Source organism: Streptomyces sp. STAM6 (genome assembly GCF_054963715.1).
This window is the reverse complement of the sequence record NZ_JBUEFZ010000012.1, coordinates 56,958-113,185: the sequence shown is the minus strand read 5'-3', so window position 1 is coordinate 113,185 and position 56,228 is coordinate 56,958. Positions and strand designations below refer to the sequence as shown.

The 56,228-nt window shown below is 71.4% G+C and carries 51 protein-coding genes and 1 pseudogene (2 of these 52 cut by a window edge); 26 read left to right on the top strand and 26 right to left on the bottom strand.

Features of this window, described 5'->3' with window-relative positions; genetic code table 11:
• Positions 1-395, top strand: the final stretch of a protein-coding gene (locus tag ACY34K_RS17010; RefSeq protein ID WP_462747784.1) for an alpha/beta hydrolase family protein. 814 nt of this gene lie to the left of the window's left edge; only the last 395 of its 1,209 coding nucleotides appear in the window; its start codon lies off the left edge, out of view; it ends in the stop codon at positions 393-395.
• Positions 396-422: 27 nt separating this feature from the next.
• Here ACY34K_RS17010 and ACY34K_RS17005 read toward each other — a convergent pair whose 3' ends face one another.
• The 3 genes from ACY34K_RS17005 to ACY34K_RS16995 form a co-directional block, all read right to left on the bottom strand.
• Positions 423-2,018, bottom strand: coding sequence for a sodium/solute symporter (locus tag ACY34K_RS17005; protein WP_462747781.1), 1,596 nt, complete (start codon positions 2,016-2,018; stop codon positions 423-425).
• The gene (locus ACY34K_RS17000; protein WP_462747778.1) at positions 2,018-2,413 is read right to left on the bottom strand and encodes a hypothetical protein; all 396 of its coding nucleotides are present in this window, start codon (positions 2,411-2,413) and stop codon (positions 2,018-2,020) included. The genes ACY34K_RS17005 and ACY34K_RS17000 overlap by 1 nt, the downstream gene beginning before the upstream one ends.
• 145 nt (positions 2,414-2,558) lie before the next feature.
• Positions 2,559-3,800, bottom strand: a complete 1,242-nt coding sequence (locus ACY34K_RS16995; protein ID WP_462747775.1) for a PucR family transcriptional regulator — start codon at positions 3,798-3,800, stop codon at positions 2,559-2,561.
• Between the two features lie 326 nt (positions 3,801-4,126).
• Between ACY34K_RS16995 and ACY34K_RS16990 the strand changes: the two genes are divergently transcribed.
• Complete coding sequence (locus ACY34K_RS16990) at positions 4,127-5,101, top strand: hypothetical protein (RefSeq protein WP_462747772.1); 975 nt, start codon at positions 4,127-4,129, stop codon at positions 5,099-5,101.
• A gap of 214 nt (positions 5,102-5,315) precedes the next feature.
• On the opposite strand, the gene ACY34K_RS16985 is transcribed toward ACY34K_RS16990, so the two are convergent.
• Positions 5,316-5,867, bottom strand: a complete 552-nt coding sequence (locus ACY34K_RS16985; RefSeq protein ID WP_462747770.1) for an SMI1/KNR4 family protein — start codon at positions 5,865-5,867, stop codon at positions 5,316-5,318.
• A 111-nt stretch (positions 5,868-5,978) separates the two neighbouring features.
• Here ACY34K_RS16985 and ACY34K_RS16980 point away from each other — a divergent pair, with 111 nt between their 5' ends.
• Positions 5,979-6,971 (top strand): ATP-dependent DNA ligase, encoded by a 993-nt coding sequence (locus tag ACY34K_RS16980; RefSeq protein WP_462747767.1) that lies wholly within the window; start codon positions 5,979-5,981, stop codon positions 6,969-6,971.
• Between the two features lie 95 nt (positions 6,972-7,066).
• On the opposite strand, the gene ACY34K_RS16975 is transcribed toward ACY34K_RS16980, so the two are convergent.
• The 3 genes from ACY34K_RS16975 to ACY34K_RS16965 form a co-directional block, all read right to left on the bottom strand.
• Complete coding sequence (locus ACY34K_RS16975; protein ID WP_462747945.1) at positions 7,067-8,332, bottom strand: vWA domain-containing protein; 1,266 nt, start codon at positions 8,330-8,332, stop codon at positions 7,067-7,069.
• Between the two features lie 125 nt (positions 8,333-8,457).
• Positions 8,458-9,810: an AAA family ATPase gene (locus tag ACY34K_RS16970; RefSeq protein ID WP_462747764.1), complete on the bottom strand. Its 1,353-nt coding sequence runs from the start codon at positions 9,808-9,810 to the stop codon at positions 8,458-8,460.
• 129 nt (positions 9,811-9,939) lie between these two features.
• Positions 9,940-11,502, bottom strand: a complete 1,563-nt coding sequence (locus ACY34K_RS16965; RefSeq protein ID WP_462747762.1) for a hypothetical protein — start codon at positions 11,500-11,502, stop codon at positions 9,940-9,942.
• Between the two features lie 106 nt (positions 11,503-11,608).
• Here ACY34K_RS16965 and ACY34K_RS16960 point away from each other — a divergent pair, with 106 nt between their 5' ends.
• Positions 11,609-11,791: a hypothetical protein gene (locus tag ACY34K_RS16960; protein WP_462747760.1), complete on the top strand. Its 183-nt coding sequence runs from the start codon at positions 11,609-11,611 to the stop codon at positions 11,789-11,791.
• Between the two features lie 180 nt (positions 11,792-11,971).
• Here ACY34K_RS16960 and ACY34K_RS16955 read toward each other — a convergent pair whose 3' ends face one another.
• The gene (locus ACY34K_RS16955; protein ID WP_462747758.1) at positions 11,972-12,712 is read right to left on the bottom strand and encodes a class I SAM-dependent methyltransferase; all 741 of its coding nucleotides are present in this window, start codon (positions 12,710-12,712) and stop codon (positions 11,972-11,974) included.
• Positions 12,713-13,331: 619 nt separating this feature from the next.
• Between ACY34K_RS16955 and ACY34K_RS16950 the strand changes: the two genes are divergently transcribed.
• Entirely contained in the window at positions 13,332-15,263 is a 1,932-nt protein-coding gene (locus tag ACY34K_RS16950; protein WP_462747756.1) for a CASTOR/POLLUX-related putative ion channel, read from the top strand.
• Between the two features lie 53 nt (positions 15,264-15,316).
• Here the strand turns inward: ACY34K_RS16950 and ACY34K_RS16945 are convergent, their stop codons facing one another.
• Positions 15,317-16,834, bottom strand: coding sequence for a SpoIIE family protein phosphatase (locus ACY34K_RS16945; RefSeq protein ID WP_462747753.1), 1,518 nt, complete (start codon positions 16,832-16,834; stop codon positions 15,317-15,319).
• A 540-nt stretch (positions 16,835-17,374) separates the two neighbouring features.
• Here ACY34K_RS16945 and ACY34K_RS16940 point away from each other — a divergent pair.
• Positions 17,375-18,064: a leucine-rich repeat domain-containing protein gene (locus ACY34K_RS16940; RefSeq protein ID WP_462747750.1), complete on the top strand. Its 690-nt coding sequence runs from the start codon at positions 17,375-17,377 to the stop codon at positions 18,062-18,064.
• Positions 18,065-18,191: 127 nt separating this feature from the next.
• Positions 18,192-18,683 carry a DinB family protein gene (locus ACY34K_RS16935; RefSeq protein WP_462747748.1) on the top strand — a complete coding sequence of 164 codons (492 nt, stop codon included), beginning with the start codon at positions 18,192-18,194 and terminating at the stop codon, positions 18,681-18,683.
• 37 nt (positions 18,684-18,720) lie between these two features.
• Here ACY34K_RS16935 and ACY34K_RS16930 read toward each other — a convergent pair whose 3' ends face one another.
• Positions 18,721-19,194, bottom strand: coding sequence for a carboxymuconolactone decarboxylase family protein (locus ACY34K_RS16930; RefSeq protein WP_462747745.1), 474 nt, complete (start codon positions 19,192-19,194; stop codon positions 18,721-18,723).
• Positions 19,195-19,277: 83 nt separating this feature from the next.
• On the opposite strand from ACY34K_RS16930, the gene ACY34K_RS16925 reads away from it, so the two are divergent.
• Positions 19,278-19,442 carry a hypothetical protein gene (locus tag ACY34K_RS16925; protein ID WP_462747743.1) on the top strand — a complete coding sequence of 55 codons (165 nt, stop codon included), beginning with the start codon at positions 19,278-19,280 and terminating at the stop codon, positions 19,440-19,442.
• A 12-nt stretch (positions 19,443-19,454) separates the two neighbouring features.
• Here ACY34K_RS16925 and ACY34K_RS16920 read toward each other — a convergent pair whose 3' ends face one another.
• Positions 19,455-20,258: a dienelactone hydrolase family protein gene (locus tag ACY34K_RS16920; RefSeq protein ID WP_462747741.1), complete on the bottom strand. Its 804-nt coding sequence runs from the start codon at positions 20,256-20,258 to the stop codon at positions 19,455-19,457.
• 89 nt (positions 20,259-20,347) lie between these two features.
• Between ACY34K_RS16920 and ACY34K_RS16915 the strand changes: the two genes are divergently transcribed.
• The 5 genes from ACY34K_RS16915 to ACY34K_RS16895 all read left to right on the top strand — a co-directional run bounded on the left by ACY34K_RS16915 (position 20,348) and on the right by ACY34K_RS16895 (position 23,127).
• Entirely contained in the window at positions 20,348-20,929 is a 582-nt protein-coding gene (locus tag ACY34K_RS16915; RefSeq protein ID WP_462747739.1) for a TetR/AcrR family transcriptional regulator, read from the top strand.
• Between the two features lie 340 nt (positions 20,930-21,269).
• The gene (locus ACY34K_RS16910; RefSeq protein WP_462747737.1) at positions 21,270-21,521 is read left to right on the top strand and encodes a luciferase domain-containing protein; all 252 of its coding nucleotides are present in this window, start codon (positions 21,270-21,272) and stop codon (positions 21,519-21,521) included.
• 182 nt (positions 21,522-21,703) lie between these two features.
• A complete protein-coding gene (locus tag ACY34K_RS16905; RefSeq protein WP_462747735.1) occupies positions 21,704-22,198 on the top strand; it encodes a MarR family winged helix-turn-helix transcriptional regulator in 495 nt (164 codons plus the stop codon).
• Positions 22,195-22,653 carry a MarR family transcriptional regulator gene (locus tag ACY34K_RS16900; protein ID WP_462747732.1) on the top strand — a complete coding sequence of 153 codons (459 nt, stop codon included), beginning with the start codon at positions 22,195-22,197 and terminating at the stop codon, positions 22,651-22,653. Before ACY34K_RS16905 ends, ACY34K_RS16900 begins: the two co-directional genes overlap by 4 nt.
• A 126-nt stretch (positions 22,654-22,779) precedes the next feature.
• Positions 22,780-23,127 carry a tetratricopeptide repeat protein gene (locus ACY34K_RS16895; protein ID WP_462747943.1) on the top strand — a complete coding sequence of 116 codons (348 nt, stop codon included), beginning with the start codon at positions 22,780-22,782 and terminating at the stop codon, positions 23,125-23,127.
• Positions 23,128-23,582: 455 nt separating this feature from the next.
• Here ACY34K_RS16895 and ACY34K_RS16890 read toward each other — a convergent pair whose 3' ends face one another.
• The gene (locus ACY34K_RS16890) at positions 23,583-24,140 is read right to left on the bottom strand and encodes a pyridoxamine 5'-phosphate oxidase family protein (RefSeq protein ID WP_462747729.1); all 558 of its coding nucleotides are present in this window, start codon (positions 24,138-24,140) and stop codon (positions 23,583-23,585) included.
• Positions 24,141-24,371: 231 nt separating this feature from the next.
• Here ACY34K_RS16890 and ACY34K_RS16885 point away from each other — a divergent pair, with 231 nt between their 5' ends.
• Together ACY34K_RS16885 and ACY34K_RS16880 are read left to right on the top strand one after the other, a co-directional pair.
• Entirely contained in the window at positions 24,372-25,091 is a 720-nt protein-coding gene (locus ACY34K_RS16885) for a VOC family protein (protein ID WP_462747726.1), read from the top strand.
• Positions 25,092-25,212: 121 nt separating this feature from the next.
• Positions 25,213-26,007 (top strand): hypothetical protein, encoded by a 795-nt coding sequence (locus ACY34K_RS16880; RefSeq protein WP_462747723.1) that lies wholly within the window; start codon positions 25,213-25,215, stop codon positions 26,005-26,007.
• 50 nt (positions 26,008-26,057) lie between these two features.
• Here the strand turns inward: ACY34K_RS16880 and ACY34K_RS16875 are convergent, their stop codons facing one another.
• From ACY34K_RS16875 to ACY34K_RS16845, 7 genes are all read right to left on the bottom strand, one after another.
• Positions 26,058-26,690, bottom strand: coding sequence for an SMI1/KNR4 family protein (locus ACY34K_RS16875; protein ID WP_462747721.1), 633 nt, complete (start codon positions 26,688-26,690; stop codon positions 26,058-26,060).
• Positions 26,691-26,915: 225 nt separating this feature from the next.
• Positions 26,916-27,767, bottom strand: coding sequence for a DUF4190 domain-containing protein (locus tag ACY34K_RS16870; RefSeq protein WP_462747718.1), 852 nt, complete (start codon positions 27,765-27,767; stop codon positions 26,916-26,918).
• Between the two features lie 220 nt (positions 27,768-27,987).
• A complete protein-coding gene (locus ACY34K_RS16865; RefSeq protein ID WP_462747715.1) occupies positions 27,988-29,343 on the bottom strand; it encodes an MFS transporter in 1,356 nt (451 codons plus the stop codon).
• Between the two features lie 317 nt (positions 29,344-29,660).
• On the bottom strand, positions 29,661-30,068 hold the full coding sequence (locus tag ACY34K_RS16860) for a four-helix bundle copper-binding protein (protein WP_462747712.1): 408 nt from the start codon (positions 30,066-30,068) through the stop codon (positions 29,661-29,663).
• A 152-nt stretch (positions 30,069-30,220) separates the two neighbouring features.
• The gene (locus ACY34K_RS16855) at positions 30,221-30,742 is read right to left on the bottom strand and encodes a DUF4396 domain-containing protein (RefSeq protein ID WP_462747711.1); all 522 of its coding nucleotides are present in this window, start codon (positions 30,740-30,742) and stop codon (positions 30,221-30,223) included.
• A 308-nt stretch (positions 30,743-31,050) separates the two neighbouring features.
• A complete protein-coding gene (locus ACY34K_RS16850) occupies positions 31,051-31,683 on the bottom strand; it encodes a DUF305 domain-containing protein (protein WP_462747709.1) in 633 nt (210 codons plus the stop codon).
• A 144-nt stretch (positions 31,684-31,827) separates the two neighbouring features.
• Complete coding sequence (locus ACY34K_RS16845; protein WP_462747706.1) at positions 31,828-32,232, bottom strand: DUF6153 family protein; 405 nt, start codon at positions 32,230-32,232, stop codon at positions 31,828-31,830.
• 469 nt (positions 32,233-32,701) lie between these two features.
• Between ACY34K_RS16845 and ACY34K_RS16840 the strand changes: the two genes are divergently transcribed.
• On the top strand, positions 32,702-34,315 hold the full coding sequence (locus tag ACY34K_RS16840) for a right-handed parallel beta-helix repeat-containing protein (protein ID WP_462747703.1): 1,614 nt from the start codon (positions 32,702-32,704) through the stop codon (positions 34,313-34,315).
• Here the strand turns inward: ACY34K_RS16840 and ACY34K_RS16835 are convergent.
• The 4 genes from ACY34K_RS16835 to ACY34K_RS16820 all read right to left on the bottom strand — a co-directional run bounded on the left by ACY34K_RS16835 (position 34,291) and on the right by ACY34K_RS16820 (position 39,832).
• Positions 34,291-35,655 carry a UDP-glucose dehydrogenase family protein gene (locus ACY34K_RS16835; protein ID WP_462747701.1) on the bottom strand — a complete coding sequence of 455 codons (1,365 nt, stop codon included), beginning with the start codon at positions 35,653-35,655 and terminating at the stop codon, positions 34,291-34,293. The two genes, ACY34K_RS16840 and ACY34K_RS16835, sit on opposite strands and share 25 nt — an antisense overlap.
• A gap of 118 nt (positions 35,656-35,773) precedes the next feature.
• Positions 35,774-36,799 carry a UDP-glucose 4-epimerase GalE gene (gene galE / locus ACY34K_RS16830; RefSeq protein WP_462747699.1) on the bottom strand — a complete coding sequence of 342 codons (1,026 nt, stop codon included), beginning with the start codon at positions 36,797-36,799 and terminating at the stop codon, positions 35,774-35,776.
• Between the two features lie 64 nt (positions 36,800-36,863).
• A complete protein-coding gene (locus tag ACY34K_RS16825; RefSeq protein ID WP_462747697.1) occupies positions 36,864-38,735 on the bottom strand; it encodes a glycosyltransferase in 1,872 nt (623 codons plus the stop codon).
• Positions 38,736-38,758: 23 nt separating this feature from the next.
• Entirely contained in the window at positions 38,759-39,832 is a 1,074-nt protein-coding gene (locus ACY34K_RS16820; protein ID WP_462747695.1) for a UDP-glucuronic acid decarboxylase family protein, read from the bottom strand.
• A gap of 1,132 nt (positions 39,833-40,964) precedes the next feature.
• On the opposite strand from ACY34K_RS16820, the gene ACY34K_RS16815 reads away from it, so the two are divergent.
• Together ACY34K_RS16815 and ACY34K_RS16810 are read left to right on the top strand one after the other, a co-directional pair.
• Positions 40,965-44,021, top strand: a complete 3,057-nt coding sequence (locus tag ACY34K_RS16815) for a LuxR C-terminal-related transcriptional regulator (RefSeq protein ID WP_462747693.1) — start codon at positions 40,965-40,967, stop codon at positions 44,019-44,021.
• A gap of 39 nt (positions 44,022-44,060) precedes the next feature.
• A complete protein-coding gene (locus ACY34K_RS16810; protein WP_462747691.1) occupies positions 44,061-44,837 on the top strand; it encodes an RICIN domain-containing protein in 777 nt (258 codons plus the stop codon).
• 218 nt (positions 44,838-45,055) lie between these two features.
• Here ACY34K_RS16810 and ACY34K_RS16805 read toward each other — a convergent pair whose 3' ends face one another.
• Complete coding sequence (locus tag ACY34K_RS16805) at positions 45,056-45,700, bottom strand: hypothetical protein (protein ID WP_462747690.1); 645 nt, start codon at positions 45,698-45,700, stop codon at positions 45,056-45,058.
• Positions 45,701-45,776: 76 nt separating this feature from the next.
• Between ACY34K_RS16805 and ACY34K_RS16800 the strand changes: the two genes are divergently transcribed.
• The 5 genes from ACY34K_RS16800 to ACY34K_RS16780 all read left to right on the top strand — a co-directional run bounded on the left by ACY34K_RS16800 (position 45,777) and on the right by ACY34K_RS16780 (position 52,322).
• Positions 45,777-46,379 carry an HIT family protein gene (locus ACY34K_RS16800; RefSeq protein ID WP_462747688.1) on the top strand — a complete coding sequence of 201 codons (603 nt, stop codon included), beginning with the start codon at positions 45,777-45,779 and terminating at the stop codon, positions 46,377-46,379.
• 273 nt (positions 46,380-46,652) lie between these two features.
• Positions 46,653-49,217: a SpoIIE family protein phosphatase gene (locus tag ACY34K_RS16795; protein WP_462747685.1), complete on the top strand. Its 2,565-nt coding sequence runs from the start codon at positions 46,653-46,655 to the stop codon at positions 49,215-49,217.
• A 348-nt stretch (positions 49,218-49,565) separates the two neighbouring features.
• Positions 49,566-50,591: a beta-ketoacyl-ACP synthase 3 gene (locus ACY34K_RS16790; protein WP_462747683.1), complete on the top strand. Its 1,026-nt coding sequence runs from the start codon at positions 49,566-49,568 to the stop codon at positions 50,589-50,591.
• Positions 50,592-50,602: 11 nt separating this feature from the next.
• On the top strand, positions 50,603-50,893 hold the full coding sequence (locus ACY34K_RS16785; RefSeq protein ID WP_462747682.1) for an acyl carrier protein: 291 nt from the start codon (positions 50,603-50,605) through the stop codon (positions 50,891-50,893).
• Between the two features lie 574 nt (positions 50,894-51,467).
• Positions 51,468-52,322: an SCO2400 family protein gene (locus ACY34K_RS16780; protein WP_462747679.1), complete on the top strand. Its 855-nt coding sequence runs from the start codon at positions 51,468-51,470 to the stop codon at positions 52,320-52,322.
• 679 nt (positions 52,323-53,001) lie between these two features.
• Here ACY34K_RS16780 and ACY34K_RS16775 read toward each other — a convergent pair.
• Entirely contained in the window at positions 53,002-53,529 is a 528-nt protein-coding gene (locus ACY34K_RS16775) for an SMI1/KNR4 family protein (RefSeq protein ID WP_462747677.1), read from the bottom strand.
• Between the two features lie 324 nt (positions 53,530-53,853).
• Between ACY34K_RS16775 and ACY34K_RS16770 the strand changes: the two genes are divergently transcribed.
• Together ACY34K_RS16770 and ACY34K_RS16765 are read left to right on the top strand one after the other, a co-directional pair.
• Complete coding sequence (locus ACY34K_RS16770) at positions 53,854-54,681, top strand: class I SAM-dependent methyltransferase (RefSeq protein ID WP_462747675.1); 828 nt, start codon at positions 53,854-53,856, stop codon at positions 54,679-54,681.
• Positions 54,682-54,851: 170 nt separating this feature from the next.
• Positions 54,852-55,514, top strand: coding sequence for a class I SAM-dependent methyltransferase (locus ACY34K_RS16765; RefSeq protein ID WP_462747673.1), 663 nt, complete (start codon positions 54,852-54,854; stop codon positions 55,512-55,514).
• Here ACY34K_RS16765 and ACY34K_RS16760 read toward each other — a convergent pair.
• Positions 55,450-55,668, bottom strand: a pseudogene (locus ACY34K_RS16760) (LbetaH domain-containing protein); the annotation flags it as partial. The gene ACY34K_RS16765 and the pseudogene ACY34K_RS16760 overlap by 65 nt on opposite strands.
• 135 nt (positions 55,669-55,803) lie before the next feature.
• Between ACY34K_RS16760 and ACY34K_RS16755 the strand changes: the two are divergent.
• Positions 55,804-56,228, top strand: the 5' portion of a protein-coding gene (locus ACY34K_RS16755) for a cytochrome P450 family protein (protein ID WP_462747670.1). It continues 760 nt past the right edge of the window; 425 of the gene's 1,185 nt are visible here — the first part of the coding sequence; the start codon lies at positions 55,804-55,806; its stop codon lies beyond the right edge, outside the window.

Here is a 56,228-nt window from a genome sequence, read left to right as displayed (position 1 = left end):
TCAACATGGACGGCGCGTTCGGCGACCCCGTACCGGAGGACGGGCTCGGGAAGCGGCCGTTCATGATGCTGGGCACGGACGACGACGTCCACCGGCCGGGCGGGGAGGACACGACCTGGGACGCCGCCTGGCGGAACCTGGACGGCTGGAAGCGCTGGGTGGGCGTGGCGGGCACCCACCACTTCACCTTCTCCGACATGCCGGTCCTCTTCGACCAGTTGAACCTGTCCTACCCCGGCACGCCCCCGACGATCTCTCCCCGCCGGGCCGTCGACCTCACGCGCGCCTACACGGCGGCCTTCTTCGACCTCCACCTCCGCCACCGTCCCCAGCCACTCCTCGACGGGCCGACGGCACAGGACCCGGAGGTCCGGTTCCACCGGCCCGCTCGGTGACGCGACCCGGAAGCGCGGTCGCGCTGTTCAGGCCCTCACGAGCCGCGGCCGTCGCCTTTCCCAGACGCTGCCCAGGACGCCGAACAGGAACGCGGCGGGCAGCGATACGAGGACGACCGTCTGCAGCGGGAACCAGTCGAGGTGCCAGTCAGGGAAGAGCGCCAGGGGCGAGCCGGAGAAGACCGGGCCGGAGAGCTGGAGACCCACGGCCGAACCAAGCCCTCCGTACAGGGTCCAGAGCAGGCCGGTCCGGGTGTAGTCGCTCCAGAAGAGGGAGTACACGAGGGCCGGCAGCAGGCAGGAGGCCGCCACCGCCAGGGACAACGCCGACAGGAACAGGACGTTCCAGCCCTGGACCCAGACGGCGAGGCTGATGCTGAGAACCCCGACCCCGGCTGACGCCATGCGGGCCGCGGCGACCTCACGGCCCTCCGTCGTGCGGCCACGGCGCAGGACCTTGGTGTAGAGGTCGTGGGCGATCGCCCCGGCGGCCGCCAGGGTGACGCTCCCCACGACGGCGAGCGTGGTGAGGAACACCGCGGAGGAGACCAGTGCGACGAGGATCGCGCCGTTCGTACCGGCGGCCGGTCCGCCCGCCAGTTCGGCCGTGAGCATGAGCAGCGTGTGGTTGCCCGCGGGGTCCGCCTCCATGATGGCCGGAGCTCCCACCAGCGCCGCTGCCCCCAGGCCCATCAGGGCGGTGGTGAGGCAGAAGCCGGCGACGATGCCGATGGTGTGGCGGACGGTGCGGCGTGCCGCCGCCGCGTCGGGAGCGGTGCTGAGCTGCATGGCCACATGAGGCAGACAGGCCACCCCCAGCACGATGGTGAGCATCAGGCCGATGAAGTCGAGCGTGGCCACGGTGTCGGTGGTACTGCCGGCGAACCGGAGGCCCGGGCGCAGGTATCCGTCGGGTCGGCGGCTGCCCGTGGCGGCCGCGTCGGTCAGGAGGTCGGTGCTCCAGTGGAAGCGGTGGAGCAGTACGGCGGTCACCGCGAGGGCGGCGCCGAGCAGTACCACCGTTTTGATCACCTGGATCACGATCGATCCGCGCATGCCGCCGAACACCGTGGCGCAGACGACCAGTGCGCCGATCATGACTATGGCCGCCTGTTCGGCACCCGGGCCGGACAACCCCAGCAGCGCGGCCGTGGCCACGCCCGCGCCGGACAGCTGCACCACCAGATAGGGCACGCAGGCGGCCAGGGTCACGAGGGCTACGGCGATCCTCACCGCGGGTCCCTGCGCCCGCAGGGCGAAGGTGTCGCCCAGGGTGTAGCCGGCGCGTTCGCGCAAGGGGCGGGCCAGCAGGAGGAGTACGCCCAGCGACAGCACCGTACACAGGGCGATCAGCAAACCGTCGTAGCCGAACACCGCGACGCTTCCCGTGGTGCCGAGCACGGTCGCGGCGGACAGGTAGACACCTGACAGGACGAGGGCCCCGCGCAGGGGCCGCAGTCTGCGGCCCGCGGTGTAGAACTCGTTGACCCGGTCCCTTTCCGGGCCGCTGAGGACGCAGATGAACAGGATCGGGACGATGAACGTCAGAAAGCCCACGAGCACCAGGGCGCGCGTGTCCCTGTCCAGGGTGCCGACTACGGCGAGCACGGTCTCCGGAGCCATCAGTTCACCGACTCCCGCTCGGCGGGGCTGAGGCTGCCGCCCGCCCGGCGGTCGTAGCGGGACGCCGTCCACACGAGCAGGCAGCCCTGGAGGAGGAGTGCCGACGTGCCGATGGTGGTCTCACCCCAGACACGGGTCGCCATGAAGTCGTCGGCGGAGGCGGCGAGCAGCAGATGCAGCGCGAGGGCCGTGCCGTTGACCGAGGCGAAGGACAGCCCGGGCCGGTAGCGGCGTGGCCCGTGGTGCGAATGAGGGGTTCGTGGTGGGTGATGGCCGGAGTACTCCGCGGGCTCGGCGTGCGGGGAGTACTCGGGCGTGTCGGAGCCCTGGGTGGGCGGGGGACCCTGGAAGTACGGGGCGTTGTGAGGGCGCCAAGGGTCGTACGGGTGGGTCATGTCGGTCTCCTGGCGGGCGTGCACGCGTGTGGTGCCGTCTGACGAGACGCCCACCAGACCAGCCGCGCGCTTGCCCGTCCATGCGCCGGACCCGCGTCGTTGCCGCCTCCCAACCACGGGGGCCGGGGACTGTGCCCGCGCCCAATCAGGCGAGGGGACTGCGCTCCCGGTGGTCGCCGAGCGCCGTGGTCGGGCCGAGCAGGCGCCGGGCGTCCAGCGCGAGTGTGAGCCGCATGAGATCGCGGGGGCGGTCCAGGGCGAGTCCGGTCGTCTGCTCGAGCCGGCGCAGCCGGTTGAGCACGGTGTTGCGGTGGCAGAACATCCGCTGGGCGGCCCGGGCGGCGGACCCACCGTTCTCGATCCAGACCGTGACGGTGTCGAACAGGGTGTCTCGGTCGCCGGGTTCTAGGTCGTACAGCGGCCCGAGCACCGTGTGCGCCAGTTCGGCGGACAGGTCCGGCCGCGAGACCAGCAGACCGTCGGGCAGCCGGGTGTCGAGCCGGGCCGTCTCACCGTCGGCCCGGCAGGTACGCAGGGCGAGCGCCGCCATGTCGCCGGCCCGGGCCACCTGCTCCAGCCCCTGTACGACCGGGCTGACCCCGATCCGCAGCCCCGGACCTGCCTCCAGCCCGGAAACCAGGGCGTCCAGGGGCCGTTCACCCAGGTGGGCGACGAGCACGTCGCGCGTACCGCAGGCGTGGCGCAGGATCCGGATTCCGCGGATCTCCGGAGTGGTGCCGGGAAGCCGGCCGTAGGGAGGAGTCGCCGCCACCACCGCCACCGCGAAGCGTCCGTCCGGCGGCAGATCGAGGATGGCCGCCGCCTTCCGGGTGAACCCGGGGTCGTCGCGGGTCTCCAGCAGGGCCGCGAGGATCAGTCGGACGCGTTCGCGGTGGCGGCTGGCGACGCCCTCGGCGACCTGGCGGTACGCGTCGGCGACCAGGACGGCGTCCCGGTCGTTGGTCTTCCACACCAGCTCGGCGACGTGCACCAGCCGCCGCGCGTCACCGAGCTCTTCCCGCTCCACGACTCCGATCATTCCGCTCCAGACCTCGGAACCGGCGACCCGGTACGCGTGCAGCACCTCGTCCAGGGGACGGCCCTGCTCCGCGCGGTTCGTGCCCAGTTCCCTCGTGTACCGCTCGACGTCCACGATCCTGCCCGGGTCCACGCAGGCTTCCAGACTGTGCCGGATACCGGTGGCCACCGTCCGGTACACGTCGGGCGGAGCCAGCAGCGGATCCGCGTAGTACGGCACCTCGGCGCGGATCTTCTCCACGACGGTGTCGGTGAAGTGTGTGCCGTGCCGCAGCAGGTGCCGGCACGCGTGCTCGAAGAGCTGGCGCGTGCCTCTGTCTGCGGCAGCGGAATCGGTGCGGTCGTGCATGGGCCCTCCCAGGGGACGGGGCGTACGGGAACACCGCGGCGCGGCCATGCTAAGCGGTCGCTTAAGGTGGGAGGGAGTTTCAGCCAAACCGTAATGTTTCCGCCCAGTAGCTCCGGGCGGCCGGGGCCCCGGCGGGTGGCCCGCCGCCGCCGATCGGCGGATGCGACCACCGCATGTCCGAACGCGTGTCCCGATTTCAGAAACATGTGCGACCGAGGCAGGGTGGACAGGGCGTTGAAGGCCCGCCACCGGCCGCACAACGCAACACGGGATGGGCGCGTGAGCCGAGCCTGACGCACGAGCCGCATGCGTCGAACCTGCTCGACATGAGCGGCCCGCGCCGGGAACCCCTGCGCGCCGGACCCTCGTCTCAGCCCGTGCGCGGCCGCTTCGTGGGGGAACGCGGCCAGGAGCCATCGGGGGCGTTCATGCACCGCGACAACATCCCGTACGACAACACCTGCGACGACACCATCACACCTCATCCCTTCCCGCGCCAGGTCCGGCGCCGGGCGGCCGTAGCCGTTCTGGCGCTGGTCCTCACCGCGACCGGGGCAGCCTGCACAACGCCGGACGCGAAGAGCGAAACGCCGGCTCCCCGGCAGACCGACGCCGGGAGCGACGCACCCGCGGCCGCACCGGGCGGCTCGGACCTCGTCAGTCTTGCCGGCAACTACGGCCCCGACACCTGCCGAGAGGGCTACGTCTGGCGCGAAGCCCGCCCGAGCGACCACGTCTGCGTGGTCCCGAGCGTCCGGGCCCAGGCCCGGAGCGACAACGCCCAGGCGGACGCCCGCCGGTCACCCGGAAACAACGGCAACGGACCCAATGCCTGTGCCACCGGCTACGTGTGGCGCGAGGCATACCCGGGCGACGTGGTGTGCGTGCGCCCGAGTGTCAGGGCCCAGGCCCGGAGCGACAACGCCCAAGCCGACGACAGGAGGGTCTCCACCCGGCTGTGGAAGTCCCGGTGGTACCCGACGCGGCAGTGCGACGGCGACACCTGCACCAGCAGGAGCGACGAGGACGTCCCGCGTATCCAGCTCAACGGCGACCACTACAACATCGGCCAGGTCCGCCTGGTCATCCGCCGCAACAGCGACAACCGCGTCCTGTGGTCGGGCACCGCCAACGCCACCAGGTATGCCGGCTTCGCCGGCGGGAGCTTCGGCAAGAAGACCACGCTGACCGACTGCTCCCAGTACGGCCGCCCGCTGAACGGCTACGCCCAGGCGTACGACGTTCTCTCCAAGCGCTGGTCGGCCCGACTGCCCGTCTCGGTCGGCTGCGCCACGCTCTGACCGGCACGCTCCCGGCCCTGCCGGGAGCGAGACACAACGGAACGGAGGCCGCAAGCTGCCGCGACCTGCTCCCGGGCGCGTGGGGAGCAGGTCGCGGTTGGGTGGTGCGGTGATGGGCGTCCCATTCCGTCCCTCCCCGCGAGCAGCAGCGGCGCCGCATCCCGGCCGACCGCGTCTCGGCTCGGTTCCCGGAGGAGCGCGGTGTGAAGCACGTTCACGGCCACCGCAGCCACTCGGCGTACCAGCCGCCAAAGCCGGGGCTCACCGGCACGAAGCCGCCCCAGTCCGGATCGATCCGCCAGATCTCGCCCGCACGCGGGCCATTCAGGACGAGCCGGACGTAGATACCGCAGCCTTCTTCCACCAGCATCAGCGAGCCCCGCGTCAGTCCGTCGGCCTGCGCGCCGATCCTGCCGGGCAAGGGCTCGGTGAGGCGGAACGGCGCGGCGAGCCGACCGGGCAGCCGATCCTCCTCCCACTCGTCGTCCACGGCCCATTCCTCATCCGCCTCCAGGCGGGGGACGGTCAACGGCATCAACCCATGACCGGGACCGGCGGGCCCGTCGCCCACCTCCGTGACGAAGGTCCGGTACTCCGCGGGCAGCTCGATGCCGTGGGCTTCCTCGAAGGCTCCGACGTCCGCTTCCGGCAGTGCGGGGGCGAGCTCATAACGGTGCGTCCCCGCCCCGAAACGCTCCCGTGCCGGGTCCTGGGCCGCCATCTCGCGCAGCCGACGTCGAACGCCGCCCGCATCCCACGTTTCCATGCGCCGACCGTAGCCAATGTCACGGGTGCCCCGTCCCGCCGCACCACGGCGAGTGGGCGCACGGGGCACGAGACCGGTACGGAGGCCGCGCGCGGTGGTAGGGCTCGGGGCATGGTGCTGCACGTCCCGGAACCGATGCTGTCGACACCGACTGACACCCTGCCCGCTTCCGGTGTCGCCTACGAACCGAAGTGGGACGGGTTCCGGTGCCTCGTCGCCCGCCCCGCCGACGGCCCGGTCCGGCTGTTGTCGCGTCGCGGCACCGCCCTGAACCAGCCCTTCGCCGACATCGCCGCAGCGGCCGAGCGGGACCTTCCGGACGACACGCTGCTGGACGGTGAACTGGTCGTCTGGCACGAAGGGCGCATCGCGTTCGACAGGCTGCAACGCCGCATCAGCCGCGGCCCGCGGGCAGTGGCCGACGAGATCCGCGCCGCACCGGCACACTTCGTCGCGTTCGACCTGCTGCACCTCGCCGACACCGACCTCATGCCCCTGCCGTACGAAGACCGCCGCCGACGGTTGGAGTCGCTTTTCACGGAAGCCGCCCTCGGGCCTCCGTGGACCCTGTGCCCGATGACGCTCGACCGGGCCGAAGCGGAGCGGTGGATACGGGAGTGGTCCGCCGTGGGCATGGAAGGACTCGTCGCCAAGCGGCTGCGCCGGCCCTATCAGCCGGGCGTGCGCGGCTGGGACAAGATCCGGTACCGGAACACCACCGAAGCGATCATCGGCGGTGTCACCGGCACGCTGCGGCGGCCGACCAGCCTGCTCCTCGGCCGCCTCGGCGATGCCGGGGACCTCCGGTACGTCGGGCGCAGCACCGTGCTGTCCGCCCGAGTGGGCGGTGACGTCGGCACGCAGCTCACGCCCGGTGCCCCCGATCACGCATGGCGAGGACGGACGTTCACCGCCGGATGGCGGAGCCGGGAGACGCTGACCGTCGTGCTCGTCGCTCCCGAGCAGGTGGCCGAGATCAGTGGAGACATGGCTGTGGAAGAGGGCCGCTGGAGGCATGCCGTGCGCCTTGTCCGGCTGCGTCCCGACCTGTCGCCGGCCGATGTGCCCCGCTTCGGCGCCGACCACCGGCCGGCCGCCGGCTGACCGACCCGCCGACAAGCACGGCCGGGTGACGGCGGTCGTCCCTCGACGCGAACCGGCCCCCCCAGGGCTCCACCGACGCGTACCACTGGGTGCGCTCAGCCGATGGTGACGACACGTGCCCAGGCCGGCGGGGTGTCCGGGACGTAGTCCGGGTCGCTCTCGTTCACTGCACGGGAAGGGCGGGGGAAGAGGCCGACGACGGTGCGGCAGGGAGGCTGGGCGGAAGGCCACGCCGTCTGGCCGTCCGTCAGGGCGACGATGACATCGGGGCGGGGCCGCGAGCGGAGTGCCCTGTCGAACCCGGAGCGCAGATCCGTTCCGCCGCCGCCGACCAGCTCGATGTTCTCGGCGCGGCAGAGGGGGACGGCGATCCCGGCCGCCGCGTCGCAGGAGATCACCGAGACCAGGTCGCGCCGCCCGCCGACCGCCCGGGAGATCGCCGCCACCTCCAGCAGCGCGCTGCCCAGCTCGGCGTCGCTCACCGAGCCGGAGGTGTCGATCACGACGCAGACCCGGGGCGGCGTACGCCGCAGGCTCGGCAGCACCGCCCCGGGGACACTGGCCGAGCGCCGGGACGGCCGCCGGTAGGTGTGGTTCTCACCCACGCCCGGCGCACTCGCCGCCGAGCGGACCGCCGCACCCAGCAACTGCCGCCACGGCTGGGGCGGATGGAACGCCTCTTCCGCCCATCGCCGCCATCCTTCCGGAGCGTCGCCCGGCCGCCCCTTGATTCCCTCGGCGACCCGGAAGCGGACCGCGTCCCGCTGCTGCCTGGTCAGCCCGTGTGCGCCGTCGGGTCCCCGCTCCCACGGGCGGTGCTGTCCGTCGGCACCGCTGCCACAGTCGAGCCAGGCCAGGTCCGCGGCGAGGCCCGACATGGACGCCGTGCGCAGGTACTCCTCCATCAGTAGCCCGTCGGACAGCCGCAGCAGCGACGGCAGTACCGCTCCGGTGGGCATCGGAAGACCGTCACCGTAGATGTCGTCGTTGATCTCGAAGTCGGCGGCGATGTTGCGCCGCAACCGTTCGCCCGGTCCGTGCTCGCCGTGCTCGCGTGCGTACCGCTCGCTCCGCCCGTGATGGTCACGGAGCAGATGGGAGACCTCGTGGACCCAGACACCGGCCAGTTCCTCCACCGGGGTGCGCGCCACGAAGCCGGGGGAGACGTAGCAGCGCCAGTGCGCGTCCACCGCCATGGTGGGAACGGACCGGTCCTCCACCACGTGCAGGGCGAACAGCGCCGCCGCCAGGTAGGGGCGGACCTTCACCGCGTGCAGGCGGGCGGCCAGCAGCTTCTCCATGTCGAGGGGAAGCCCGCGCCGGTCGTCCGGCCCGCCGGAGCCGGCCGGCGCCCCCGGCATGGTGGCGCGCACCGGCCGCGGCGGCGCGGGCGGGGACATGGGGCGCGGCAGCGGGCGCGTATACGGGCGTGGATGCGCGTGTGGACGCGGCCCAGGGCGCGGCCCAGGACGCTGAGAAGCCCCCGTCATCGGCGCGTCCCCGCCGGGCCCGTCGTCCGCCCGGCGGCCGTCACCGTGGCCCGCCCCACCGACAGGTCGGCCCGCCGGGCGAGACCCACCACCGCGGCCAGGCGTTCCACCGCCTCCGGCACCTCCCAGTCGTCGCGCCGCAACGCGGCCAGCGCCGTCGCCGGGGCCACCAGCAGATCCGGGGCGCCGGTCTCCAGCGCTCGCACCAGCACCGCCCAGCCGGCCTCCCATCGCTCCCGCTGCGGTCGCGCCCCGACGGCGGCCACCACCGCTTCCAGCGCGGCCTGACGCAGATCGCCCCGCTCAGGCAGCTCGGCGGACGCCGGGTCGGCCAGCAGCGACTCCGGGTCGGGCAGGTCCATCCGGTCCAGATGGGCGAGAAGTTCGAGGCCCGGGCCGTCCCCCACCGCACCCCGTACGAGCAGTGCGAGGACCTCGCGCGAGACGCCCGCCGCCGTACCGAAGGCGAGCAGGGTCAGCGCGGCCTCCCAGCTGCGGGGCGAGGGCCAGGCGCCGCCCCGCCGGGTCTCGGTGGTCGGCAGCCGGTGGATCAGCGTCGGCCTCGCTTCGAGGAAGCCGCACACGGCCCGCCGGGCGAACGCCACCGCCTCCGGCAGCCGCTCGGGCACCAGTCGGGGCAGCTGGGCCAGGGGCCAGACTCCGCCCAGTCCGCGTACCACCACCTCCCGGTCGTGCACCCAGTACAGGTGGACGAACCGGTTGGCCAGCGGTGGGCTCAGCTCCCACCCGTCCGCGGCGGACGCGCGCGGGTTGGCGGCGGCCACGATCCGTACCCCCGCCGGGAGTTGCAGCGCACCGACCCTTCGCTCCAGGACGACCCGCAGCAACGCGGCCTGGACGGCCGGGGTGGCGGTGGAGAGTTCGTCCAGGAAGAGCAGCCCCCGTCCGGCCCGTACGAGTTCGACGGCCCACTGCGGCGGTGCCATGGGCACACCTCGCACGGCGGGGTCGTCGCCCACGATGGGCAGTCCGGAGAAGTCGGACGGTTCGTGCACACTGGCGATCACGGTTGTCAGCGGCAGATCCAGGGTGGTGGCGAGCTGGGTCAGGGCCGCGGTCTTGCCGATGCCCGGCTCGCCCCAGAGCAGTACCGGCAGGTCGGCCGCGACGGCCAGGGTGAGCGCCTCGAGCTGCTCGTCGGGGCGTGGCTCGGTGGTGGTCTTGCGCAGGAGGGTGAGCAGGTCGTCGGCGACGGCGAGTTGAGCGTCGGTGACGGCCTGGCCCGAGTGGGTGGGGGCGGGTGTTCCGGGGCTCACGCCGGCGGAAGGGCCCGCAGGTGCCTCCGCGGTCGGGGCCGGGACGGGGGGCAGGAGGGTGCTGGAGGTCATGGACATCACCTTGGGTGGATCAGGGAACGAGACGGCGTCGTCCGTTCCGGATGTCGAGGGGCGTGGTGCGCACCGTGCGGTGCGGGCACATCGCTTCGGTGGTGGGTCGCCGGGCCGGCGGTCGGCCCGTCAGCCGGTCAGCCCGGTGCGGGGCCGGGTCCGGCTGCCGCGCTTGCGGCGCATCGGGAGAGGTACGTGGCGGGTGAGCCGGGGGCGGTGGCCGGAATCGGTGTTCCTGGCGTAGGAGGCGTTCCCGTCCCCTGTGGTACCGGCCGCGGGGTGCACGGCGACCAGCCCCGAGCGGAAGAGCCCGTGGTCGATTCGGCGTGCCGCGGCCGACTCCAACGCGTCCTTGAGCGGCCCGTCGCGCAGGACCGCTCCCGGACCGAGCAGCCCTTCGACGACGGCCAGCGCCCCGGCGACGTCACCGTGGCCGAGCCGCTCACGTACCGCGGGCAGTGCCTCGGGGTTGCGGTGGACCGCGTCGATCGCCCTCAGGCAGGGCAGTGCGGGCCCGCCGAGCGCCACCAGCAGCTCTTCCCGGCGCAGCTCGCCGGCGTCGTGGTCGATCGCGGTGAGCGCACCGTCCCGCAGCGCGATCCGGTGGACCTCGCCCCGGCACGTCACCCGGTGCGGATCCCCCGACTCGGGGGCGGGCCCGGCCGCCGGTGCCGCGCCGCGCGGGGTCACCGAGCCGGCCGCCGACAGGGCCGCGGCGACGAGCGGATGCAGCCGCTCCGTCCGGATGAGCCCGGCCCGCAACAGCTCCAGGTCCGGAAGGACCCGCACCGCCGCCTCGGGCAACACCGGAAGCGCCGCGACCTGCTGGGGCGGCAGCGCGTGCCGCGGTGGCCGGAGTGTCGGGGCATGGCTGTCGTCAGGGGCGACGAGTTCGAACACGGCGCGGCTGCGCGCACCGAGCCGCACGGTGAAGGCTCCGTGAGCGTGTCCCTCGGCCCGCAACAGCAGTTCCGCCTCAGCGGCCCAACGTGCCGACGCCCACGCGTCATCGTCGACGGCGGGCCGATCCGTCCCATCGGGCCGATCCGGCAGGTCCGACGGATCCGCCGCATCCAGCAGATCCCAGGGGCTCGGGCTGCGGGCCGTGTCGGGCGGCCCGGGCGGCCCCGTGACGGGCTCCGGTGCCCGGCCCGCAGCGCACCGCCGCGCCAGTTCGCCGCTTCGCCCGGCGTCCCACAGATGCCGGTGCAGATCGAGCCGGAAACGCCGGTCGGGATGGGGGTGCGGATGATGCCTGGGGGCATCGTTCGTGGACTCCTCCCACAGGGCCAGCGACATCCGCTGCCCGGCGTCCGCCCAGGCCGGCGGTGTACGCACCACCAGCTGCAACGGTGTGGCGCCGGAAGTCCGGTAGTGGGCGAGGGAAAGCGTGAGTCCGGGCCGGAGCCGCCCGTCGGGGGCGATGCGGGGCATGTGCCAGCGCAGCAGATCGGGCGCCAGCCGGCGCAGGTCCGCACGCAGGTGGGTGAAGAGATCAATGCCGTGGCGGTCGCGCACGGCGCGCAGATCGAGATCTACGTCGATCCGGGCGGCGGCGCAAGCGCCCGCCCAGTCACCGGCCGCACGCCGTGCGGTCGCAGTGTCGATCATGGACGGTGGCACGGCGTACTCGCGCACGCGCTGCCACATCAGAAGGCGGGGCGGGACCTCGTTCGCGCGGTGATGTGCCATCAGCACTCACCTTGCGCGGACGATTCCCCCAATCCGTACGAGGAGAAGTTCATCATCGCCGGCATCATAAGCACGTCGATGGCGATCTGTCAGTTCCTCTTCGGCCGTGGCCCGGAACCCGGCCGTCCTCCACACCGCCCCGACCCGCGTGCCAACGGCCTGGCGCCGCCTCGACACCTGCGTCGCCGGCCGGTCCGGCGTCGCGGAGATCACGACGACACCTCTCGCCCGTACCGCGGCCGCACTGGGCACCCTGCCGCCGGCCAGATCGGCGGGAGGCTGCCAGTGACCGCCACACCAACGAGCCGGCGGACACCTCGGGGGGCGGCCGGCCGGTGGCACGGCCGATCGGGCCGATCGGGCCGCTCGAGACGATGGCGGGACCGCTCGAGACGATGGCGGGCCCTGCCGTGCGACGTGCCGCCGGCCTTTCCGGGAGCACCGGAAGGGCCGACAGCGCCGTCTGACGTCAGGCGCGGCAGCGCAGCATCTCCAGCGGCGGGTTGGCGAAGCAGTCCGCCCAGAAGTCAGCACCGAACTTGGCCACGCCGGCCTCGGACACCTCCAGCGGGACCCAGGTCACCTCGCTGAACCCGGCTGCCCGCAGACACTGTTCGTAGACCTCGCGGCGCGGGCACGTGCCGACGAACGAGATCGGCGGGTCGAGCAGAGCCGTGATCCTCACGCGCGGTCCGGTCTCGATCTCCTCGCCGGTCGGCTCGCAGAGAAAGCCGTACTTGGCCAGGGACGGCCCGTCGAAGCGGTAGTCGGGGTTCTGGGCGAAGACGAAGAACTCGGCGCCCGGCTTCAGACTCCGGTGCACATTGCGGCACATCCGCTCCATGGCGGCGATGTCCGGTGCGTAGTGCAGCAGTTGGACCCCGACGGCGACGTCGTAGCGCTGCTCCAGGGGACGCAGTTCGGCCACGTCGCCCACCTCGTAGCGCACTCCCAGCGGATCGCGCTCCTCGAACTTTCGCGCCACGGCGACCATTTCGCCGGAGATGTCGACGCCGAGCACCTCGGAGGCGCCGCGCCGCTTGAACTCCCTGCTGTAGAAGCCGGTACCGGAAGCCAGGTCGAGGACCGACTTGCCGCGTACGTCCCCGACCATGTTCAGGAAGCTGGGCACCTCCCCGTACTGTGCCAGCGGCAGAGACTTGAATCCCTCGAACGCCTCACCGATCTCGTCGTACTGCTGCACGGCCACCGTGCTGCCTCCCTACGTTTCGGCATGTCCTGGCCACGGCCCCCGGTTCCCGGGGCGCGTCGCGGCCACTGGTCGGCAGTCTCTACGGACCGTGGCGGAGCGCTGTACTGGCAGAAGCCACAAAGATCCCGACCTCGGCCTGGCCTCGTGTACGGACGGGCGCACGGCCTGGACTCGCCTCGTGCGGGTGAAGGATGCGCCGAAGATCGGCGCTCGCGCGCGTGGCGCCACAACACTGGGTCGAAGAACTTACGGGCGCACCTACAGCGAAGGCTCACGTCATGGCGAACGGCACCATTCCGCCGGAACTTCGGGCGAACCCACTGGGCGGTGGCGTCAGTACCGAGCGGCCACGCCGCCTCGGGAGGCGGCCGGGAGCGACCGCGTGCGTACGCCTGCCGCAGGCATGACTCCCGTGCCGGGACGTTGCCGACGCGCGGGTACGGCGACGGCCACCGCGACAGCCCGTGGCGGCATCGCCCCACACACAGGAGCCAGAACCTGCCCAGGAGGGCGACGCCTCGTCCACGTCTCCGCGCGGAACACTCCGCGACGTGACGGGCCGGGGCGGCGACACGACGCGCACCGGGCCCGGACGCCCGGCGTTGAGGGGGTTTCCATGACAGGGCTCGCTTCCCGAGCGTGGTCACGCATCCGGTACGGGTTCGACAACCTCATGGCCAAGGGCACCCCCGTACTCATCGGCTGGCTGACACTGGTGTGTCTCGCGATCGTGGTTCCGGCCAGTGTGGTGCTGGTGTGGGCGGACCGCACCCCTCACACCACCCCCTCCGATCGCCTGTCGGCCGTCTGGAAGAGCGTCGGCACCACACTGAAGCTGGGCGGCGAAGTCGGCCCCCCGCTCTACGTCGTGATGTCGGTCCTGCTGGCGCTCGTGGCGCTGCTGTTCGTATCGGCGCTGGTCAGCCTGATCACCACTGGTCTCGGTGAGCGCATCATGGCGTTGCGGCGGGGCCGGTCGGTGGTTCTGGAGCGGCGCCACACCGTGCTGCTCGGCTGGTCCGACCAAGTGTTCCCCGTCCTGACGGAGTTGGTGGCCGCCAATGCCAACCAGCGCAGAGCGGCCGTCGCCGTCCTCGCCGACAAGGACAAGACCGACATGGACGCCGAGATCGCCTGCCACGTCGGCGGCACCGGGAGCACGCGCGTCATCTGTCGCAGCGGCCGCACCACCGATCCGACGGTGCTCACCCGGCTGAGCCCGGCCGCCGCGAAGGCCGTGCTCGTGCTTCCGCCTGTGGGCAGGAGCGGTGACGCCCATGTCGTGAAGACACTCCTGGCCCTGGACGCGGCCGGTGCCCCGTCCGGCGACCGCGTCGTCGTCGCGGCCGTACGGGACGCCCGCCACCATCTGGCCGCCACCCTCGCGGCGGGCCGGCAGGGACACGTCCTCAGCATCGACGACATCGTCGCCCGGCTGCTCGTACAGACCTCGCGCCAGCCCGGTCTGTCCCTCGTCTACCAGGAGTTGCTCGACTTCGCGGGTGACGAGTTCTACGTCGTGCCGGCCGCGGCTCTCGCCGGTCGCACGTTCGGCGACGCGCTCGGGGCCTTCGCCACCTCCTCGGTCGTGGGCCTCGTCCGTGCCGACGGGAGCACGTCGCTCAACCCGGCTCCCCATACCCGGATCGGCGTGGGCGATCAGCTCATCCTCATCACGGAGGACGATGACACCGCCGTGCCCGCCGACACCGCCCCACTCGTCGACGAGGACGCGATCGTCATGGCCTGCCCCCGCACCCCGGCGCCCGAACGCATGCTGCTCCTCGGCTGGAACCGCCGAGCCCCACTGATCATCGAGCAGCTCGACCAGTACGTACGGCCCGGTTCCACTCTCGACGTGGTGGCCCTGGGCGACGCGGCGACGATGCACGTGGCGGGGACCAACGGCCGGGCGCCCAGCCGACTGCTGGTGAGCCTCCACAGCGGCGACATCACCCAGCAGCACACTCTGGCCAAGCTGGACGTGCCGTCCTACGACAGCGTGATGGTGATCGGCGACGAGAGCCGGCCCCCGGAGTGCGGCACGGGGACCGGTACGGGAAGTGGCTCGGAAAGCGGCACGGAGACGGACGACCGTACGCTCGTCACGCTGCTCCACCTGCGTTCCATCGAGGCGTCCACGCGGCGGGAACTGTCCGTCGTCACGGAGATGACCGACGACCGAAACCGGCTGCTGGCCCCAGTGCGGCAGGGCGCGGACTTCATCGTGAGCGGCCGATTGATCGGCCTGCTCATGACGCAGATCTCGGAGAACCGGCACCTGGCGGCTCTGTTCGACGAGCTGTTCACGGCGGACGGGAGCGAGATCCACCTCAAGCCCGCCACCGATTACGTCCCGCCGGACCGTGAGGTCAGCTTCGCCACCGTCGTCGAATCCGCGCGCCGTCGTCATGAGTGCGCCATCGGATACCGCCTGCGCGCCGAGGCCTCGACCGCCCCGGCCTACGGCGTGAGGGTCAACCCGGACAAGCGCGGGACGGTGCGGTTCGCGGCGGGTGACTGCGTCATCGTGGTGGCGGAGAGCTGAGCACCCGTTGACTGCGCTCGACCCCGCTCGGCTCTGCGTCGCACCGGCGGGGCTCAGCCCTTGCGGGTCTGTCCGTCGCCCGGAAAGGGACTGGTGCGTGCGATGAGCAGGGCGACGTCGTCGCGGTCCCCGGGGTGGCGCAGTGTGCGCAGAAGCTGATCGCACGTGTCGTCCAGCGGGCGGTTCGGGTCGTCGAGCGCGTCGAGGAGGGAATCGAGCCGGGTGTCGATCGGTTGGTCGCGCGTCTCGACCAGCCCGTCGGTGTAGAGGACGAGCTGGTCGCCCGGCTCGATACCGAAGGAGGTGGTGTCGAAATGGATGCCGCAGCCTCCCAGCGGCGCGCCGGTGGGAAGGTCGAGCAGTTCGCGTGTGCCGTCGGAGTGGAAGAGGACGGGTGGCAGGTGCCCGGCCAGGGAGATGTGGCACTGGCAGGTCGTGGGGTCGTACACGGCGTAGAGGCAGGTTGCGAGGGTGTCGAGACCATCCGTGATGTGGTCGAGGTGGTGCAGCACCGCGGCGGGGTCGAGGTCGACGTCGGCCAGGGTGCGGGTGGCCGTACGCAGCTGCCCCATGGTGGCCGCGGCTGTGACGCCGCTGCCCATGACGTCGCCGACGACGAGGGCGGTCTTGTCGCCGCTGAGGGGAATGACGTCGAACCAGTCGCCGCCGATTTCGATGGTGGCCTGCGCGGGGCGGTAGCGGAAGGCGATGTCCAGGCCCGGCCGCTGCGGGGGCGGGTGGGGAAGCAGGCTGCGCTGGAGGGTGAGGGCGGTACGGCGCTGCTCCTCGATGGCGCGGTGCCGGTCGGTGACGTCCACGCTGGACGTGGCCACGCCCAGGATTTCCCCGCTGGGGTATTCGAGCCGGTAGAAGGAGATCGACCAGGCGTGGTCGTTGTCCGGGTCGGCGGGGGTCCGGCCGACGGTGTACTGGTCCAGGATCGGTACGCCGGTGGCCAGGACTTCGCGCATCGCGGCCTCGAACGACGGGTCCAGGAAGGGCAGCACTTCGTGGACGTGGCGGCCGACGTGCTTGTCGGCGGGCACGCCGTTCATGCGCTCTTCCGCCGGATTGACGGAGATGTAGCGCAGATCGGTGTCCAGGAGGCCCAGCCCGATCGGTGACTGCGAGATCAGCTGGGCCGACAGGGCCAGGTCGCGCTCCATCCGCCGCAGGGTCGCCTGGTCCGTGGCGAGGCCCAGGGCGTAGTAGTCGTGCTGGTCGTCCTGCAACCGCATGTTGCGGAACTCCACCAGGCGCGTACTGCCGTCCTTGCAGCGGACGGGGAAGGTCCCGGCCCAGTCCTCGCCCTCGTTCATGACCCGGGCGAACAGGGCCAGCACCTCCTCCAGGTACCGCTCGTCGAGCAGCAGTGGACCGGCGTACTGTCCCAGCGCCTCCTCGGCGGTGTAGCCGAACAACTTCTCGGCCTGCGGGCTCCACAGATCGATCCTGCCCTCGGCGTCGAGGAGAACGGCGGCGACGTTCAGGATGTCGAGCAGGCCGCCCGGCCGCGACGGCAGAGGGCCCACCATGCCGGCGCCGGCCCGCGGAGACTCGCTGGCACCCATGCGGCCTCCTTCCCACCGCTGATCACGCAGACACCTGCCGGGGTGTGGAACCGTCGCTGCATCCGTGCCTCGGCTCTTCCATCGTCCCCCCTCCACGGCCCACGAGTGCACGCGACGTTATGCGTCCGAGGGATCACTCGGCGTCACTGTCGCGCGTGCATGAGGGGCCGCCTGCGCGCACACCACAGGAGCGGGGTGCGTCGATCGACGGGGCACTGACCACTCGTGATCATCGCTGTTGTGATCAGTCGACCTGCCGAGCACGAGAACTGCCCGCCTGTGGGGGCCGGCCGGACATCCGTCGGACCGCGGCGCAGCTGAAGGCTCCTGGCCCGATCGGGGTCCCACGATCCGCGCGGGTGTCGTCGTGCTGCGCCCTCGGGCCACAATATGCACCCGGACCGCCCCTGCGACCTGCGTATGGTGGCGCCATGAGGAACGAGGGGGAGCCGAGGCCCTACGTCAACCGATGGGGCGACACGGCAGATCCGGCGCCAGGTCGGCGACCGGGACATCTGCTCGTGCTTCGATCAGACCAGGGTGCACCCGCGGGCCCGCGTGGGCTTCCACACCGAACGCCAGGACACCTCCGCACCCGGCTGGCGGCGCCTGCTGGAGCTGGTCGACGAAGCCGCCGCGGACGGACGTGAAGAGTTCCGGCCTCTGACCGGACTCAGCCCGGAAGAGAGAAGGCAGATCGTCACCCTGCCGCCGAGCATCGCCCGGCTGACAGCGGTCAGACACCTCGTGCTCTACGGAAGCAACCTGGTGCGCATCCCACCCGAGATCGGGGCCATGGCCGGCCTCGAGGAGTTCACCCCGTACACCTCCTACCGACTGCACTGTTATCCCTACGAGATCACCCGCTGCTCGAAGCTGACCGCCAGTACGGTGAGCACCCGCGCGTTGTTCGGCAACCACAAGCTGCGAGTGCCCTTCCCGAGGCTTCAACCGTCCCTGGACCGCGTCGGGGACCTCGATCTCGACTACCTGGATCCCCGCCGCTGGGGTTCGACGGCCATGCGCGGTTGCAGTGTCTGCGCGCGTTCGATCGCGCAGGCCGGGCTCCATCAGGTGTGGATCTCGCTGCCCGTGGCAACGGACGTTCTGCCCCTGCTGGTCAATGCCTGCTCCGCCGCGTGCGTCGCGGCGCTGCCCGGCGGCCCTCGGGGCTACATCGGGGCACCGCACAAGGGGGGTCCCGTCGAACAGCCCGCTGCTCGGGGCTGATTCGTCGAGAGCAACGCAGGGGGGAAGTCGAGGGGTCCTAGGCGAGCGCGATGGACGGGGGCGGTGACGGGGCCTCGGCATGCTGTCCGGATGACCTATGGTTGCGGCCATGGTTTTCTTGTCCCCTATGGACCCCACCGTCTTCCACGCAGTGCTCCGGGACCAGTTCGAAGCGTTTGTCGACGAGCACCGGTCCCTGCTGTACGACAGCTTGAACGGGCTGACCGAGGAGCAGGCGCGCCTATCCCTCGTGGCATCCAAGACAACGCTGCTCGGTCTGGTCAAGCACGCCACTGTTGTCGAACGCGTCTGGTTCGACGAGGCGATCACCTGCCGCACCCGTGCCGAGATCGGCATTCCCGAGACGCCTGACGAGTCGTTCGATCTCGATGACGGTGACACGATCGCCTCGGTCCGGCGGGCGTACCAGGAGGCATGCGCGGCGTCTCGTCGGGCGACGGCGGAGCTGACCCTGGACGATGTCGTACGAGGCAACCGCCGGGGCCCACTGCCGCTGCGTTGGGTCTACCTCCATGTGCTGCGTGAACTGGCCCAGCATTGCGGCCACGCCGACATCCTCCGGGAGCAGATCCTGGACGGCACCGCGCGCCGAGGGTGAACGGGCCCGGGGCGAACCCGTTCACCCTCCGTCGTGCTTACCCGAACTGGCCCGGCTGGTAGTCGCCGGCGGGCATCCGGAGCATGACGTTCCCGCGGTTGAAGGCGTTGATGACGGTGATCACACCGACCAGGGCGCCGAGCTGGTCCTCGTCGTAGTGCTTGGCGGCGTTCGCCCAGACCTCGTCAGGGACGCCACCGGCCGCGTCGGCGATGCGGGTGGCCTCCTCCGTGAGCTCCAACGCCGCGCGCTCGGCCTCGGTGAACACCGTGGCCTCTCGCCAGGCCGCGACGAGATTGAGGCGCTCGGCGGACTCGCCGGCGTGCACGGCGTCCTTGAAGTGCATGTCGGTGCAGAAGCCGCAGCCGTTGATCTGGCTGGCGCGGAGCTTCACCAGTTCCTGGGTCGAGGCCGGCAGAGTGGAGTCCGCGAGCGCCTTGCCCGCGGCGACGATGTGCTTGAAGACCTTGCCCAGGACCGGGTTGGTGAAGGGGTTCAGGCGTGCTTCCATGATGTGCTCCGATGCTGTTCGGCCGGTCGGTTACACACCTATGACGGCGCGGATCAGCGAGGTGTGACATGGAAGGCTGTGACGTGCGTCTCGTCCGACTGGCCCGCAACGCCCGGGTGCGGCCCGCGCAGGGTCAGGCGTCCGGCTCGCCGGGCTGGTCGCGGGTGGCACAGTGGCTGCCCCCGCCGCCGGAGGCCACGGCGTCGATCGGCAACTGCACCATCGTCCGCCCCGGGAAGTGTTCCTGAAGATCGTGCAGCTCAGGCGCGTGTGCCCGCGGTCGTTGGGTGAGCGACAGGTGTCGTGGACCGAGGCGGTGGCTTCCTGATGTTGTTCTTCGAGAGCCTGATGGGCAGGCACTCGGCGAGCAGGCCGACGACGTCACGCCACGCTCGCTGCGCGTGCCGTGGGTGGTAGCCGACGCCGGGGACCACGGTGTGGTCGACCGGTGGGTGGTGGAAGGCGTGTAAGGCGCCGCCGTAGACCACGAGGCGCCAGTCGACGCCCGCGGCCTGCATCTCGGTGGTGAACGCGTCCCGTTGCGCGGGCGGCATGATCGGGTCTTCCGACCCGACCCCGGCCCATACTGGGCAGCGGATGCGCGCCGTCTCGCCCGGTCGGCCCGTGGTCAGTGCGTTGACTGTCGCGATCGCGCGCAGGTCGACGCCGTCGCGCCCGAGTTCCAGCGCGATTGCGCCCCCGGTGCCGTAGCCGACGGCGGCGATCCGGTCGGGGTCGGTCCGCGGCTCGACGCGGAGCACGTCGAGCGCCGCGTGGCCGATGCCTCGCATCCGGTCGGGGTCGGCGAGCAGCGGCATGCAACGGGCAAGCATCTCCTCAGGGTCGCCCAAATAGCGCCCGCCGTGGAGGTCGAAGGCCAGTGCCACGTATCCCAGCTCGGCGAGTGCATCGGCCCGGCGGCGCTCGACGTCGCTGAGCCCCATCCCCTCAGGACCGACCAGGACCGCGGGCCGGCGGTCGACACCGGCCGGGAGCGCGAGGTGCCCGATCATCGTCAGGCCGTCGGCCGTGTATTCCACCGTGCGCGTTGTGATCGTCGTCATGAGCCTGGACTGTAGTGATCGCCGGGCCCGGTCGGGCCGGTGTTCTGCCGCTGGCAGAAGGGGTCCGGCAGGGCGGATAGGGTCGTGGCATGGCGTCCCGCAGTACGCGGATCCTGGAAGCGGCCGCCCGGGTGATCGCCCGGCGCGGGGTCCGCGGGCTCCGTGTGGAGGAGCTGGCGGAGGAGGCCGGTGTCTCCACCGGCCTGATCTACTACCACTTCAAGGACCGCTCCGGGATCCTTCGCCACACGCTGGAACTCATCAACGACCGTGCCGAGCGGTACACCACGGCCCGGGACCCGGACGCGGAACCACTCGGCCCCCGTGAGGAGCTCGACCAGATCCTTCTGCTGGAACTCCAGGACACCGCGGAGGTACGGGAGAACAGCGCGGCCCGGGGCGAATTGCGGGCGAGCGCCGCCTTCGACTCCGTCCTGCGTGAAGACCTCGCCCGGGCGACCCTGGTGTGGGTGCGGGAGGTGGCCGCGCTTCTGGGGCAGGTGCGGCCGTCGGCGTCGGCGGCGGCGCTCTCCGCGGCGGCCGAACGACTCACGGCCCTGCTCGAAGGCCTGAGCATGCGCCGGCTCAGCGGCGGCCTCTCCGTCGACCGTGCGCGCGCTCTCATGGCGGAGGCCGTCGAAGTGGAGTTGGCCCGCCTGCGGCAGCCGTGAGGGATGCGGCCCGCCGATGCGCGACGTTCGACGTCGAGGACGGGACCGGGCGCCCGCGTGCGTGTCTCTCGGTCTCTACGGCGAGGAGTGGCAGGCGTCGTATGCGGGCGCCGGCCGGGCGTTGGGCCGGCCCGGGCTCGGCGGCCCTCACCGGACGGCCCTCAAGTTTGGGGCAGCCTTGGCAGTTTCAGTCCTTCCGGTCGCGAGGTGACGGGAGCAGTATGGCTGCATGAACTTGGCGGAACATGCCAATGACCGTCTGGCCTGCTGGCCCGGCCTCAGCCCCGGCCACGCCTCTTGCGGGACGCCCCGATCCCTCAGCGCAGGCACCCGCGAGATCGTGCACTTCCATTCGGCCACCGAGGCGGACGTGCACCTCTCGACGGCGTTGATAGGCAAACTGCGCCCCGCGCTTCTGCGCTCCAGCGCATTGCGGCTGAAGGACGCCTCCGAGTGGGTGACGATCCGTCTTGAGACCGGATCGGACATCGACCTGCTCGCCACGCTGGTCAGCGCCGCCCTCCTGACCGCCACACGGCCGTCGGAGACCGGTGGCTCCGGCTCGCAGCGCTGCAGCCACGTGCCCGCCTGACCGGCCGGAATCACTACCGTGCTCCCGGGGGGACTCGCCGGCATGCGCGCGGCTCCCGGCCGGCTCGACTTCCACCTGAGGCCGCTCCGGCGCTGAAGTGGGGGTATCAGTCGGTTCCGGTGCCCACCGTCACAGCGTCAAAACAGTAGCCATAGACATAGTAGCTATGTACTCTGTTTGACATGAGCAAGGGTTCCACGGGCCCCACGCCCGGCTTCCTCGTATGGCGGCTCGCCAACAAATGGCGCGTCGCGGTCGATCGCGCGGTGGCTCCACTGGGCCTCACCCACGCGCAGTACTCGTTGGTCGCGTCGCTGTACGGCATGCAGCGCACCGGCGAGCGGCCCAGTCAGCGCCGTCTCGCCGACCACACCGGCCTGGAGGCGCTGTACGTCTCGAAGCTGGCGCGCGCCCTGGAGTCGGCCGGCCTGATCGAGCGCACGCGCGATCCCCGCGATCCGCGCGCCGTGCAACTCGCCCTCACCGAGCGGGGCCAGGCCGTCACACGGCAGGCCGTCGCGGTGGTCCAGGACCTGCTCCAGCAGTTGCTGGAGCCGCTCGGAGGTCTCGACGCCCCGCGGACGCGCGCGTTCACCGCCGAACTGACCACCCTGCTCGACGCACCTCTGCACCCATCGGCACCGAACGACGAGAGCACTCAGGGGGCAACACCATGACCACCACCGCATCCGCCACGACCCCACCCATTGCCGACGCCCGGGCCCTCGGCCTGGCCCACTACGCCACCCGCGGCGTCCTGGAGCACGTCCTGGCCCGGCACGGCATCACCTTCGAGCAGCAGATCGCTCTGCGCGCCGCCGTCACCGCCGACGCCCCGCGGACGCCCGACGAACTCGTCACCCGGGTCCGCGGCTCCATCAAAGCCGATGCCGTCGACATCCACGCCGCGCTCGACGAGCTGTCGTCCGAGCGGCTGCTCGTCGCGGACGGCCCGCACCTTCGCGCCACGGACGCGGGGCGCGAGCTGATCGCCACCGCCGGCGCGGAGATCGCCCCCATCGCCGCCCGCGTCTGGGGCGGGATACCCGCCGAGGACCTGGCCGCCGCCGGCCGCGTGCTGGCCCTGGTCACCGAGCGCGCCGACGCGGAGCTCGCGGCGCTCACCACCTGACCGCCTGACTGCCCGGCCGCGTGACTGTCCGGCCGTCCGGCCAGTGGATCAACGGAATATCCGAGCGCCGGTCGCCGTTGACGGCGTCGGAGGAGGAGGGCATCAGTGGACACGACGCACCACGCCATCGGCACCGCCTACTACTCGCACGGGACACCGGCGGAGCGCTGGGAACGGGCGCGGCTCTTCTTCGACGCCAAGGACTACACGGCCGCGGCACGGGTGCTCGGCGGGCTCGTCGAAGAGGCACCTGCGCAGACGGGGCCGCGGCTGCTGCTGGCGCGCGCCTACTACCACTCGGCCCAACTGCGGCGAGCGGAGGCCGAGCTGCGGATCATCGTGGAGCGCGATCCGGTCGAGCACTACGCCCGGCTGATGCTGGGCCGCACCCTGGAGAGACAGGGACGTATCGAGGAGGCAAGGCCCCATCTGCGCATCGCGTCGGCACTCACCGGTGAATTCGGAGACGTCTGACGCGCACGAGGCACGGACGCCGGCCCGGCTCCCCTGAGGGCGGTACCGGAAGAGGAGTCCCTTCGCAGGCCGGTCACGGGTGTGTGCCCCGAGCCGGCCACGCGGCTCAGTCATCGCGGGAACTGGTCCGATCGCTCCCCGTGGTGTGCGTCGGTGGGCCGACCGCGTCGACGACCGGCTGATCACACGCCCCGAGTACGCGAGCGCGGGACGCGTACGGCGTAGCCAATCACACGACCGAGCAGTTGGGCGGGCGCTCCGGGCGACGCGTAGGAAAGGGCTCGTTCTTTCCGACGCCGTCGACTCCACCGGAGACGCGGGAAAGACACTTCGATGAGCGAGTTCGGCGTCGGCTCCTGCACCTGTCTCCCGGACCACCAGCACCCTGCCGGAAGCCGCGACGACGTCCACGCCATGGACACACGGGACGCGGCGCAGCCGTGTGGGGTGAGGGCTCAGAACGTCCACCGTGTGTGGGTGTAGACCCCGTTGTCCCGGCCGAAGCCGTACGCGGTGTCCGGGCTCACGCCGTACACCACGTCGTCACCCTGCCGGATCGCGTCGCCGATTCCGTGGAACGTGCCCTCGGGCGACGTGATGTGCGGCCCGTACTTCGCCTCGTACGCCGCGATCACTTCCTCCAGCACTGCCCGATCGGTAACCGGTCTCGCCGTGCCCTCGACCACGAGGTCGAGTCCTTCAGTCAGTGAGTTGCTCCCGGTCGTCAGGGCACAGTGCCCGTCGTGCGCGAGGTTCCTCGCCTTCTGCTCTCCCACGCCGGTGGAGAAGTAGAGCACCCCGTCGTGCCAGGCGGCGATCACGGGGGTGACGTGCAGTCGGCCGTCGGGCCGTACCGTGGACACCCAGAAGATCTCAGCTGTCCTCAGATGCCGCTGGGCGTCGGCCCATGGGGTGGCGGTGACCTCCGCCGCACCCGGGCGTGGGTTGAGCGCGGAGCTGTAGCGCGCGTCGAGCTCGGTCGTGGGGTGCTGTGCGGGTCCCTGTCCTGGCATCACGGATCTCCCTTCCCTCTCTTGGTAGACCGCCCGCCCGCACGGGAATCGTCACCGCGCCCGTTTGCATCTGTCCGTACGCCCGATCAGGGACGAGTTCCATCTTCCGGACCTGCTGCTCATGCTCCAAATTCGGATGCGGGTGACGCCGGTTCACCCCTAGGGTTCCCTGCGGCGCTGACGGCACTCTGTCGGCAGAGGCCAGTCCAGCGGATCGGGGATGAACACGGCATGACTTCTCAACTGTTCGCGCTCTGCATCGATGCGAGCCGGCCTCCGCGCCTGGCGCGGTTCTGGTCCGATTTCCTCGGTTGGGACATGGCCGACGATCCACACGACGGTGTCGTGCTCCTGCCCAGTGATGACACCGGATTCCGACTCCGCTTCTCTCCCACCCGGGAACAGAAGGCCGGCCAGAACCGGATGCACTTCGATCTGACGAGTACCTCCCTGGAGGATCAGCAGCAGAAGGTGGCCAGGGCCCTGAGCCTCGGCGCACGGCACATCGACATCGGCCAGCGCCCGGAAGAGGGCCATGTGGTGCTCGCCGACCCCGAGGGCAATGAGTTCTGCGTCATCGAGCCGGGCAACAAGTTCCTCGCCGACTGCGGCTTCATCGGTGCGCTGGCCTGCGACGGTTCGCAGAAAGTCGGGTACTTCTGGAGCGAGGCGCTGGGGTGGCCGCTGGTCTGGGATCAGGACGAGGAGACCGCGATCCGTTCGCCGCACGGAGGCCCGAAGATCACCTGGGGCGGTCCACCGCTGATACCGAAGACCGGCAGGGAGCGGCTGCGTTTCGACCTCGCCCCGCCTGCCGACGGTGACTGGCAGGCCGAGGTCGAGCGTCTGCTCGCCCTCGGGGCCACGCGCATCGACGCCGGTCAGAGCGAGCCCGGCCGCGTCATGATGGCCGACCCCGACGGCAACGAGTTCGGTGTGCTGAGGCCCTGACCGCGCCGGCCTTGAGAAGTGGCCCCTTCGGGCTCCGGCGCGTGAAGGGGAACCGCACGGTTCTGTAACCGACTGCGAGAAACCGGCCCAGGGGGTCCTCCGGAGGCATTAGCGTCGCGCCATGCCACAGCACCGCACCGGGCCGGTCGTCGAGGGCCACTACGACGTACGTCGGGGCGCGGCGGCGTACGCTCCGATCGTGGGCGCCTTCGGCGCGCTGTCCGTCCCGGCGACCATCGTCCTGTTCACCACCGCCAAGTCGGGCGACAGCACGCTGGTCAGCCTGGCGGCAGGGCTCCTGGTCGTCGCCATGCTGGGCAGCCTGACCGGTTCCGTCGCACTGGCGGCCATCGGCGCCGAGGTCGACGAGACGGCCAACCTGCCCGCAGCCGTGATGTTCGTGGCGGTGCCCGTGGTCGTCTCGCTGGTGTCGGTGCTGTCGGCGTTCGCGGTGCTCGCCGCCATCCACCTCCCGGCGCAGCGGACTCTGTTCGTCGTCATCGCGGGCGTCGGCGGGCTCGCCGGTACGTACTTCACGGCGTTCGCCGTCGGCGACAGCTGGCATCCCGGACCGGCCGACCCGAAGGCGCGCAGGGAATGGCAGACACGCCAGTGGATCTCCTCACGCCAAGTCGCCTACCGGCAGACCGGACGAGTCGCCCTCATCGGCAGCGTGGCCCCCGCCGTCGGGCTCGCTCTGCGACTGGCCGGCGTCCACGCCACCCCTACGGCGACGAGCGTGTACCTGCTGGTCGGCACGGGCCTCGCGTTCGCCGTCGCCGGCACCTTCTGCGGAGTCCAGCGCACGATGCACCCGTTGAACGGCCGTCAGAAGGGCGTCAGGCGGTACGAGGCGTACACCACCGTGCTCTCCGAGGGTGTCTACACCCTCGCCGTGATGATGCTCCTGCCCTGAAGATGATGCTCCCGCCCCGCGGCGCCGGCGGGTGGCCGAGACGCGCTCCTTCAGGGCAGCCCGATCGGGGCCCTCCTCAGCGGATGACCGTCGAGTTCCTCGCAGCCGTCCTCGTCCCACCACAACCCACCTTGCGCGGTGAGGTAGGGGCGCAGCCCGCTGACGTCTCCACCCGCGTGAAGCGCCTGCGCGACCGCGTAAAGAAAACTCGCCAGATCTGGCCAGGAATCGGTGAAGTCGCCGCCACCGCTGTGACCGGCCCAGCCGAGGCGGCCCGCGTCCGGGCCGGGACGCTGGTCGATCACCTGCGCCGCGCCGTCGGCGCTCTCGGCCCAGGGAATCCAGAGGGGATGCCACCAGGGCTCGTCGTCCCAGGGGCGAGGAACCAGGCCGTCGTTCTCCGCCGCGACGTCCATGCGGGTCCGCCAGTGTTCCACGAGGCCGCTCGCGGCAAGAGGGGACTGCTCCGGGAGCAGAGTCGCCCAGGTGCTCACGCCGTTGTGGCAGCGCAGGGACTCGGCGAGCTCCCCCGGCAGCCGGGTGCCGAGAACCCGTTCCGCCTCCCGGATCTCGTCGGGTGGCGCCGGCGGATTGAGCAGCGTGAAGTCCGAGGCCACGTGGGCCGCCAGCCAGGCGTCGATCCGGCGCCAGGACTCCGACGGGGGCGAGATCTGCTGTGCCATGGCGCCATCCTGCCCCAAAGGTCTGAGATGCGGCCCCGTGCCCTCGGACGAACACGTGGAGGAAGGGCCCGGCGCGGTCAGGCAGGATGATCCGCCTGACCGCGCACCGTCCCCGGGGGCCCGGCCGCCTCGCCGGGGTTCGCGACGCCGCCTGTCACGGGCCGCCTTGACGAAGTCACGACCGCGGAGCCGGGTCCTCCACAGCGAGGGCTCGCGAGAACGGACTTACTTGGCGGGGCCCGTCCAGATGCCGTCGTCGTACTCGAGGACGGAGGGCGAGACCTCCAGCTGGATCTCGTTCGCGGCGTCGGACGGAACCGAGAAGGCGAAGGTGGCCTCGGCCTGCTTGCCGGGCAGCAGCGTGCCCTCGAAGGGGTTGGTCGCGTTGCTGCCGTCGAAGATCATCTCGATCTCCCGGCCCTTGGCGTCCTTCACCGTCGGCAGGGCGGTGCCGATGGCGAGGTCCTTCTTGCCACCGTTCTTGATCGAGATCTTCAGCTGGATCGCGACATTGCCCTTCTTGTGCCCGTAGGCGAACTGGTCCGGGTCGTACGAGCCGGGCTTGCCGACCGTGATCACCACGCCGTCGTCGTACTGGAGGGACGCACCGAGAGCCAGCGGCTCAGTGGCCTTGTCCGGCTCGGCGGCTCCGGAGTCGCCGGAACCACCGGTGCTGCCCGCACCGGGATCCGCCGAGGCGGAAGGCACCGAGGGGAGGTTCTTCGCCTTGTCCACCGCCTCGCTCACCAGGAAGAAGAGCGCGATCACCCAGGCGACGGCCGCGAGGATCGCGACGCTTCCGGTGATGATGCCGGTGAGCGCCATCCCGCTGTTCGTCGCCTCGCCCTTGCGGGCGCGGCCCAGACCGATGATGCCGAATATCAGACCCAGTACACCGAGGAGGCCGCCCAGCCAGAAGGTGGGCGGGAAGACGCCGAAGACCACACCGACGATGCCCACCACCAGAGCGGTGATGCCGAGGCCGTTGCGGGGTTGCGCCGGCGGCATCGGCGGCATCGGATAGCCGCCCGGCGTCGGCCACGGGGACTGCTGTGGGCCGGGGGTGGGCATGGTCATGCGGCGTCCTCACGAGACAAGGGGAAATTTCGATCACACTAACAGTGCGTTCACAGACCCTTCACACCAATTACCAGGACGCGGCTTCGCCGCCGCCCGGCTCGGCGGGTTCCATGGCGAGTTGACCGTGATTCCTCCGGTTCGTCTCCCGACGGCTTCAGGGCCGGCCGGCCACCGGACGGGCCTGCCTCGACGCCTGCTCCTCCGCCAGATTGCGGCCTCAGGTCTTCACTTGGGCCTCGGCGACGCCCACAGCGTTGCCGGGGGACCTGGACGGTGCACCGGTCCGGCCCGTCGAGCCCTCGAGAGGGCCGATCGCGGGCGACGGGGCGACGTCGGCGGTTCCGCCGGAGTCGGTCGACCCGGTCGTGCAGACGGCGCCGACGGAACCCGGTGCCCTCAGCAGCAGTCCGGCGGAAACGGTCGCCAGCAGCGAAAGGGCGGCGAGGACTCCGAAGCCGTAGCGGGTGTCCGTGTGGTCGGTGACCGTCGCCACCAGGAGCATCACTCCGACGGTGGCCGCCAGTCCGCCGCCGTTCGCCAGCCCGAAAGCCCTGCCGACGGCGGCCTCGTCGGCGGATGACATCAGCATGGTCCGGGAGGCGATCCTGGCCTGCCCGAAGACGAAGGCACCCAGCGGAACCCCGATGAGATAGCCGGCGACCCCGAACTGGCTCTGCACCACCAGCGCGACGCTGCAGAGCAGAAAGCCCACGACGGCGATGCGAAGGTCCGGATGCCGCTTGCTGACGAACTGGTAGGCCCCCGTGGCCGCCAGGAAGCCGAGGCCACCGAGGGCGTCCACGACACCGAACGTCGCCGCCCCCAAGTGGAGTTCGCCGATCACGGCCGTGGGCAGCAGCGCGTTGAAGACCGTGACGACCACACTTCCCTGGGCGTAGAGGAGGACGAAGCGGCTCAGCCGCGGCGGCTCCTGCCCGGCGGCCGCGACCGGCGTCGGCTTCGGGGTGACGGTGACGGTGGCTGTCGGCGCCTGGTCCTGGCGGCGCCCCACCGCGGCGACGCAGAGCGCCGAGACGACGAAGGTCGCGGCGTTGAACACCAGCAGCGGTACGGCCCCGAAGGTCTGGACGGTCAGCCCGCCGACCGTGGCCGACAGCAGCATTCCGGCCTGCGTCCCCATCTCGTAGCGGGCATTGAACCGCCGCAGCCGATCCGCCGGAATGCGCTCCTTTATCAGTGCGGAGCTGGCCGGGACGAACAGTGCGCTGACCATGGCAAGCGCGAAATTGGTGGTGTAGATCCCGGGCCCTTGAGCGCCTCCGCAAACCAGCCACACCGGCAACGCGAGGGCCAGCACCGCGCTGACGGCATCGCAACCGACCCACAAGGCCCGCCGGTCGAGGCGGTCCGCCAGTCGTCCGAAGAGCGGCGACAGCAGCGCCTGCGGACCGGCCACGGCGATGAAGAGCCAGCCGACGGCCATCATGGTCCGCTGCTCCCTGATCATGAGCAGCGCGCCGACGATGAGCTGGACGTTGTTCCCGAGGGCGGTGGCGAAGGCGGCGGGCACGAGCAGCCGTTCGGCCCGGCGTGCGTGGGGACTGAGGATCATGGCACCAGTGTCCGGAGGTTCACTGACATCTTCTGTCAGTGAACCGGCCCGGCCCGGCGCACCGATGAGCACCGCTCACGCACATGGCCGCCAGGTGCGCGACGGCCGCTCAGCCCCCTGCCGTTCGTGCATGCGGCGCCCCGTTACCCCGGTGGGCCTGGGACGGCGTCGTCCGGTGGACGCCGGGGTCGCCGCCGATGACGTCGCGGCTCTCCCCGCCGGTCACAGCGAGGCGTCGGGTGATCCCCATACGCCGGACCGCTGCCGCGGGCGGTCCCGCACAGGTGTCGCACCGGCTGTCGATCGCCTCGGTCGGGTCAGCCCAGCGCCTGGAGCAGTTCGTGGCAGGCATGTTCGCAGGAACGGCACGCTTCGGAGCACAGTCGGCAGTGTTCATGCATGTCGGCGTGCGAGGCGCATTCGTCGGCGCACGCCTTGCAGGCCGTCGCGCAGGCCTGGACGATGGCCCGAGTGATGTTGGCGTCGTAACCGGTGTGGCGCGACAGGACGGCGGCGGTGGCGCTGCAGATGTCGGCGCAGTCCATGTCGGTGCGGATGCACTTGGTCAGGTCGCCGACCATGCCTTCGGACAGGCACGCATCGGCACAGGCAGTACATGCCTGGGCGCAGGCGATGCATGCCTCGATACAGCGGGTGAGCTTCGCCTGATCGATGTTGCCCAGGTCGGCGGGGTACGTGGCGATCATGTCCTTCACGCTGGTCATTGCTTTTCGCCTCCTGTGGCACGGGGCCGGCGGACCCGGGCGGCCGCGCCTGTTCGACCCCTTTCCTGCCGGGTGCCAGGGCGAGAGGGCCGCAAACAGGTCCAGGCGCCTCCTTCGGGAAGGCGCCTCCGGACCGTGTTCGGCCGGCCGGGTCAGTGGTAGGCGTGCACGACGGCGTGGCCCTTGCCGCGGCCGATCATCCATTTGTTGACCGGTGTGGTGATCAGGAACGCGACGCCGAAGCCTCCCAGCAGCGCGCCCCAGAACAGTCCGTCGGCGAGGTGGGCGTCCATGGCGCCCGGGGTGAGGGCGATGATGGCGTTGTCGACCAGTTCCATCACGGCGATGGAGATGGTGTCGGCGGCCAGCGCCACCTTGATCGCGGTCTTGAGGGTCACCCCGGCGCGTACGACGGCGAACAGGGTGAACGAGTAGCCGAAAAGGAACGCCAGGCTGATCGCCAGGACCATGGTCTCGACGTTGCCCCACATCAGCGCCGTGCCGATGACCATGCCGAGGATCTCGCCGATGGCGCACCCGGTCAGGCAGTGCAGGGTCGCCTTCGCCGCCGTCCCCCACGACGCTCCACCGTGGTGGCTGCCGGCGTGCGGGCCGTGGCCCTCGTGGGCGGCATGGTCGTGCGCCGCGGTGTGGTGGTGCGTGCTGTGCTCCATGACTCTCATCCCCATTCCGTCCTGCGCGGGGCCCGCTGTCCACGTTCCCACACTACGAACCTTATACCCCAGGGGGGTATTTCGCGAGTGGTGTTCCGCCCACCTGGTTCGGCCGCCGGCGGTGCAACCCTCGTCGTCCGGTGGTGGCCGGCCCACCCGGTGGACTGCGGCGCCGCTGACACGCAAGACACCCGGGACGGGGCGGGACGGGAAGAGGCGCGAAGGCCGCCAGGGAGGGGAGGGAAGGGTTCTGCGCGGACGGCCGGCGCGGGGGCGCGTGTGCCCCCCCGCGCCGGCCGTCGGACGGGTCAGCCCTTGCCGAGGAGCTTGTTCATCTGCTCGATCTCAGCGGACTGCGAGGTGATGATCGCGTCCGTCATCTTCTTGGCCTCGGGGAAGGCGCCCTCCGCCTTCGCCGTCCTGGCCATGGCCACCGCGCCCTCGTGATGCTTGATCATCATCTCCATGAAGGCGGTGTCGAACGCCTTGCCCGAGGCACTCTTCAGCTGTTCCATCTCCGCCATGGACATCATCCCGCTCCCACCGTGCCCGGAGTGGTCCATGGCGCCCTCGGCGGGAACCTGCTCACCCCAGGAGGTGAGCCACCCCGACAAGGTCCTGATCTCGGGGTCCTGCGCCTTCTTGATGTCCGCGGCGAGCTTCTTCACCTCTGCCGACGCCGCGCGCGAGGCGGCCAGCTCGGCCATCTCGACGGCCTGCCGGTGGTGAGGGATCATGCCCTTGGCGAAGGCGACGTCGGCCGCGTTGTGGTCCCCCTTCGAGGCGGGCGCGGAAGACGACGCGGGCGAAGCGGTGTTGTCGTGGCCGCTGTGCCCCGCCGCGCTGTCGCCGTTGCCACCGCAGGCGGCCAGCACGGCGGCCGCGGTTCCGGCGATGACGACGGCCGCGATGCGGCGGAAGCGGGGACGATTGACGGTCATGGTGACGCAACTCCTTGCTGCGCACGCCCTGTGCGGGCCTGCGTGAATGACGGATGAGAGGTACCCGCTGGCACGGTCCGCCCCCCGGCGTGAACGCCTCGGGCGTGAACGCGACAGGGTGAAGCGGCGGCCGTGCGGGCCGCTCTAGATCCGTAGAAGCTGCAGCTCGGAAAGGTCCGGCGGGGACCGGCTGCGCAGGGACGACTCCGGCGCGCCACCGGTCGGGGCGGCGGCGGCCCAGGGGCCGCCGAACGCGATGCTCAGCGCGGGCGGGGTGTATGGGGACCCGACACCCGCGGCCGCACACATGCCATCGGCGTGATCGAGATGATCCGGTCCGCCAGTCGTGTGCGAGCAGGCGCGGACCACGGCTGCCCCGCTCTCCGCGTGGGGCACGATCATGGTGTGACCGTGATCGCCACGTGACGCCGCAGGAGGGCCGGGCGGCAGGGCGTGCATGCCCAGGACACCGGTCAGCACGGCCAGCACCAGCAGCACGAGACCGCGCCCGGCGGGGCGGCGGCTCGGCGGCTGCGCGGCGAAGGTCACCGGCTCATGTTACGGGGCCGCTGCCGTCCCGCGCCGCGCCACCCGGGAGCCCTGCGGCCAGTGGCGCACCGAACGCCGGCGGATCCCGTCGGCGTCTCCCGTCGGCAGGGCATACCCACATCGGGCAGAAGCGTCGTCCCCGGGCCGTGTCTCCCCCCACTGCCGTGCATGCGGAAGCCGGCCGCCCGGTGTGCACGCCGGTACGGCGTCGGCCGTCCCGGAACCGTCCGGGCCTCCCCGGGAGCGGCCCCCTCGACGCGAGCGCGGCAGATGTACCCGGATGGTGTACCTCGCCTGCGCGCCGCCCGCCCGGTCGGCTGGCACGCTGGCGCAGCAGGCGATGTGCGACCACTGAGGGGTGCGTGTGATTCCGGAATCAGGTGGAGCGGCGCGAGAGCCGAGGCGGGCCGGGCGGGTGCGGGTGGCCCGGAGAGCCAGGTGGGCGGCGTCCTGCGCGGTGGCGTCCGCCGTGGTGGCGGGATGCCAGCTGCCCGAGCCGTACCGTCCGCCGAGCGCGATCAACGGCTCGTCCCAGGGCCGGGTCTTCTACGTCAGCCCGTCCGGCGACGACGGGGCGGACGGCCTCACGCGTGAGACCGCGTGGCGGACCCTGAAGCACGCCGATTCCGTCGACTACCGCCCGGGGGACCGGCTCCGGCTGGAGGGAGGGCGGCGTCACCGGGGCACGGTCAGGCTGGACGCGGACGAAGCGGGGCGGGCGGACAGGCCCGTCGTCATCGAGTCGTACGGAAAGGGCCGTGCGGTGATCGTGCCGGCCCGCACCCCGGGGATCGACGTCTACAACACGGCAGGTGTGGAAATCAGGGACGTGACGGTCCGCGGCAAAGGGGCGGCGGCCCGCAAGCAGGGGGGCATCAGCTTCTACACCGACCGTGCCGACGACGGAAGGCTGGCACACGTGGTCGTCTCCGGTGTGGACGTCTCCGGATTCCGGCACGGCGTGCAGATCGGCGCGGGCCGCACCGGGGCCGGTTTCCGGGACGTGCGCGTCGAGCGCAGCGTCCTGCACGGCAACCGGGACGCCGGATTGATCACCCATGCCCAGGACCGCGGCACCGGTGAAACCTGGTACGCCCACGCGAACGTACGCGTGGACCGGGTCGAGGCCCACCACAACACGGGTGATCGGAAAAGCAAGAGCCGTAACACCGGCAGCGGCATCATCATGGCCGCGGTCGACGGCGGCCGCATCGACCGCTCCATCGCGCACGACAACGGCGCCGGCTCACCGCCCGTGGCCCCGGAGGGCCCCCAGGGCATCTGGGCCCACAACGCCACCCGGGTGGTCATCCAGCGCAGCCTGTCCTACGACAACCATACGAACAGCCGTGTGGACGGTGGTGGTTTCGGACTGGACGTCGACGTCACCCGGTCCGTCATGCAGTACAACGTGTCGTACGGCAACGACGGAGCCGGTCTGTTGGTCTACTCGAGCAGGCCGCACGAGCTGAACGAGGACAACGTCGTACGCTTCAACGTCAGCAGCCGTGACGCGCGCAAACTGGCCGCGTACGGCGGCATCTACATCGGCGGCTACGTTCGCGACGCGCAGGTGTACCACAACACCGTGGTCATGAGGGGGAAGGACGGCAACAGCGCCCCCGCCCTGATGATCACTTCGGGGCCGAGAGGCGTGGGGGTGAGGAACAACCAGTTCGTCACCGACGGCTCGCCGCTGGTCCGTGCGGAAGGCCGCCTGGACAACGTCGCCCTGCAGGGAAACAACTACTACACGCGAGGCGGTGCCTGGTCGTTGTGGTGGCGGGGATCCGCCTTCGACGGCCTGGAGGGCTGGCGGCGAGACACCGGTCAGGAGCAGATCGGCGGCGGGACCACGGGCAGCGAGGTCGTTCCCTGCCTCCGTGACGTCGAGCGGCCGGTGCGACGCGCCGTGCGGTCGGCCGCGGAGCTGGCACCGGTGTGCCCCGACCTGGCCGCCCCCACGGGCATCGACCTGCGGGCCCGGTTCGGCATCGACCCCGGGCCCGTGGACGTCTTCGGGACCAAGCTGGGCGGCGACCCCGCGGTGGGCGCCGTTCAGCCGGTGAGCAGCGCCGACTGATCGTCCACCGGCCGCTCGGCCGTCGCCAGGCGGCCGAGCCCCGCGTACTGCCAGCCGGCATCCTCCCAGCGGGCGGTCGGCAGCGCGTTGCGGGCGTCGACGACGCGGCGGTGGCGGACCAGCTCTCCGAGGGAGCGCGGGCACAGGTCGCGGTACTGCGACCACTCCGTCAGGTGCAGCACCAGATCGGCGCCCGCACACGCCTTCTCGACGTCCGGCGCGTAGTCCAGCTCGGGGTGCGCCGCGCGGGCGTTCTCCAGTGCCACCGGGTCGTGGACGCGCACCAGCGCGCCCTGGCCGTGTACGGCGGTCGCGACGGCGAGGGCGGGGGAGTCCCGGATGTCGTCGCTGTCGGGCTTGAACGCGGCGCCCAGCACGGCGACGGTCCGGCCGGCGAGCGAGCCGCCCACCATCCGCGCCGCCAGCTCCGTGGTGCGCCGCCTCTGGCGCATGTTGATGTCGTCCACCCGGGCGAGCAGCTCGGGGATCCGGTGGACGCCCAGCTCCCCGGCTCTGGCGCCGAAGGCGCGGATGTCCTTGGGAAGGCACCCGCCGCCGAAGCCCAGACCGGCGGAGAGGAACGCCCGCCCGATCCGGGGGTCCCGACCGATCGCATCGGCCAGGACCGTCACGTCCGCGCCGGCCGCGTCGCACAGTTCCGCCATCGCGTTGATGAACGAGATCTTCGTCGCCAGGAAGGAGTTGGCGGCCGTCTTCACCAGTTCCGCCGTGGCCGGGTCCGTCGCGATGTACGGCACGCCCTGCGTGATGAGCGGGGCGTAGACCTGGCGGAGCAGGGCATCGGCGCGCCGTGACCTGGTACCGACGACCAGCCGGTCCGGCTCCAGCGTGTCGCGGACCGCATGGCCCTCACGCAGGAACTCGGGGTTCCAGGCGACGTCGGCCACGTCCGTGCCGCGGGGCGCCGCGGCGGCGAGGCGGTCAGCCAGGCGGGCGGTCGTGCCGACGGGAACCGTGGACTTGCCGACGACGAGTGCGCCCGGCCGGAGATAGGGCGCGAGGGCGTCGACGGCGGAGTCGACGTACCGCAGGTCCGCCTCGGTGGACCCCGGCCGCTGCGGTGTGCCGACACAGATGAAGTGCACGTCGGCGCTGGCCGCCACCTCGGCGCTCGACGTGGTGAAGCGCAGCCGGCCCGAGGACAGGCCGCTGGTCAGGACGTCGAGCAGGCCCGGTTCGAAGAACGGCGTACGGCCGTCCGCAAGCGCCTCGATCTTGCTTCTGTCGACGTCCGTGGCGATGACCTCGTGGCCGATGTACGCCATGCATGCCGCGTGGACGGCGCCGAGGTAGCCGGTTCCGATGACAGCCAACCGCATGTGAGTCTCCTCCGGATGGGTGCCCGTCGGTGGTGGCGCGGTGGAGGGCGTGGGCACCACGTTGAGTCGTGTGGGAAGGGGGCAGTCAGTCCGATGTCGCCCCGTGGGAAGGGGGCATTCAGTCCGTGTAGCCCCGTGGATTGCTGAGCTGGAACTGCCAGGCGTCGCGGCACATCCGGGCGAGATCGCGGGTCGGCCGCCACTGCCAGGCGTCGGCGGCGGAGCGCGGATCGGCGATGAGCCGTGCCACGTCACCCGCTCGGCGCGGGGCGATGCGGTACGGGATCGGCCGGCCCGAGGTGCGCTGGAACGCCTCGATCAGTTCGAGCACGGAGGTGCCCGTGCCCGTACCGAGATTCAGTACGTGCAGCCCGGGCTCCTCGAGGTGCTCCAGTGCGACGCGGTGCCCTTCCGCCACGTCCATGACGTGGATGTAGTCCCGCACGGCGGTTCCGTCCGGCGTGGGCCAGTCGTCCCCGAACACCGCGACGCGTTCCCGTCTGCCGACCGCGACCTGGGCGATGAAGGGCATGATGTTGTTGGGCGTCCCGAGCGGGTCCTCCCCGAGCAGCCCGGAGGAATGTGCGCCGACGGGGTTGAAGTACCGCAGGGCGTGCACGGACAGTTCGGGGCGGTGCCGGCACACGTCGGCGAGCATCTGCTCGCACATCCACTTGGACCGGGCGTAGGGATTGGTGGGCGCTGCCGGATCGTCCTCGGCCAGCGGCACGTTCGCGGCGGCGCCGTAGATGGAGCACGACGAGGAGAACACCAGCCGGTGCACCCCGTGCTCGTTCATCACGCCCAGCAGGGCGACCGTCCCGCCGACGTTGGTGTCGTAGTACTCCACCGGCATCGCCACGGACTCGCCGACCGCCTTGCGCCCGGCGAAGTGGATGACGGCATCGATCGGATGCTGCCGGAACACCCGCGACAACGCCTCCCGATCACGTACGTCGACCACGTACGAGGCTGCGAGCGGCCGCCCGGCGGCCTTCTGCACGCGGGTGAGGGCATGGGGCGAACTGTTCTGGTGGTTGTCGACCACCACGACCTCGTAGTCGCGCGACAACAGTTCCACGCAGGTGTGGCTGCCGATGAAGCCGGCGCCGCCGGTCACCAGGATCGTTCGGGGCAGGGACATGGGACGGGAGCCTTCCATGGGTTCGGGGGAGGAGACGGTGCGGCGCGGCGCCGTACGGCAGGTGTCAGACGAAGAAGCCCATCAGGTAGCGCGGGTACACCAGCACGGCGAGCGCGAGCGGGGCCGCCACGAGTACCGCCATGGTGAGGGGGAGCCGCACCGTGACCAGGGCGGCCAGCCGGCCCGTGCCCTCCGCGGCGGCGGTCTCCGCCGCATGCAGCCAGCACACCGCGAACGTCAACAGGGTGTAGGCGGCCCCGCCCAGGATGCACAGGAACACGTAGCCGTACGCGGGACCGTGCAACTCCCCGAACAGGGCCGCGCTTCCGAGCGTGCCGACGATCAGCAGGTACGGTGCCACGAGCCGGAGCGGCAGCGGGGCAAGCGGGTCGCGCGACTTGGGGGTGACTTTGAACGTCACTTCTCTGGGGCGCAGCCGGTGGGCGACCGCGGAGGCGGCGCCCCAGGCGACGAAGGGCCAGCGCGCCATGGCGAACAGGCGGCTCTCCCAGCTGAGCAGGGGAGCCTGCCGCGGCCGCAGCAGACCGCGCCTGCGCATCAGCCACGCCATCATGAGCAGCACCAAAGACATGGCCCAGTAGTGGCCGAGGAACTCGAAGTAGTTGACGTGCATCCACGGCACCCCGCTCACGGCGGCGATGGGGGCCAGACCCAAGGCACCGGCCGTCGAGAGCCCCAGCAGCGGGTAGTAGCTGAGCGCGTACCCGAACCGCAGACGCAGGGTCATCGGCAACCGGGTGAGGTGGGAGGGGAGCATCCCCAGGAGGAGGGTCACCAGGCTGCGCGACCACTGGAACTCCTGCGTGGCCATGGCGGCGAAGGTCACCGGCCCGTCCCCGTGGGCCTCGGCGTCGATGGCGAAGGCGCCCTGCCAGCCCGCCGAGTTCATCAGGAAGGTCGTGGAGAAGTCCTCGGCGAGTTCGGGACCGATGCCGCCGATCTCGCGCAGCGCCTGGGTCCGGACCGCGTAGTGCGAGCCGATGCACAAGGGAGCCAGGCCGTCGGCGTGACCGAGCTGGACGACTCCGTGGAAGACCGCTTCCTGGTGGAGCCGGCCGCGTGCCGACCACGAGGCGTCCGCGTTGGCGTCGCACACGCTGGGCGCGGCCACGTACCCGATGGCCGGGTCACGGAACGGCCGCACCATCTCCGCGAGATAGCCGGGGCTCGGTACGTGGTCGCAGTCGAGCTGGGCCACGACCTCGTAGGCGTCGTAGCCGTGCTGGTCGTAGAACCACGCGAGGTTCCCCTCCTTGCAGCGGGTGCGGCGCGGCCAGCTGGACCGGTGGTAGCCGGCGACGCCCTTGCGGCAGGAGAGGCGCACCCCGTGACGCGCGCACCATTCCACGGTCTCGGGTGAGGGGTCCTCGTCGCACAGCCAGACGTCGTAGGGATGGGGGTACCTCTGCGCGAGCATCGCGGTCAGGGTGGTGCGGGCCAGCGGCCACGGCTCGGACGGAGCCTTGGTGACGACGAAGGCGACGGCGAGCGGAGGGACGGGCAGGGCCTGGTTGACGCGCCGCAGTCGCAGGACCGCGATGATGAACGGCAGCGGGAGCAGCGTCAGATAGGTGAGGAGGATGCTGTTGACCGCGAGTGCCATCAGCCCGGTCCGGTGCTCGGGGCTGAGCCACCACCACCAGAACACACCGAAGCTGACCAGCCAGCTCGTCGCCAGTACGGCGACCAGGACCCGCTGTCCGGACCGCAGGGCGGGCAGGAACGTGTCGTGCCGCACCCGGCGGTTCTCCCGCCGCAGCGCGAACAGCGGGCCGCCGGATGTCACCCGCGCCACGTTGCCGCGGGAGAGTTGCCGCACCTCCTCGGTGAGGACGTCGAGATCGGGGGCCCCGACGGTTGCTCCGGCCTTCTCGGTGGAAGGGCCGTGAACCAGGAAGGACTCTGAGTGCGCCATGCCAGCCGCTCCGGGGATCGGTGCTACAGCACGGGCTCGGCGCCCGTACGCAGGCTCTCGCTGGACTCGGGAGGTGCGGGCAGTCCGGCGGCGGACGGAGTGCCGACGGCAGGGTGCGGGGCCGGGACATGCGCCGCGGTGGGCGGGCCCCCGGCGGTCTCCTGCTCGTGGCCGTAGGCGCGGAACCAGTCCGCGGTCCGGCGAATGCCCTCCTCCAGCGGGATCTCCGGCTTCCAGCCCAGCTTCGTCGTCGCACGCCCGATCACCGGGCAGCGGCGCACCGGGTCGTCCTCGGGCAGCGGCAGCCGGTGGACCTCGGACGAGGAACCCGTGATCGCCAGTACGAGCTCGGCCAGCTGAGCCACCGTCCGCTCGTCCGGATTGCCGAGATTGACGGGACCCGGCTCATGGGAGTCGATCATGGCGACGATGCCGCGTACGAGATCGTCGACGAAGCAGAAGCTGCGGGTCTGCTCCCCGTCCCCGTAGATGGTGAGGGGTTCGCCCGCGAGGGCCTGCCGGATGAAGCTCGAGACGACCCGGCCGTCGTGCGGCCGCAGACGGGGACCGTAGGTGTTGAAGATGCGCACGATCCCGGCGTCGGCACCGGCCAGACGTGCGTACGCGGCGGTGATGGCCTCGGCGAAGCGTTTGGCCTCGTCGTACACGCTGCGCGGCCCGATCGGGTTGACGTTCCCCCAGTACTCCTCGGCCTGAGGGTGCACATGGGGGTCGCCGTAGACCTCACTGGTCGAGGCGAGGACGAAACGCGCACCGTGACGCACCGCCAGGCGCAGCGCGTGTTCGGTCCCCCGGCTGCCGACGGCCAGCGTCTCCAGCGGCAGCCGGTGGTAGTCCGCCGGTGAGGCGGGGCTCGCGAGATGGGCGACGGCGTGCACCGACCCGGTCACGTCGATCCCCGTGCTCACGTCGGCGAGGTGGAATTCGAAGCGAGGGTCGTCCCGCAGGTGCGCGATGTTCGCGATCAGCCCTGTGGAAAGGTTGTCCAGGCAGACCACGGAATCGCCCCGAGCCAGTAGTTCCTCACACAGATGGGAGCCGACAAAGCCCGCCCCGCCGGTTACCACAACGCGCATTCCGTCTCCTGAAAGACTCAGCAGTGTCCGTCGCTCCAAGCGCCGCTGATGGACCGTCAGGGGCGGCGCCCGGCTAAGATATGAAGATCGCAAAGCCCCGGGATGGTGTGTGAGCGGGGGTGCTTGCGTCCAGTCGGCGCACAGCCGCCGGGCTCCCGGGTGCGAACGGCGCTGCGCCGAGGGGGGTGGGGGCGCCGCATTTCACAGGTATTTCTTCATTCGTCAATACGGCGATTGCAAAGTGCCCGTTTCCGCCAACAGGCCGGGTGGGGTGTGCGTGCGCATGCTGCCGATGGCGCCGTGCACCTCGTGGCTCACTTCAATGAGGAGTGATGCTGCGCCAGGCGTGTACACGGGACATTCTGACGGGTCGGGACCTCATCCGTCCGTTCGGGCGGTCTCCGCCCGGCCTTGACGCCGGAGTCGCATTCGTCGACACGATGGTCCCATCCGCCGACTGATGCATTATGGCTGGTCCGGGTGCGGTCATCAGGGGGCAAGGCTGCCGGGTGCTTCGTGAGTGGCCACCTGGAATGCCCGGCAGCCTCGCTCACCTCCCTGCCGGGGCCGTCGCTCCTCGGGCGCCGGCTCACGGCGGATTGAATTGGCCCGTGTCCACATGAGGTTGCCTCATTTCCGAGAGTTCGGAGTGTGGGCTGTCAGGATCGTTTTCCGCGTATTGCCACGGCATTCTCGCAGTGAATGAGCATGCTGCCTCGGCGTCAAGATTCTCATTCCAGGCGCTGCTCCGGAAAAATGGGGGCGCCGGCTCATCGAGGGGGATCGCCCGAATACACCTGGAGGCCGCCGGTTCCCCTGGTCGTATGAATCGGCGACACCGCACGCCGTGGGCGCGTCGGTCCGGGGGACGACGAAGCGCGCCACCTCCAGGGGCGAAACTTGTGCCGCAGCACACTCTGACGGCCATGTCACAACGCGCCCGCCCCACCCGCCCTGTCCACCGCGCCCGCCGCGCAGCGCCGTTTTCCGGCCAAACCGGCCGGACCATGGCAGAGCCAGACCAAACTGTCTGAAGATCACCTCCTGCCTCCTCGTCACCCCGCACAGGATTTCCCAGGGGGGCGCACAGCGGTTCGACAAGGGCCGCCAGGCCCTGCCGGGAGGGGACAGCGTGAAACCGAGAACGACACTGCTGGAACGCGACGACGTGCTGCGGGCGGCTGCCGTGGCCGCCGCCCGGGCGCGCACCGGCAGGGGCAGCTGGCTGCTCCTGGCCGCACCCGCAGGCCGTGGCAGGACCGCGGTGCTCGACGAAATGGCGCGCGGCCTGACGCAGGACGGCTCCCTCCGCGCGCGGAGGGCGCGATGCGCCGCCGAGGAGTCCGCCTTTCCCTTCGCCCTCGTACGCCGGCTCCTGCCCGACGCGGGGGACGCCGTACCCTTCTCCGAGCCGTCAGGTCCCGCCGAGCAGCGGACGTTCCATGCGCTGGTGGCCCTGCTGGCCCGCACCGCCGCTGCCGGCCCCCTCCTGCTCACCGTCGACGACCTGCACCACGCCGACGACGTCTCACGCCGCTGGATCGGCTATCTCGCCCGCAGGATCGCCGAACTGCCCGTCCTGCTGTTGCTCACCGAATGCCGGGAACACACCCGCCGCACCTGGCTCCCCGAAGACACCGGCGCCGGCCACCCGCTGCACCCGCTCAGCTCGGCCGCTGTCACCCGCCTCGCCCGCACCGCCGGTCTGACCCCCGCAGGAGCCCGCACGTGCGTCGAGGCGAGCGCCGGCAATCCCGCTCTCGTCCACGCACTCGTCGCCGACCTCCGGAACGAGGCACTCAGCGCCCACCGGTCGGATTCCGCCTCGCCCGGCGCCACGGCGAACGTTCCGGCCGGCCCGGGCGGTTCCGGTTCCACCGACCTCACGGGTGGCTCGCCCCTTCTCACCGGTAGCACCCCCCTTCTCACCGGTGACTCCGCTCTGCTCACCACCACGTCCACGGGATCCGCCGTAGCCGATGAGCCCGACGCACATGAGCCGGGCGCGGCCTTGCGGGGCCACCCCGTCGCCACGACACCGAGCCGTTACCACGAGACACTCGTCGAATGGCTCCGCGCCCGCGCCGACGCCCCCCTGCGCCGGCTCTGCCTCGCCGTCGCCGTCACCGCCGGGGAGCCGTACACCGCCGAGGGCCGCTCCACCACCACCGATTCCGTCCTCCGTGAAGCCGCCACCCTCGACCCCGACCGGTCCGCAGCACTCACACCCGACACCACGCGCCTCGCCCGGCTGTTCGCGCACTCCTTGGCGCGCGGGGCCGCCCTCGCCGCCGCGCCGCCGGGCGAGACCGCGGCGCTGCATGCCCGTCTCGCCCACCGGATGCACGAAAGAGGGGCGCCCGCCGCGGCCGTTGCCGCCCGGCTGCTCCATCTCGACCGTCCGGGCGAGACCTGGATGACGCAGAGCCTGGAGGACGCCGCCGACGAGGCGCTGCGCGACGGCCGGACCGCGACGGCCATCACGCTCCTCCGCCACGCTCTGCGCGGCCCGCTCGCCCCCGGCCTGCGCGCCACCCTGATGCTGCGCCTGGGCACACTGGAGTTCCCCCGCGGCGCCGAAGCCGGCATCCGCAGGCTCAGGGCAGGGCTCGAACTCCATCCGGACGTCCGGGAACGCGCCGCGGCGGCGCCCGCCCTCGGAGCCGCCCTCGTCGCCGGAGGCCGTACGGACACCGCCCTGCGCGTCCTGCACCAGGCGAGTGGCGCGACGGACGACGACGAACTGATCCAGGTCCTGCGGACCGTCACCGCCCTCATCTCCTCGCACGACGCCGTGGCCTGGCGCAACGCCATCGCCGGCCTCAGGGCCTTCGCGCCCACCGCGCCCGCGCTCGTCGAACCGCTGGTGTGCGGTCTGATCACCGAGTACGAGGCCGGGGCCGGGCTCGTGTCGGCGGCGGAGGTCCTCGCCCGCGTCCGGCCCCGAGTGACGGCGCCGGTCGACTCCCGGCTGCGTACGGCCTGGCTGGGCAGCGCCGCCACGCTGCTGCAGTGGGCGGACCGGCTGGAGGAAGCCGAAGCCATCGCCCGGCAGTGCCTGCCGGCCCCGCCCGCCCCACCCGACCTGACCGACGTGGGAATTCAGTGCCTGCTGAGCGCGCGGGCCGAGGCCGCGCTCTGGGCGGGCGACTTCCACCGCGTCATCGCGGAGAACGACCCCCTGGTCGAGAGCTGCACACAGCGCGGCGTCCGGATGCCGCACCTGGTGTCGATGGTCGCGCTGGCACGTCATGAACTGGGGCGGCACGGCCAGGCCCGCCGGCTGCTCGCCGCGCCCGACGAGGACCGTGCCGACAGCTCGTGGGAGTGGAACGAACTCCGCTACGCGCGCGCCCGGCTCCACTCGGCCGAAGGCCGCTGGGCAGAAGCGCTCGACGACTACCTCGCCTGCGGGCGGGGACAGAGCGCACGTGACTTCGTCAGTCCCGTCGCCACGCCCTGGCGCTCCGGCGCGGCCCTCGCCCTCGCCCGACTCGGCCGGCAGGCGGAGGCCCGCGCGCAAGCCGAGGAGGAATTGCGCGGCGCCCGCCGCTGGGGCACCCCGCGTACCGTCGGCAGAGCGCTGCGCGCCCTCGCGGCGGCCACCGGCGGGCGGCGGGGGCTGGAAGCGCTCGTCGAGGCAGCCGCCCTGCTGGCCGACGCCCCCGCACCGGTGGAGCGCGTGGAGGCCCTGATCGATCTCGGAGTGGCCCGCGTCGAAGCGGGCCAGGGCCGCAAGGGCCGCGACGACCTGCGTGAGGCCCACGCCCAGGCCCTCCGGCTGACGGCACCCGACGGGCTCGCCCGGGGCGCGCGGAACCAGGACCGGTATGCCCAGGACGGGTGTACCGAAGACGGCTGGGTCGAAGACCAGGAGCGCGCCGCGAGTTCGGCGGCCCCCGCCGGCCGCCTCGCCCTCGCCGCACAGCGGGCACTCGACACCGCGCACGCACGTCCCGTCCGCCGTACCCGTACCGGGCAGGCCGCACTCACCGGGGCCGAACGGCGCGTCGTCGAACTCGCCGTACAGGGACATACCAACGCGCAAATCGGGGCGGAGTTGCATCTTGCCCGCCGCACCGTGGAGACGCATCTGACGAGCGCCTACCGGAAGTTGGCGGTGACTCGCAGAACGCAGCTGGCGGCGACTCTCGACCGCGCCACCGCCGGCACGGGTCCGGGCGGCTGACCACGAGGCCGGCGGCGGGTGTGTTCGTGGTCTTCCACGATGCCCACGACGACGGGCGCCGGGCAGGCTGGAGCCGTCTTCAGCCCCGAGGGCGCCGCTGCCGGCGCCGTCAAGGACGAAAGGTACTCATCCGTGCTGTCCACCACGCGCACGTCCGGCCGGCGGGCCGTATTCGCCCTGCTCTCCACCCTCGCGCTGTCCCTGCCGACTGCCGCCGTCGCCACGGCCGTGCCCACCGGCCCGGCGTCCACCCCCGCCGCGTCGGCGACCTCCACGGCCGTGAACGCCCGCGCGGCCGGAACGGCCCCCGCTCCCACCTCGGCCGCCACGACGAACGCCGACCGGTCCGAAGCGGGGGCCTTCGGGCTGGCGCGCAACGAGCTGTGGCAACTGCGCCCGCGAGACGGCCGCTACGAGATCGCCAACCTCAACAGCGGCCTGTGCCTGAAGGTCAAAGGCGCGTCCCGGGACAACGGCGCGCCGGTGGTCCAGGCCGAGTGCGGCACCGCGGCGGAGCAGTTGTGGAAGTCGGAGGTCCTGAACAACGGCGCGTACATCCGGCTGCGCAACGCCTACTCGGGCAAGTGCATGGACATCGCGGGCGGCACGGCCTACGCCGGAGCCAAGATCGTGCAGTGGGACTGCCACGGCGGCGCGAACCAGAAGTGGTGGGACACCGACAACATCACCGCCTTCGAGGGCTGGTGGATCAGTGGCGCGACACCGGCCGGCGCTCCCACCTACATGTGTCTGGACATGCCCGGAGCCAGCACCACGCCCGGCACCCAGGCAGCCATGTGGCAGTGCGTCAGCTGAACCGCCTCCCTGTCAATGACGGGGCAGGGTGACGGGGGAGAGCGACGGGGGAGAGCGGCCCGCCGGACTCGTCCGGCGGGCCGCTGCCGTCCGGGGCGCCGCGTCGCGATCGGGCCAAGGGGAACAGGGCGCACCGGAGGCCGCGGGCGTCGGCGTGCCGGGTCTCCCGGGCGCCGGCACCTGGGAGGAATCAGCCAGTGGATCCTGGGCGGAGGCCGTCAGTAGATGACGACAGAGACACCGCACAGGCCACGTCCGTCCGCCGCGGCCTGCCGCCACATACGCAGTGGTCCGTCCAGGACACTCTCCTCGTCGTCGAGGTAGTCCAGCCAGTCCTGGTCCTCGGCCGCGGCACGCTCGTCCGGGGTGAAGTCCAAGGCCCGCTCGACGGCCGGCAGCGTCTGACGCACCTCGGCGGAGGTGAGCAGAAAGTTGCCGCACCAGCCGGGGAGGAGTGCTGCCCGGTCCGGGCCTATGGCGTGCAAGAAGGACCTCACCGCGAACTCCTTGCTCTGGACCGAGAGGAAGATCTCCTCCGCGCCGCTCACCAGATCCCACACGTGGGTCGGCAGGGAGAAGTCGTCCTCGCGTGACAGCCCGTCGTACATCTTCTGTACATGCTCCCCGGCGGTGGTCAGGTCGTGGAACGCGTCCAGTGCCTCCGCCTCCCGGTGGCCGGACCGGCTGGTGGGCTTCCACCACCTCCGGTAGTCCGGCAAGGGCTCGCGCCGCCACAGGTCCCAGCGCTCGCGCGCGGCCGGCTCCTCCCGCTCCGTGGCGATGAGCGGGAGGAGACGCGGAGCCAGAGTGCTGATGAAGGCGTCGTCGTGGGCGCTTATGGACCAGGCAGAGGTGATACCCATGCGAGGACCGTACGAGACGCCACTGACAAGTCGGCCGGGTATCGCGTCGTTCGGAGCGGCCTGCGAGGCTGCGATCATGACTGACGAACCGAGCGAGTATGTCAAGCAGTTGCCCATCGGCCGGCGGATCCCCTTCCCCGCGGACGGTATCCCCTTCTGGGAGGTCTTCCCCTATGAGGGAGACCTGCGGATCAAGGTCCTCGAGGAGCCCGTACTGCCCGAGCCGCCGAGAAACGGAGCGGCCGGACCGGAGGAGTGCGACGCCTGCGGCCGGCTCGACGCCGATTTCCTGTGGACCGACGAGCACTGGCGGCTGAGCGGTTCCGACGAACCGGGGTCCTTGCCGGCGACGGTGTTGCTCCAGCCGCGCGGTCACCACGATCTGCACGACCTGCCGCCGGAACGGGCCGCGGAGCTCGGGCCGATGCTCCAGCGAGTGGAGCGGGCGATCATGTCGCTGGGCGGGATCGCGCGGGTCCATGTGAACAAGTGGGGCGACGGCGGCGCTCATCTGCACCTGTTCCTGATCGCACGCCCCGAGGGGATGATGCAAATGCGTGGGACTTGCCTCCCCCTCTGGGACGACGTGCTGCCCAAGCTGCCCGCGGAGGTGTGGCGCGACACCGGCCGTCGGATCGCCCTGGCGATGGCGGCCGACGGCGGCACGGCACACCTCTGAGGCCCCGCTCGACGCCGCATGCCGATCTCTCGCCGACCGTGGCCAATGGTGACAGTTTCGGCCTTTCGGCCCCGGCTGCAGATAGGAATCGTATGGGTGTGCGATTTGGGGGCGGGGGGTCTCGGCCGTCGCCGGCCCGCGGGCCGCCATCCCGTACCCGCCCCCTCCGGCACACCTTTCCCTCCCCACGCTGATGCCCGGCTGGGTTGTGGTGGTCCGGCCGGGGGCGGATGGTGGGAGGGGGGCGGACGAGACCAAGGTTGAACCTCTGCGATGTGTGCGAACAGTGCAGTCCGGGCCTTCGATGTAGGCGGGCCGCTCGATCTGACGCGAGCGGCCACTGCGGTGCTGGACGGCCGCGGGGTGATCGTCGGTTGGAGCCCGGCAGCCGAGCGTTTGCTCGGCTACGCGCCCCATGAGGTCATCGGGCGCAGAGGTGACATCCTCCTCGCCGACCCGGCATCGGTGCGAGCCGAGGCGTGGGTGGCCGAGGCGGGCGGGGCGGGGGAGGTGTTCAGCGAGGTGCTGCTGGCGCGGCACCGCGAGGACCGCACCGTGTGGGTGGCGGTCACCGTCTGTCCGGTGGCCCGCGGTGGAGAAGGGTCGGCATGGGTGCTGGCCGCTGCCGACCTCGGGGAGGAACTGGACTGGGAGGCGCGTCAGGCGATGCTGCGCGGCCTTGCCACCCAGTCCCCGATCGGCCTTGCGATATACGACCCCGACTTGCGGTTGACCTGGGCAAACGCGGCCTCCGACCAGGAGGTCGGAGCGCCGCTGCCCGAGTACATCGGTAAGACCTCGGAAGACCTGTACGGCGTCGGGGAGGTGCTCACCGAAGGGTACGGCTCGACCCTGTGGGAAGTGATGCGGCGGGTCATGGACACCGGTGAACCCGTCGTCGATCTTCATTTTCGCGGCCGGCCGCCCGCCGACCCCACAGCGGATCACGTCTGGTCGTGCTCCTACTACCGGTTGCTGGACGGGCGCGGGAACACCCTGGGCATTTGCGAGGACGCCTTCGACATCACCGAGCGCTACCGTGCTCAGCAGCGGCTGGCGCTCATGGCTCGGGCCGGCGCGCGCATCGGCGCCACGCTCAGTGTCGAGGACACCGCGCGGCGACTGGCCGAGGTGGCCGTACCCGACTTCGCCGACGAGATCACGGTGGACCTCGTGGCAGGCGTCCTGGAGGGTGAGGAGCCCACGGCGGGCAGTGTGCGCCGGCCGCTCGTGCGCGTCGCGGGTCGCGGCCCGGCTGTTGATCGAGAGCCGCCGAGCGAGGACCCTCCGACCGGTACGACCCCCCGCCCCGTCCGGTACGAGCCCAGATCGCCCCAGGCCCTGAGCCTGTCCACCGGCGAATCGGTCCTCGTCAGCACCGGCGGAAAGACGTCGGGCACGCAAACCGCCGCGATCGTGGCCGATGCCGGCGCGCAGTCCTGTCTGGTGACCCCTTTGCGGGCCCGCGGTGTCACCCTGGGCCTCGTCACCTTCCTGCGCCCGCGTGATGCCGCGCCGTTCGACGCGGACGACCGCACCCTGGCCGACGAGCTGGTCAGGCACACCGCGGCCTGCCTCGACAACGCCCGCCGCTACACCCGGGAGCGCACGGCAGCCGTGACGCTGCAGCGCACTCTGCTGCCCCACCGGTTGCCCGCCCAGACGGCCATGGAAGTGGCCTGCCGCTACCTGCCGGCGGAGACGCAAGTCGGCGTCGGCGGCGACTGGTTCGACGTGGTCCCGCTGTCCGGTACAAGAGTAGGGCTGGTCGTGGGCGATGTCGTCGGCCACGGTCTGCAAGCCGCGGCCACGATGGGACGCCTGCGTACCACCGTGCAGGCCCTGGCGAGGCTGGACCTCGCCCCCGACGAGCTGCTGAGCCGCCTGGACGACCTGGTCGGGCAGACGGTGCAAGGCGAGGAATGGGGCGCGGACCAGGAGACATGGGCGCCCGACCGCGGAGGTGTGGTGACCGTGTCCGGCGGAGGGGATGGTGGGGGAGCCGCCTCCCGGCCCGGCCAACCGGACGACGAGCCCGTCTTCGACGACGCGGTCGGGGCAACCTGCCTGTACGCCGTCTACGACCCGGTCACCGGGCGGTGCAGCATCGCACGTGCGGGCCACCTTCCCCCCGCCGTCGTGGACGGCGGCACGGGCGCGGTCACCTTCCTCGAGCTACCGTCGGGGCCGCCGCTCGGGCTCGGCGGTCTGCCCTTCGAGACCGTGGAGATCGACTTGCCCGACGGCAGCCTGCTCGCCCTGTTCACCGACGGGCTCGTGGAGTCGCGGGGGCACGACATCGACGTCGGGCTCGACCGGCTGGCCCGGGTACTGGCCGACCGGGACCGGTCGCTGGAGGAGCTGTGCGACAAGGCGCTGACCAGCCTCGTGGCGGGTGAGTCGGCTCAGGACGACATCACCATGCTGCTCGTGCGCTCCCGCCTGCTGGGCGCCGACCAGGTCGCGGTCTGGGAGCTGCCGGCCGAGCCCGCCGCCGTGCGCCTCGCCCGCGCCCGCGCCACCGAGCAGTTGGGCAAGTGGGGCCTGGAGGAGCTGACGTTCACCACGGACCTGGTGGTCAGTGAACTGGTCACCAATGCCATCCGGCACGCTGCCGAGCCGATCCAGCTGCGGCTGATCCGGGACAGTACGTTCGTGTGCGAGGTGTCGGACACCGGCCATACCTCGCCCCATCTGCGCTACGCATCCGCCTGCGACGAGGGCGGCCGTGGCCTGTTCATCGTCGCGCAGCTGGTGCAGCGCTGGGGCACTCGCTACACGCCCACCGGCAAAACGATCTGGACCGAGCAGCCGATACCACGCGGCCACGTGCGGTGATCGAACGCCGTCCCGAGAGCACCCGCAAAGGACACGCGACATACGGCCACTCTCGCGCGCCCACGCGGTCGGCTCCTCGGGGGTTTTGACGGCCGGGCGGCCCCGATGGTCGCCACCCGCCGTCGGCCGGCATTCGACAGGGCGCGAGCCGTCGGCCGGAATTCCATTGGGCACGGAATATCCGACCACCATGCAAAGTAATACTGTCAGTTGATCCCATGCATATGTGAAAACCCTCATTCCGTTGCCCTTTGACAGTGCGCTTGAGCGTGAATAGGGTTTGCCCGGCTGTCGCGCAGACGAAAGACGTTTTTGCGCGGACGGAGAGCGAGTGAAGCCGCCGCCGATGTGAGGAGCCTCGTGACATCCAGCTTGGCCTCTGTGGTATCCGGTGTCGGATGCTTTCTGCCGCCGCGAATCATCGGCAACGACGATCCTCCACTCTCGGCGCTGGACACGTCCGCGGAGTGGATTCGCAGCCGGACGGGGATCGAGAACAGGCGCTGGGTGGAGCCCGGGACCAGCACCGGAGACCTGGCCGTGCGGGCGGGCCGAGCAGCGCTGCGCAGCGCGGGCAACCCCGTCGTCGACCTCGTGATCCTGACCACGACCACCCCCGACCACCACTCGCCCGCGACGGCGCCCTGGGTGGCGGCACAGCTCGGACTGGGCACGGTGGCGGCCTTCGACATCGCGGCGGCCTGCTCCGGATTCACCTACGGCCTGGCGGCAGCGGACGCCTGGATCACCTCGCGGACGGCGCAATGCGTCCTGGTCGTGGCGGCGGAGACCCTGTCGACCATCACCGACCCCTCGGACCGGGGCACGGCGGTCGTCTTCGCCGACGGCGCCGGTGCCGCGGTCCTGCGCAGCGGCCGTCCTGACGAGCCCGGTGCGGTCCAAGCCGTACTCCTGGGCAGCGACGGCACTCAGAAGGACCTCGCGGTCATCAACTCCGGCGGCTCCCGCCGGCCCGATCCCGAAGGCTCCGCCGCCCTCGCCGACCGCTGTCTGCAGATGCGCGGCCCCGACATGTTCGCCCATGCGGTACGCCGTATGACGGAGGTGTCCAGACTGCTCCTGGAAAGGCTGGACTGGCCGGTGGACTCGCTCGGCGCGTTCATCGGGCACCAGGCCAACCAGCGGATCCTGGACAAGGTGGCCGACCTTGTGGGCGTACCCGAGACAAGCCGCTTCGCCAACATCCGGGAGGTCGGCAACACCTCTTCCGCCTCGATCCCCCTGGTCATGAACGACCTCGTCAACGCCGACGCCGTGCCCTGCGGGACCAGGACACTGCTGACCGCCTTCGGCGGCGGAGCGGTGTGGGGAGCCGTCGGTCTGACCTGGCCGGACATCAAGCCCGCACCCTGAAGGGATTCCTCATGAGCGAGCCCGCCCAGCAACCCCTCGACTACATCCGCGCCTACCTGGCCCAGGCCTTCGACCTGGCCGCGGACGAACTCACCGGCGATCGCACCTTCGCCAGCCTGGAACTCGACTCCATCGCCCAAGTGGAGATGCTCGTCACGCTCTCCGACCGTTATCGCATCCACCTGGACGACTCGTTGGCCAACGGTGAGACGACCCTGCAGCAGACCGCGGACCTCGTGACGGCTGCGCTGGAGGGCATCGGCCCCCAGCGCCAGGACACGGACGCGACCGCCCCCCACTGACGGCCTCCCACCGGCTGTCCCCGGCCCCGCCCGCCGGAGAGCCGCCGCACACGGAGAAACACGCGGGCCGGTGCAGGTCCGGTGGGGACGGCCGGGGAGGTGCCGGCTCTCCGGGGCGGCACGAGGACCTTCAGCACCCACTCCAGCTCCTCGGTACGCCGCCCCGCCCCTGCCGCTCCCTTCCAGACACCCACACTTCGCCTCCGCCCCATCCACCTCCCCTGCCGGCCGCCGCTGGATCGCCGCGAACCCCAGCCGTGACCCGTTCGGCCTCGATGAGCGCGCCAGCGGGGCGGACGCCCGGCGGCCTGTCGGTCCTGGGCTGACGTCCGAGCTCCGCCGCCCGGCGTTACGTATCCCACGTTTCAGTCGCCGTTTGAGCAATCGGGGCGCGGCGATCCGTTGAACTCGGTATCCGGCGACCATCCCTGAGCCGGCGAGTGAGCGAGGTTCGCAGATGTCCAGGACCCTTCAGCGCAGCGCCCCGTGCTGCCATGCGACCACGGGCCGTCTCCCCGCGGGCCGGCCCGGCACAGCTCACATCCAGCGACTCGCGCACTGATCGGTCGATCCCATGGACTACTGCGTTCCTTGCCGACGCCCTCTGAACGACACCGTGACCTGCCCGGAATGCGGGGCGTACGACCGTGACATGGCAGCGCCGGGCGCATGGGGAAACAGCGCTCCGGCGGTCGACAAAGCGGCGATGGAAGCCCTCTCCAGCGCCGGACCGGAACCCGTCGAACCACCAGTGCCTTCCCCGGCGAGCCGCACTTCCGGTACACGGGCCGCCGAGACCGCGACGGCTCCGGCTCCGGCGGTCGAGGTGCCCGAGGTGCCCGAGGCCCGGCGTCGTCACGGCGCACCGCGCTGGAAGAAGTACGGTGCCCGGACCCTTGCCGCGGCAGCGTTCACCATGCTGGGCGGCTTCACTGCCGGCGCGGTGCTTCCCGACCCCGGGGCCAAGCCCCAGTCCGCAGACCTCCCCGACGTACTCCCGGAGCCGGAACAGTCGTCCGCCGAGACACCTCAGGGACGCCCCACCACACCGCCGCAGACGTCACGCCCACCGGAGCGAGCGGACACACGCCCTGCCAGAGGAACCGGCCGGGAGCGCGCCGACGAGGTGACCCGACCACCTCGCGCGACAGCCACACAGCCGGAGTCACCCACTCCGTCGGCTCCTCCCGCCACCACGCCTCCACCGCCCGTGAGTCCCACCCCGGCCCCCCGGCCGCCCAGTGCCCGCCCCACTCCCTCGCCCACCCCCACGCCACCCTTCACCCCGCCGCCGGCGGCCACCCCGAGCCCGAGCCCAAGCGGCAGTACCGGCACCCCGCCCACGGCCGGCCCCACCCCGAGCCCCACGGTCAAGTCGCTGGCCGATGCGCTGCGCGGCGGCACGGGGCGTCTGCTGCCGGTGCGTTGACAGAAGGATCGCGTGCCGGGAACCGCGGCAGAGCGAGCACACATCTGACAACTGAAGGGCGGGAGCGGCAGGCGCGGTGCGCTGCATGCGGGGTACGCAGGGGGTGGAGCGACTTACTGGACGCCGGGCAGACGCGGCGGCGCGGGCAGTGACAGCCGTCTGCGCGGCTGTCGCACTCGCCGGCTGCGCGGGGCCGAGCAGCCATGCAGCGAGTGCGCCCGGGGCCGCGGGGGCCGAGGTCACCGTGGTGCGCGGTGGCGAGGCGTATCCCCTGACCGCGAGAGTGACGGAGTGGAAGGTGCGACCGCACCCGCAGGTCCCCAGAGCGGCCACGCGGTGCACTTCGCCCACCGGACGGCCCGGACGGGGCTCCTGCCGGAAGACAGTGTGCAACTCGCGGTGGGCTCGGCAGGCATCGTGCTGCTCTAACTACTGCGGCACCGTCGACGTGGCTCGCACCCCGGGCGACTCACCTGTGGAAGACGCCGACTCCTGGCTCGGCCCCGTTGCGGAACCGGATCTCTCCGACACGGCCCGTGTGCTCTTCCTCCCGGACCAACTGCGTCCCGGCCTGCATGCCGGGGATGTCAAGGTCGGCGATGGCTACATCCCGCCCCGGATTCCGGCGCCCGGAGACCGGCTGCGCACCGAATGAACCCCACCTCTCGTCTGCCCCGTATCAGCCGGATGAGCCACCCTCCTGCTCCCTTTCGAAATCGCGGGCCGAGGTGAGGCACTCGATGAAGGAGGGGAAGTCCGGCGCGAGGGTCAGTTCCGACGCGTCGTCCGCGTCGAACCAGGAAACGGACGGCTCCCCGTGCCGGCCGCGGGAGCGGTAGTCGAGCCCGATCCACCAGTGCCCTTCACCCGAGATCAGCACCACTCCCGGGGGCACACCCCATTCTTCGACCAGATAGGGACTGTCGAGCATGGACAGCGTTTCCGCGCAGTGGCCGATGCCCATCACCAGGTCGAAAGGGACGTGGTCGGGACTCCATGAGGTCGGCCGGTCAGTGGGAAAGGCGTTCCGGCTGTCGCTGACCCGGCCACCGTTCTGAATGCGAAGCAGGTCCAGCAACGAGTCGGGGAGTGTCACGTTCAACAGATGCTCGGCCTCTTCGACCATCGCGTCGGTCAGAGGCGGCTGCCCACGCCAGTCGCCACTGCTGTCCCAGAACGCCTGTCGCGGATCCTCGAAGCAAGCCATGACGGGCATCGTAGGAGCCGGGCTCGACAGCTCACCGTCCGGCCCCGGCGGACGAGCACCATGCTCAGGTGGCCGAACGCGTGCGAGCGGTGTACGCCGGTCGGCCCCACGTCCGGCGAGCCTCGGCCGCGTGGGCGGCCGCCCGCGGAGGATCGGTGGAGCGGCGGCCCAGGACGGGGCCGCCCGGCACCGTGCCGCCGTGTGAAGAGGTCCGGTCATGAAACTGCTCGACGACCCGCCGGCCGAGTGTCTCGCCGACCGGACGCCGGAACCGGCCCCCCGCGGTCGGCTCGACGCCACCCTCGACAGCGCACCGGCGGCGGCGTGACCACCGCTCCGCGCGGGGACGCACCCGGCGGTGGACGCTACGGCGAGGCCGTCTTCCGACCCGAACAGACAGGTGAGGACGAGCGCGTCGACTTCGGCGCGCTGGCCTACGACGACATCACCATGGCACGGCTGCGGGCACTCGGGGCCGGCCCCGGGTGGCGCTGCCTCGACGTGGGAGCCGGCACGGGCACGGTCGCCCGCCGCCTGCTGGAGGAGGCCGGGGTGGCGAGCGTGCTCGCCGTCGACCGCGACATCCGCTTCCTCACCGAACGGCCGGCGCCCGGACTCGACGTGCTGGAGGCCGACATCACCGCCCCGGCCTTCGACCCGGGCCGGTTCCGGCTCGTCCACGCCCGCTTCGTACTGATGCACCTGCCCGAGCGCGAGCGCCTGATCAGCACCCTGGCCGGACTCGTCGCGCCCGGCGGTGTGCTGGTGCTCAGCGACGCGGTCGACCTGACGAGCGACCGGACGCCCGGCACGCCGTACACCGCGGTGATGCGGGCGATGTGGCAGGGGCTGCGAGCCACCATCGGCACGGACGTCTCCTGGGTGCCCTCGTACCCGCAACTGCTGTGCGGCGCGGGGCTCGTGCCCGTCGCCGCCGAGATCCATGTGCCGCCCCTGCTACCGGGCAGCCCCATCAGCCGGTTCTGGGCGGACACATGGGAGCGGAGCAGAGCGGCGATGCTCGCCACCGGTCTGATCGACGACGCGGCCGTCGACACCGCGGTCCGGTACCTGGACTCCGACGCATGCGCAGCGCTGTCGGCCGGCATGCTCACCGTCTGGGGATGGAAACCCGAACAAGCCCCGGGCTGACGGCCTTCCTCGTCCGCCTTGCGCCGTAGCCGCCGTCGGCCGCCCGTGGGGCGGCCGGGCCCGCGGAAGGCGTCACGCGCCCACCGGGGAGCAGGGCTTCGGCATGCGCAGGCCGGTCGGCCCGCTGCGGACAGCCGCTGCGCGCGTACGCGGATGTTAGCTTCTCTTCCATGGTGGAGCATCAGGACGAGACCAGGGCGGCCTACGACGGGATCGTCGAGCTGTACGCGTCGATGTTCGCCGATCGGCTGGAGACCCAGCCGTTCGCGCGGGCCATGGTCGGTACCTTCGCCGAGCTGGTGCGCGGCACGGGGAACCGCCGGGCGGCCGACGTCGGATGCGGCCCCGGACACCTCACCGCCATGCTGCGCGACCTGGGGCTGGACGCCTTCGGGCTCGACCTCTCCCCGGCCATGGTCGACCACGCGCGGCGGGCCCATCCGGCGCTGCGGTTCGAGGAGGCGCGGATGGAGACCCTGCCGGTCGAGGACGGCGCGCTCGGCGGCGTGCTGGCCCACTACTCGATGATCCACACCCCGCCCGGGGAATTGCCCGCACTGCTCGCCGAGCAGGCGCGTGTCCTGGCACCAGGGGGACTGATCCTGGTCTCGTTCTTCGCGACCGACGGCCCGGAGCCGGTCCGCTTCGACCACAAGGTCGCGCCCGCCTACAGCTGGCCGGTGGACCGGTTGGCCGAGTCGCTGGCCGGGGCCGGACTCGTCACGTTCGCCCGGCTGCTTCACGACCCGGCCTCCGAGCGGGGCTTCCTCGACGCACACTTGCTGGCCCGCCTCGACGGGAGCGCCCCACGTAGTCGGTCACCTCGCCGCTGACCAGTGCGCTGGACGCGATGATCGCGCCATGTCCGATCGGTACGCCCGGTATGACCGTCGTACCGTGACCGCACCGGACGTCGTCGCCGGCGATCGTGTGCCCTCGGTTCGGCGGACCGGTGAGCAGGTCGAAGTGTTCGGCCCAAGAGCCGCCCGTGTGGGCTGTGAGCGGCGGTCATCGTGACCACCGGCGCCACGCCGCCGGCACTGGGGCGACCGTGCCGACGTCCGGACAACGGCCGATACCCGAGGGGCGGCGGGACAGGGGGCAGCCCTTAGGCTGCCCGCTATGGCTACTGCGTTCCCCGACCTGCCCGCACTGGTCGCTGATCCCCACGCCGGGTATGCCCGCCTCCGCGAGGCCGGACCGGTGCACCGGATCACCGGGCCGGACGGACTGCCCGTATGGGTCGTCACCCGCTATGCCGACGTGCGGCAACTGCTGGCCGACCCGCGGCTTTCCCTGGACAAGGCGCATCGGCTTCCCGGCAACTACCGCGGCTTCTCGTTGCCCCCGGCGCTCGACGCGAACTTGCTGAACATGGACCCGCCGGACCACACCCGGATCCGGCGGCTTGTCAACAAGGCCTTCACACCCGGCCGGGTGGAGCGTATGCGCCCGGGGATCCAGGCTCTGGCCGACCAGTTGCTGGATGTCGTGGCCGACGGCGGGCGCGCGGACCTCGTCGCGGACTATGCCGCGCCGCTGCCGAT

What these genes read in the sequence shown, in the direction of transcription:
- ACY34K_RS16900 (WP_462747732.1), top strand. Translation starts at nt 22,195, where the DNA reads ATGACCACCACCGCATCCGCCACGACCCCACCCATTGCCGACGCCCGG.
- ACY34K_RS16875 (WP_462747721.1), bottom strand. Translation starts at nt 26,690, where the DNA reads ATGGCACAGCAGATCTCGCCCCCGTCGGAGTCCTGGCGCCGGATCGAC.
- ACY34K_RS16935 (WP_462747748.1), top strand. Translation starts at nt 18,192, where the DNA reads ATGGACCCCACCGTCTTCCACGCAGTGCTCCGGGACCAGTTCGAAGCG.
- ACY34K_RS16805 (WP_462747690.1), bottom strand. Translation starts at nt 45,700, where the DNA reads ATGGGTATCACCTCTGCCTGGTCCATAAGCGCCCACGACGACGCCTTC.
- ACY34K_RS16945 (WP_462747753.1), bottom strand. Translation starts at nt 16,834, where the DNA reads ATGGGTGCCAGCGAGTCTCCGCGGGCCGGCGCCGGCATGGTGGGCCCT.
- ACY34K_RS16975 (WP_462747945.1), bottom strand. Translation starts at nt 8,332, where the DNA reads ATGCCGGGGGCGCCGGCCGGCTCCGGCGGGCCGGACGACCGGCGCGGG.
- ACY34K_RS16865 (WP_462747715.1), bottom strand. Translation starts at nt 29,343, where the DNA reads ATGATCCTCAGTCCCCACGCACGCCGGGCCGAACGGCTGCTCGTGCCC.
- ACY34K_RS16905 (WP_462747735.1), top strand. Translation starts at nt 21,704, where the DNA reads ATGAGCAAGGGTTCCACGGGCCCCACGCCCGGCTTCCTCGTATGGCGG.
- ACY34K_RS16870 (WP_462747718.1), bottom strand. Translation starts at nt 27,767, where the DNA reads ATGACCATGCCCACCCCCGGCCCACAGCAGTCCCCGTGGCCGACGCCG.
- ACY34K_RS16890 (WP_462747729.1), bottom strand. Translation starts at nt 24,140, where the DNA reads ATGCCAGGACAGGGACCCGCACAGCACCCCACGACCGAGCTCGACGCG.
- ACY34K_RS16885 (WP_462747726.1), top strand. Translation starts at nt 24,372, where the DNA reads ATGACTTCTCAACTGTTCGCGCTCTGCATCGATGCGAGCCGGCCTCCG.
- ACY34K_RS16980 (WP_462747767.1), top strand. Translation starts at nt 5,979, where the DNA reads ATGGTGCTGCACGTCCCGGAACCGATGCTGTCGACACCGACTGACACC.
- ACY34K_RS16780 (WP_462747679.1), top strand. Translation starts at nt 51,468, where the DNA reads ATGGACTACTGCGTTCCTTGCCGACGCCCTCTGAACGACACCGTGACC.
- ACY34K_RS16950 (WP_462747756.1), top strand. Translation starts at nt 13,332, where the DNA reads ATGACAGGGCTCGCTTCCCGAGCGTGGTCACGCATCCGGTACGGGTTC.
- ACY34K_RS16930 (WP_462747745.1), bottom strand. Translation starts at nt 19,194, where the DNA reads ATGGAAGCACGCCTGAACCCCTTCACCAACCCGGTCCTGGGCAAGGTC.
- ACY34K_RS16775 (WP_462747677.1), bottom strand. Translation starts at nt 53,529, where the DNA reads ATGGCTTGCTTCGAGGATCCGCGACAGGCGTTCTGGGACAGCAGTGGC.
- ACY34K_RS16970 (WP_462747764.1), bottom strand. Translation starts at nt 9,810, where the DNA reads ATGACCTCCAGCACCCTCCTGCCCCCCGTCCCGGCCCCGACCGCGGAG.
- ACY34K_RS16920 (WP_462747741.1), bottom strand. Translation starts at nt 20,258, where the DNA reads ATGACGACGATCACAACGCGCACGGTGGAATACACGGCCGACGGCCTG.
- ACY34K_RS16855 (WP_462747711.1), bottom strand. Translation starts at nt 30,742, where the DNA reads ATGGAGCACAGCACGCACCACCACACCGCGGCGCACGACCATGCCGCC.
- ACY34K_RS16810 (WP_462747691.1), top strand. Translation starts at nt 44,061, where the DNA reads ATGCCCACGACGACGGGCGCCGGGCAGGCTGGAGCCGTCTTCAGCCCC.
- ACY34K_RS16990 (WP_462747772.1), top strand. Translation starts at nt 4,127, where the DNA reads ATGAGCGGCCCGCGCCGGGAACCCCTGCGCGCCGGACCCTCGTCTCAG.
- ACY34K_RS17000 (WP_462747778.1), bottom strand. Translation starts at nt 2,413, where the DNA reads ATGACCCACCCGTACGACCCTTGGCGCCCTCACAACGCCCCGTACTTC.
- ACY34K_RS16765 (WP_462747673.1), top strand. Translation starts at nt 54,852, where the DNA reads ATGGTGGAGCATCAGGACGAGACCAGGGCGGCCTACGACGGGATCGTC.
- ACY34K_RS16850 (WP_462747709.1), bottom strand. Translation starts at nt 31,683, where the DNA reads ATGACCGTCAATCGTCCCCGCTTCCGCCGCATCGCGGCCGTCGTCATC.
- ACY34K_RS16985 (WP_462747770.1), bottom strand. Translation starts at nt 5,867, where the DNA reads ATGGAAACGTGGGATGCGGGCGGCGTTCGACGTCGGCTGCGCGAGATG.
- ACY34K_RS16795 (WP_462747685.1), top strand. Translation starts at nt 46,653, where the DNA reads ATGTGTGCGAACAGTGCAGTCCGGGCCTTCGATGTAGGCGGGCCGCTC.
- ACY34K_RS16965 (WP_462747762.1), bottom strand. Translation starts at nt 11,502, where the DNA reads ATGGCACATCACCGCGCGAACGAGGTCCCGCCCCGCCTTCTGATGTGG.
- ACY34K_RS16835 (WP_462747701.1), bottom strand. Translation starts at nt 35,655, where the DNA reads ATGCGGTTGGCTGTCATCGGAACCGGCTACCTCGGCGCCGTCCACGCG.
- ACY34K_RS16915 (WP_462747739.1), top strand. Translation starts at nt 20,348, where the DNA reads ATGGCGTCCCGCAGTACGCGGATCCTGGAAGCGGCCGCCCGGGTGATC.
- ACY34K_RS16825 (WP_462747697.1), bottom strand. Translation starts at nt 38,735, where the DNA reads ATGGCGCACTCAGAGTCCTTCCTGGTTCACGGCCCTTCCACCGAGAAG.
- ACY34K_RS16880 (WP_462747723.1), top strand. Translation starts at nt 25,213, where the DNA reads ATGCCACAGCACCGCACCGGGCCGGTCGTCGAGGGCCACTACGACGTA.
- ACY34K_RS16800 (WP_462747688.1), top strand. Translation starts at nt 45,777, where the DNA reads ATGACTGACGAACCGAGCGAGTATGTCAAGCAGTTGCCCATCGGCCGG.
- ACY34K_RS16820 (WP_462747695.1), bottom strand. Translation starts at nt 39,832, where the DNA reads ATGCGCGTTGTGGTAACCGGCGGGGCGGGCTTTGTCGGCTCCCATCTG.
- ACY34K_RS16785 (WP_462747682.1), top strand. Translation starts at nt 50,603, where the DNA reads ATGAGCGAGCCCGCCCAGCAACCCCTCGACTACATCCGCGCCTACCTG.
- galE (WP_462747699.1), bottom strand. Translation starts at nt 36,799, where the DNA reads ATGTCCCTGCCCCGAACGATCCTGGTGACCGGCGGCGCCGGCTTCATC.
- ACY34K_RS17005 (WP_462747781.1), bottom strand. Translation starts at nt 2,018, where the DNA reads ATGGCTCCGGAGACCGTGCTCGCCGTAGTCGGCACCCTGGACAGGGAC.
- ACY34K_RS16995 (WP_462747775.1), bottom strand. Translation starts at nt 3,800, where the DNA reads ATGCACGACCGCACCGATTCCGCTGCCGCAGACAGAGGCACGCGCCAG.
- ACY34K_RS16860 (WP_462747712.1), bottom strand. Translation starts at nt 30,068, where the DNA reads ATGACCAGCGTGAAGGACATGATCGCCACGTACCCCGCCGACCTGGGC.